This is a genomic window from Flavobacterium aestuarii, assembly GCF_040049115.1.
Classification (GTDB): Bacteria; Bacteroidota; Bacteroidia; order Flavobacteriales; family Flavobacteriaceae; genus Flavobacterium; species Flavobacterium aestuarii.
Genome location: NZ_JBDLZZ010000007.1, coordinates 115,344 through 173,014 on the forward strand (window position 1 = coordinate 115,344; position 57,671 = coordinate 173,014).

At 35.1% G+C, this 57,671-nt stretch carries 52 protein-coding genes and 1 tRNA gene (2 of these 53 cut by a window edge); 32 read left to right on the plus strand and 21 right to left on the minus strand.

The window, feature by feature from the left end; translation table 11 throughout:
* The 3 genes from rnc to ABEG11_RS09550 all read right to left on the minus strand — a co-directional run.
* A protein-coding gene (rnc, locus tag ABEG11_RS09540) for a ribonuclease III (RefSeq protein WP_348823941.1) crosses the window boundary here: on the minus strand, positions 1 to 204 show its beginning. It extends 537 nt beyond the left edge of the window; only the first 204 of its 741 coding nucleotides appear in the window; the start codon lies at positions 202 to 204; its stop codon lies beyond the left edge, outside the window.
* A gap of 1 nt (position 205) precedes the next feature.
* Positions 206 to 1,465 (minus strand): beta-ketoacyl-ACP synthase II, encoded by a 1,260-nt coding sequence (fabF, locus tag ABEG11_RS09545; RefSeq protein ID WP_348823942.1) that lies wholly within the window; start codon positions 1,463 to 1,465, stop codon positions 206 to 208.
* Between the two features lie 190 nt (positions 1,466 to 1,655).
* Positions 1,656 to 1,892 (minus strand): acyl carrier protein, encoded by a 237-nt coding sequence (locus ABEG11_RS09550; RefSeq protein WP_007137004.1) that lies wholly within the window; start codon positions 1,890 to 1,892, stop codon positions 1,656 to 1,658.
* Between the two features lie 175 nt (positions 1,893 to 2,067).
* Here ABEG11_RS09550 and purN point away from each other — a divergent pair, with 175 nt between their 5' ends.
* Positions 2,068 to 2,631: a phosphoribosylglycinamide formyltransferase gene (purN, locus tag ABEG11_RS09555; RefSeq protein WP_348823943.1), complete on the plus strand. Its 564-nt coding sequence runs from the start codon at positions 2,068 to 2,070 to the stop codon at positions 2,629 to 2,631.
* Positions 2,632 to 2,636: 5 nt separating this feature from the next.
* Complete coding sequence (rnhA, locus tag ABEG11_RS09560) at positions 2,637 to 3,113, plus strand: ribonuclease HI (protein WP_348823944.1); 477 nt, start codon at positions 2,637 to 2,639, stop codon at positions 3,111 to 3,113.
* Positions 3,114 to 3,192: 79 nt separating this feature from the next.
* Here the strand turns inward: rnhA and ABEG11_RS09565 are convergent, their stop codons facing one another.
* Positions 3,193 to 3,540, minus strand: coding sequence for a DUF6249 domain-containing protein (locus ABEG11_RS09565; RefSeq protein WP_348823945.1), 348 nt, complete (start codon positions 3,538 to 3,540; stop codon positions 3,193 to 3,195).
* A 258-nt stretch (positions 3,541 to 3,798) separates the two neighbouring features.
* Between ABEG11_RS09565 and ABEG11_RS09570 the strand changes: the two genes are divergently transcribed.
* From ABEG11_RS09570 to ABEG11_RS09585, 4 genes are all read left to right on the plus strand, one after another.
* Positions 3,799 to 4,386, plus strand: a complete 588-nt coding sequence (locus tag ABEG11_RS09570) for an RNA polymerase sigma factor (RefSeq protein WP_348823946.1) — start codon at positions 3,799 to 3,801, stop codon at positions 4,384 to 4,386.
* The gene (locus tag ABEG11_RS09575) at positions 4,370 to 4,765 is read left to right on the plus strand and encodes a hypothetical protein (protein WP_348823947.1); all 396 of its coding nucleotides are present in this window, start codon (positions 4,370 to 4,372) and stop codon (positions 4,763 to 4,765) included. Before ABEG11_RS09570 ends, ABEG11_RS09575 begins: the two co-directional genes overlap by 17 nt.
* A gap of 227 nt (positions 4,766 to 4,992) precedes the next feature.
* Positions 4,993 to 5,916: a PfkB family carbohydrate kinase gene (locus tag ABEG11_RS09580; RefSeq protein ID WP_348823948.1), complete on the plus strand. Its 924-nt coding sequence runs from the start codon at positions 4,993 to 4,995 to the stop codon at positions 5,914 to 5,916.
* A gap of 139 nt (positions 5,917 to 6,055) precedes the next feature.
* Positions 6,056 to 7,954 (plus strand): amidophosphoribosyltransferase, encoded by a 1,899-nt coding sequence (locus ABEG11_RS09585; RefSeq protein ID WP_348823949.1) that lies wholly within the window; start codon positions 6,056 to 6,058, stop codon positions 7,952 to 7,954.
* A gap of 709 nt (positions 7,955 to 8,663) precedes the next feature.
* Here ABEG11_RS09585 and ABEG11_RS09590 read toward each other — a convergent pair.
* The gene (locus tag ABEG11_RS09590) at positions 8,664 to 9,272 is read right to left on the minus strand and encodes a superoxide dismutase (protein ID WP_348823950.1); all 609 of its coding nucleotides are present in this window, start codon (positions 9,270 to 9,272) and stop codon (positions 8,664 to 8,666) included.
* Positions 9,273 to 9,467: 195 nt separating this feature from the next.
* Between ABEG11_RS09590 and ABEG11_RS09595 the strand changes: the two genes are divergently transcribed.
* The 5 genes from ABEG11_RS09595 (at position 9,468) to ABEG11_RS09615 (ending at position 19,275) form a co-directional block, all read left to right on the plus strand.
* Positions 9,468 to 12,641: a UvrD-helicase domain-containing protein gene (locus ABEG11_RS09595; RefSeq protein WP_348823951.1), complete on the plus strand. Its 3,174-nt coding sequence runs from the start codon at positions 9,468 to 9,470 to the stop codon at positions 12,639 to 12,641.
* Between the two features lie 73 nt (positions 12,642 to 12,714).
* Positions 12,715 to 13,908 (plus strand): glycine C-acetyltransferase, encoded by a 1,194-nt coding sequence (gene kbl, locus ABEG11_RS09600; protein ID WP_348823952.1) that lies wholly within the window; start codon positions 12,715 to 12,717, stop codon positions 13,906 to 13,908.
* Between the two features lie 111 nt (positions 13,909 to 14,019).
* A complete protein-coding gene (locus ABEG11_RS09605; protein ID WP_348823953.1) occupies positions 14,020 to 15,477 on the plus strand; it encodes an OmpA family protein in 1,458 nt (485 codons plus the stop codon).
* A gap of 63 nt (positions 15,478 to 15,540) precedes the next feature.
* A complete protein-coding gene (locus tag ABEG11_RS09610; RefSeq protein ID WP_348823954.1) occupies positions 15,541 to 18,306 on the plus strand; it encodes a PD-(D/E)XK nuclease family protein in 2,766 nt (921 codons plus the stop codon).
* Between the two features lie 297 nt (positions 18,307 to 18,603).
* A complete protein-coding gene (locus ABEG11_RS09615; RefSeq protein ID WP_348823955.1) occupies positions 18,604 to 19,275 on the plus strand; it encodes an ATP-binding cassette domain-containing protein in 672 nt (223 codons plus the stop codon).
* On the opposite strand, the gene ABEG11_RS09620 is transcribed toward ABEG11_RS09615, so the two are convergent.
* Positions 19,272 to 20,054 (minus strand): alpha/beta fold hydrolase, encoded by a 783-nt coding sequence (locus tag ABEG11_RS09620; RefSeq protein ID WP_348823956.1) that lies wholly within the window; start codon positions 20,052 to 20,054, stop codon positions 19,272 to 19,274. The genes ABEG11_RS09615 and ABEG11_RS09620 overlap by 4 nt on opposite strands.
* 181 nt (positions 20,055 to 20,235) lie before the next feature.
* Between ABEG11_RS09620 and ABEG11_RS09625 the strand changes: the two genes are divergently transcribed.
* On the plus strand, positions 20,236 to 20,430 hold the full coding sequence (locus ABEG11_RS09625; protein WP_348823957.1) for a hypothetical protein: 195 nt from the start codon (positions 20,236 to 20,238) through the stop codon (positions 20,428 to 20,430).
* A 68-nt stretch (positions 20,431 to 20,498) separates the two neighbouring features.
* Here the strand turns inward: ABEG11_RS09625 and ABEG11_RS09630 are convergent, their stop codons facing one another.
* The 3 genes from ABEG11_RS09630 to ABEG11_RS09640 all read right to left on the minus strand — a co-directional run bounded on the left by ABEG11_RS09630 (position 20,499) and on the right by ABEG11_RS09640 (position 24,987).
* Complete coding sequence (locus tag ABEG11_RS09630) at positions 20,499 to 21,305, minus strand: TIGR00266 family protein (protein WP_348823958.1); 807 nt, start codon at positions 21,303 to 21,305, stop codon at positions 20,499 to 20,501.
* A gap of 639 nt (positions 21,306 to 21,944) precedes the next feature.
* Positions 21,945 to 23,237 (minus strand): aminopeptidase P family protein, encoded by a 1,293-nt coding sequence (locus ABEG11_RS09635; RefSeq protein WP_348823959.1) that lies wholly within the window; start codon positions 23,235 to 23,237, stop codon positions 21,945 to 21,947.
* A gap of 388 nt (positions 23,238 to 23,625) precedes the next feature.
* Positions 23,626 to 24,987 carry a hydroxymethylglutaryl-CoA synthase family protein gene (locus tag ABEG11_RS09640; RefSeq protein ID WP_348823960.1) on the minus strand — a complete coding sequence of 454 codons (1,362 nt, stop codon included), beginning with the start codon at positions 24,985 to 24,987 and terminating at the stop codon, positions 23,626 to 23,628.
* A 430-nt stretch (positions 24,988 to 25,417) separates the two neighbouring features.
* Between ABEG11_RS09640 and ABEG11_RS09645 the strand changes: the two genes are divergently transcribed.
* The 6 genes from ABEG11_RS09645 (at position 25,418) to ABEG11_RS09670 (ending at position 31,339) form a co-directional block, all read left to right on the plus strand.
* Positions 25,418 to 26,086, plus strand: a complete 669-nt coding sequence (locus tag ABEG11_RS09645; protein ID WP_348823961.1) for a succinate dehydrogenase cytochrome b subunit — start codon at positions 25,418 to 25,420, stop codon at positions 26,084 to 26,086.
* Between the two features lie 12 nt (positions 26,087 to 26,098).
* The gene (locus ABEG11_RS09650; RefSeq protein WP_348823962.1) at positions 26,099 to 28,108 is read left to right on the plus strand and encodes a fumarate reductase/succinate dehydrogenase flavoprotein subunit; all 2,010 of its coding nucleotides are present in this window, start codon (positions 26,099 to 26,101) and stop codon (positions 28,106 to 28,108) included.
* Positions 28,109 to 28,188: 80 nt separating this feature from the next.
* The gene (locus ABEG11_RS09655) at positions 28,189 to 28,536 is read left to right on the plus strand and encodes a four helix bundle protein (protein ID WP_348823963.1); all 348 of its coding nucleotides are present in this window, start codon (positions 28,189 to 28,191) and stop codon (positions 28,534 to 28,536) included.
* 74 nt (positions 28,537 to 28,610) lie between these two features.
* Positions 28,611 to 29,372, plus strand: coding sequence for a succinate dehydrogenase/fumarate reductase iron-sulfur subunit (locus tag ABEG11_RS09660; RefSeq protein ID WP_348823964.1), 762 nt, complete (start codon positions 28,611 to 28,613; stop codon positions 29,370 to 29,372).
* 189 nt (positions 29,373 to 29,561) lie between these two features.
* The gene (locus tag ABEG11_RS09665; RefSeq protein WP_348823965.1) at positions 29,562 to 30,470 is read left to right on the plus strand and encodes a helix-turn-helix domain-containing protein; all 909 of its coding nucleotides are present in this window, start codon (positions 29,562 to 29,564) and stop codon (positions 30,468 to 30,470) included.
* A 104-nt stretch (positions 30,471 to 30,574) separates the two neighbouring features.
* Positions 30,575 to 31,339, plus strand: coding sequence for a nitrilase family protein (locus ABEG11_RS09670; RefSeq protein ID WP_348823966.1), 765 nt, complete (start codon positions 30,575 to 30,577; stop codon positions 31,337 to 31,339).
* Here ABEG11_RS09670 and ABEG11_RS09675 read toward each other — a convergent pair.
* Positions 31,331 to 33,004, minus strand: a complete 1,674-nt coding sequence (locus ABEG11_RS09675; RefSeq protein WP_348823967.1) for an Ig-like domain-containing domain — start codon at positions 33,002 to 33,004, stop codon at positions 31,331 to 31,333. The two genes, ABEG11_RS09670 and ABEG11_RS09675, sit on opposite strands and share 9 nt — an antisense overlap.
* A 260-nt stretch (positions 33,005 to 33,264) precedes the next feature.
* Between ABEG11_RS09675 and ABEG11_RS09680 the strand changes: the two genes are divergently transcribed.
* Together ABEG11_RS09680 and ABEG11_RS09685 are read left to right on the plus strand one after the other, a co-directional pair.
* Positions 33,265 to 33,717 carry a 6-pyruvoyl trahydropterin synthase family protein gene (locus ABEG11_RS09680; protein WP_348823968.1) on the plus strand — a complete coding sequence of 151 codons (453 nt, stop codon included), beginning with the start codon at positions 33,265 to 33,267 and terminating at the stop codon, positions 33,715 to 33,717.
* A gap of 15 nt (positions 33,718 to 33,732) precedes the next feature.
* On the plus strand, positions 33,733 to 34,491 hold the full coding sequence (locus ABEG11_RS09685; protein WP_348823969.1) for a UDP-2,3-diacylglucosamine diphosphatase: 759 nt from the start codon (positions 33,733 to 33,735) through the stop codon (positions 34,489 to 34,491).
* On the opposite strand, the gene ABEG11_RS09690 is transcribed toward ABEG11_RS09685, so the two are convergent.
* From ABEG11_RS09690 to ABEG11_RS09720, 7 genes are all read right to left on the minus strand, one after another.
* On the minus strand, positions 34,492 to 35,709 hold the full coding sequence (locus ABEG11_RS09690) for a cytochrome c3 family protein (protein ID WP_348823970.1): 1,218 nt from the start codon (positions 35,707 to 35,709) through the stop codon (positions 34,492 to 34,494).
* A 93-nt stretch (positions 35,710 to 35,802) separates the two neighbouring features.
* Positions 35,803 to 36,249: a DUF2062 domain-containing protein gene (locus ABEG11_RS09695; RefSeq protein ID WP_348823971.1), complete on the minus strand. Its 447-nt coding sequence runs from the start codon at positions 36,247 to 36,249 to the stop codon at positions 35,803 to 35,805.
* A 35-nt stretch (positions 36,250 to 36,284) separates the two neighbouring features.
* Positions 36,285 to 37,559 (minus strand): MFS transporter, encoded by a 1,275-nt coding sequence (locus ABEG11_RS09700; protein ID WP_348823972.1) that lies wholly within the window; start codon positions 37,557 to 37,559, stop codon positions 36,285 to 36,287.
* 6 nt (positions 37,560 to 37,565) lie between these two features.
* On the minus strand, positions 37,566 to 39,254 hold the full coding sequence (recJ, locus tag ABEG11_RS09705) for a single-stranded-DNA-specific exonuclease RecJ (protein WP_348823973.1): 1,689 nt from the start codon (positions 39,252 to 39,254) through the stop codon (positions 37,566 to 37,568).
* 235 nt (positions 39,255 to 39,489) lie between these two features.
* The gene (locus ABEG11_RS09710) at positions 39,490 to 39,834 is read right to left on the minus strand and encodes a HopJ type III effector protein (RefSeq protein ID WP_348823974.1); all 345 of its coding nucleotides are present in this window, start codon (positions 39,832 to 39,834) and stop codon (positions 39,490 to 39,492) included.
* Positions 39,835 to 39,844: 10 nt separating this feature from the next.
* On the minus strand, positions 39,845 to 40,561 hold the full coding sequence (gene rsmI, locus ABEG11_RS09715) for a 16S rRNA (cytidine(1402)-2'-O)-methyltransferase (protein ID WP_348823975.1): 717 nt from the start codon (positions 40,559 to 40,561) through the stop codon (positions 39,845 to 39,847).
* 51 nt (positions 40,562 to 40,612) lie between these two features.
* Positions 40,613 to 41,566 (minus strand): DUF8457 domain-containing protein, encoded by a 954-nt coding sequence (locus tag ABEG11_RS09720; protein WP_348823976.1) that lies wholly within the window; start codon positions 41,564 to 41,566, stop codon positions 40,613 to 40,615.
* 234 nt (positions 41,567 to 41,800) lie between these two features.
* On the opposite strand from ABEG11_RS09720, the gene ABEG11_RS09725 reads away from it, so the two are divergent.
* Positions 41,801 to 42,394, plus strand: coding sequence for a thymidine kinase (locus ABEG11_RS09725; protein WP_194640541.1), 594 nt, complete (start codon positions 41,801 to 41,803; stop codon positions 42,392 to 42,394).
* Positions 42,395 to 42,446: 52 nt separating this feature from the next.
* On the opposite strand, the gene ABEG11_RS09730 is transcribed toward ABEG11_RS09725, so the two are convergent.
* Both ABEG11_RS09730 and ABEG11_RS09735 read right to left on the minus strand, forming a co-directional pair.
* Positions 42,447 to 43,034, minus strand: coding sequence for a Uma2 family endonuclease (locus ABEG11_RS09730; protein ID WP_348823977.1), 588 nt, complete (start codon positions 43,032 to 43,034; stop codon positions 42,447 to 42,449).
* A gap of 139 nt (positions 43,035 to 43,173) precedes the next feature.
* Entirely contained in the window at positions 43,174 to 44,688 is a 1,515-nt protein-coding gene (locus tag ABEG11_RS09735) for a S41 family peptidase (protein WP_348823978.1), read from the minus strand.
* Between the two features lie 54 nt (positions 44,689 to 44,742).
* On the opposite strand from ABEG11_RS09735, the gene ABEG11_RS09740 reads away from it, so the two are divergent.
* The 7 genes from ABEG11_RS09740 to ABEG11_RS09770 all read left to right on the plus strand — a co-directional run bounded on the left by ABEG11_RS09740 (position 44,743) and on the right by ABEG11_RS09770 (position 52,998).
* The gene (locus ABEG11_RS09740; protein ID WP_348823979.1) at positions 44,743 to 45,123 is read left to right on the plus strand and encodes a hypothetical protein; all 381 of its coding nucleotides are present in this window, start codon (positions 44,743 to 44,745) and stop codon (positions 45,121 to 45,123) included.
* Between the two features lie 144 nt (positions 45,124 to 45,267).
* Positions 45,268 to 45,510 (plus strand): hypothetical protein, encoded by a 243-nt coding sequence (locus ABEG11_RS09745; RefSeq protein ID WP_348823980.1) that lies wholly within the window; start codon positions 45,268 to 45,270, stop codon positions 45,508 to 45,510.
* Positions 45,501 to 45,818, plus strand: coding sequence for a type II toxin-antitoxin system RelE/ParE family toxin (locus tag ABEG11_RS09750; protein WP_348823981.1), 318 nt, complete (start codon positions 45,501 to 45,503; stop codon positions 45,816 to 45,818). Before ABEG11_RS09745 ends, ABEG11_RS09750 begins: the two co-directional genes overlap by 10 nt.
* A gap of 31 nt (positions 45,819 to 45,849) precedes the next feature.
* Positions 45,850 to 48,297 (plus strand): bifunctional UDP-N-acetylmuramoyl-tripeptide:D-alanyl-D-alanine ligase/alanine racemase, encoded by a 2,448-nt coding sequence (locus ABEG11_RS09755; RefSeq protein ID WP_348823982.1) that lies wholly within the window; start codon positions 45,850 to 45,852, stop codon positions 48,295 to 48,297.
* Positions 48,298 to 48,370: 73 nt separating this feature from the next.
* On the plus strand, positions 48,371 to 48,787 hold the full coding sequence (mscL, locus tag ABEG11_RS09760) for a large conductance mechanosensitive channel protein MscL (protein WP_348823983.1): 417 nt from the start codon (positions 48,371 to 48,373) through the stop codon (positions 48,785 to 48,787).
* A 444-nt stretch (positions 48,788 to 49,231) separates the two neighbouring features.
* Positions 49,232 to 50,221, plus strand: a complete 990-nt coding sequence (locus ABEG11_RS09765) for an aspartate-semialdehyde dehydrogenase (protein ID WP_348823984.1) — start codon at positions 49,232 to 49,234, stop codon at positions 50,219 to 50,221.
* Positions 50,222 to 50,790: 569 nt separating this feature from the next.
* Entirely contained in the window at positions 50,791 to 52,998 is a 2,208-nt protein-coding gene (locus tag ABEG11_RS09770) for a TonB-dependent receptor (RefSeq protein ID WP_348823985.1), read from the plus strand.
* A 110-nt stretch (positions 52,999 to 53,108) separates the two neighbouring features.
* Here ABEG11_RS09770 and ABEG11_RS09775 read toward each other — a convergent pair whose 3' ends face one another.
* Together ABEG11_RS09775 and ABEG11_RS09780 are read right to left on the minus strand one after the other, a co-directional pair.
* Positions 53,109 to 55,205: a prolyl oligopeptidase family serine peptidase gene (locus tag ABEG11_RS09775; protein WP_348824075.1), complete on the minus strand. Its 2,097-nt coding sequence runs from the start codon at positions 55,203 to 55,205 to the stop codon at positions 53,109 to 53,111.
* A gap of 230 nt (positions 55,206 to 55,435) precedes the next feature.
* Positions 55,436 to 55,509: transfer RNA gene (locus tag ABEG11_RS09780), tRNA-Ala, on the minus strand.
* A 124-nt stretch (positions 55,510 to 55,633) separates the two neighbouring features.
* Here ABEG11_RS09780 and ABEG11_RS09785 point away from each other — a divergent pair.
* The 4 genes in view from ABEG11_RS09785 to ABEG11_RS09800 are tightly spaced (at most 16 nt apart) and all read left to right on the plus strand, a layout consistent with a single transcriptional unit that may run on beyond the window.
* Entirely contained in the window at positions 55,634 to 56,392 is a 759-nt protein-coding gene (locus ABEG11_RS09785; protein WP_348823986.1) for an enoyl-CoA hydratase/isomerase family protein, read from the plus strand.
* Positions 56,393 to 56,394: 2 nt separating this feature from the next.
* Positions 56,395 to 56,565, plus strand: coding sequence for a hypothetical protein (locus tag ABEG11_RS09790; protein ID WP_348823987.1), 171 nt, complete (start codon positions 56,395 to 56,397; stop codon positions 56,563 to 56,565).
* Positions 56,566 to 56,581: 16 nt separating this feature from the next.
* Entirely contained in the window at positions 56,582 to 57,586 is a 1,005-nt protein-coding gene (locus ABEG11_RS09795) for a hypothetical protein (protein WP_348823988.1), read from the plus strand.
* On the plus strand, positions 57,546 to 57,671 hold the 5' end (the start) of the coding sequence (locus tag ABEG11_RS09800) for a hypothetical protein (RefSeq protein WP_348823989.1). Its footprint extends 2,136 nt past the window's final position; only the first 126 of its 2,262 coding nucleotides appear in the window; the start codon lies at positions 57,546 to 57,548; the stop codon falls past the right edge of the window. The genes ABEG11_RS09795 and ABEG11_RS09800 overlap by 41 nt, the downstream gene beginning before the upstream one ends.

The following is a 57,671-nucleotide window of genomic DNA, read 5'->3' on the forward strand; positions in this document are numbered from 1 at the left end:
CATAGCATCTCCCAAAAATTCAAGTCTTTCATAATTAATTGGATTACCTTTCAAATCTATGCGGTTTGAAGAACGATGCGTAAAAGCTTTCTTATAAAACTCTAGAGTTATTGGGTCAAATCCAAGTATATTTTGGATAGAATTAAAAAAAATCCCGTCTTCTTGAGAACGGGATTTTGAGAATATTTTTTTTAGAAAACGCATTTTATGCTTTATAATCTAATTTTTTAAACAATACGCACGCATTATGTCCACCAAAACCAAAAGTATTACTCATAGCAACATTTACTTCTCTTTTTTGAGGCTTGTTTAATGTAAGGTTTAATGATGGATCAATACTTTCATCAACTGTTGTATGATTAATTGTTGGAGGAACAATACCATGTACCATTGCCAAAATAGACGCAATAGCTTCAATCGCTCCAGCTGCACCTAGTAAATGCCCTGTCATTGATTTAGTCGAATTGATATTAATTGTTTTTGCATGATCTCCAAAAACAGCACTAATTGCTTTTAATTCAGCTACATCTCCTAATGGAGTAGAAGTTCCGTGAGTATTGATATGATCCACATCTTCTGGATTCATGCCAGCATCTCTCAATGTGTTTTTCATTACTGCAATAACTCCAATTCCTTCTGGATGTGGTGCTGTTAAGTGATAGGCATCAGATGACATTCCGCCACCGCCAATTTCACAATAAATTTTTGCGCCTCTAGCTATTGCATGTTCATACTCCTCAAGTACCAAAGCTCCCGCTCCTTCTCCTAAAACGAAACCATCTCTCGTGGCATCAAAGGGTCTTGAAGCAGTTTCCGGGCTTTCATTTCTTGTAGATAAAGCATGCATAGAATTAAAACCTCCCATACCTGCAATAGTAATTGCAGCTTCTGATCCGCCTGATATAATTACATCGCACATTCCAAGGCGAATGTAGTTAAAAGCATCAATTAATGCATTTGCAGATGATGCACATGCAGAGACAGTCGTATAATTTGGTCCCATATAGCCATTTCGCATTGAAATATGGGCAGGAGCTATATCGGCAATCATTTTAGGAATAAAAAATGGATTGAATTTTGGGTTTCCATCACATTTCGTATAATAGATTACTTCTTCCTGAAATGTTTCTAAACCTCCAATTCCAGCTCCCCAGATAACACCAACTCTTTGTTTATCGACATTGTTGTCAGTAAGTCCAGCATCTTTGATAGCTTCATCACTTGCCGCAACAGCATATTGAGCAAATTTGTCTAGTCTTCTGGATTCTTTACGATCCATAAAATCTTCAATGTTGAAGTTTTTAACTTCACAGGCAAATTTTGTTTTATGCTTTTCTGTATCATAATATGTGATAGGAGCAGCTCCGCTGACTCCATTCACAAGTGCGTCCCAATATTCTTGAATATTATTTCCAATGGGAGTAAGAGCTCCAAGGCCTGTTACAACAACTCTTCTTAAAACCATAAACGTTTATTTTTGTTATCTTTTAACAAATAAAACCCATGCTTTTTATACTATAAGAAAGTAAATAAAAGTATCATGGGTATATATTGTAAATATAAATTTGATTGAAATACAATCGAATATTTAATTTATTCAAATAATAACACCCGATTAAAAAATTATAAAATTTTAGTAATCGGGTGTGTAATTATTATTTTTTGGCTTCCTCGATGTAAGAGATAGCTTGACCTACAGTAGCAATGTTTTCTGCTTGATCGTCTGGAATCTGAATATCAAATTCTTTTTCGAATTCCATAATAAGCTCAACAGTGTCTAATGAGTCAGCTCCCAAATCATTAGTGAAGCTTGCTTCTGTTACAACTTCGTTTTCGTCAACACCTAATTTGTCTACGATAATCGCTTTTACTCTTGATGCAATGTCTGACATAATCTTTAATTTTAGAATTTAATTTGTTGGCAAAAATAAAAAACTTTATTTTAAAACCACGATTTAGTTTATAAATGTAACACTAATTTATAAAATTAATTTCAAGAAAGGTGATTTCATGTTATTTATTTTCGATTTTTATTCCGTTTTTTGCAACTTCAAAATTACATAAATTATGAAAAAAATTATCGTTTTTGCCTCAGGATCAGGAACTAATGCTGAAAATATTATAAAATATTTTGCGAAAACTGAAATTGCCCGTGTAGTTTCTGTCTTCACTAATAATGCTTCAGCAAAAGTTATTGAAAGAGCAAAAAATCATATAATTCCTGTTGAAATTTTCTCAAAACAAGAACTTTTAGAAAGAACTGTCTTACATAAAATAGAAAAAATCGACCCAGATCTGATCGTGTTGGCTGGTTTCTTACTAAAGTTTCCAGAAAATATAATTGAAAAATATCCGAATAAAATAATAAATATTCATCCTGCATTGCTGCCTGATTATGGAGGCAAAGGAATGTATGGGATGCACATACACAGGGCGATAGTTAATAATAAAGAAAAAGAAACTGGAATTTCTATCCATTATGTTAATGAACATTATGATGAAGGCGGTATTATTTTCCAGAAAAATGTTGCACTTACAGACGATGATACTCCAGAAACTGTAGCTGAAAAAATTCATGAACTGGAACAAAGGTATTTCCCAGAAGTTATTCAGACAATTTTACAGCAGTAATCTAAATGGGACATGAAGTTCATATATATACAGATGGAGCTGCAAAAGGAAATCCCGGAAATGGGGGTTATGGCGTAGTAATGGAATTGGTTGGAACGCCCCATAAAAAAGAATTTTATGAGGGTTTCAGGCTTACTACTAATAATAGGATGGAGCTTTTGGCTGTAATTGTAGGTTTAGAAAAACTAAAAAAAGCCAACATGAAGGTTCTGGTTATTTCGGATTCAAAATATGTGGTTGATTCTATTGAAAAGAAATGGGTTTTGGGCTGGGAGAAAAAAAAATTCGCAGGCAGGAAAAATCCAGATCTATGGAAAAGATTCCTTATTGCTTACAGAAAACATCAGGTTGATTTTAAATGGATAAAGGGACATAATAATCATCCTCAGAATGAAAGATGTGATGAATTGGCTGTAATGGCATCTATGCAGCCAAAGCTTTCGGTTGATGTTTATTATGAAACAATTGGCTCAAAAGAATAAAAAAAGCGTCTGAAACCACTGTTTCAAACGCTTTATAATCGTTGTCAAAAAGTACTAACTAAACGGACTAAACGATTTTTTATTCTTTATCTAAATCTTTTGCCCTGTGAAATCCTACAAGCAAGCCAACTCCAGACATAGTAATAATTGTGGCTGGATATATAACATCCGAATTCATTTCTGTGTAAGTCGAAAGCAATAGAGCGATAAAAAAACCAAGCCCAATTCCGATTAAAAGGAAAGCGGTATTCAAAACAAGGATTTTCCATGCTGGAACTCCATTGGTTTTGCCTTTAAAAAAAATGCTGGCGTCAACTCCTTTCTCTATAAGTGCTAAGCGTTCTCGATTTCTGGTTGAATAAATAAGATAGAAAATCCCGAAGATCATCATAAAAAGGCTAATTGGAATTAAAATTTGTGGTCCCATAATTTAATGTTTTTTAATTGATTGATACTTCATATGACGAGGTGATTTTTATCAAGGTTACAAGAAAATAAAAAAAAATGCTAATTTAAAGTTGTAAATCTGCAATACGTCTGATTATCAGGTAATTTTGATATTGTTATTTTATTTGCCAAGATAATTGTTAAATGTTCTTTGTAGAGAACCAGGCTTTAAAATTATAATAGCAGAAATTTTGTAGAAAACTGTAACCTTGATAAAGACATTGCCGTCTTACATACTATGGGTATTCTAAATGATCAGCATTATATAGATAAAATTATGCTCGGCGAAACAAATGCGTTTGCTGTGCTGGTAGACCGTTATAAGGATATGATATTTACTTTGGCCATAAAAATGGTTAAAAACAATGAAGAAGCTGAAGAAGCTGCGCAGGATACTTTTATCAAAATTTATAATTCGCTGAGCAAGTTTAAGGGAGAGTCCAAGTTTTCGACCTGGATTTATAAGATAGCTTACAATACTTGCATAGACCGTTTGAAGAAAAACAAAAAAGAAGAAAATAACATATCGATAGATGAATTTTCGGCAGATTTAATTAAAACAATGGATAATGCCTTGAATGCTTTAAAAGAAAATGAACGAAAGCAAACAATTCAAGATTGTTTAAATTTGCTGTCTGGCGATGAGAATTTTTTGCTGACTTTATTTTATTTTGAAGATCAGAGCCTGGAAGAAATTGGCAAAGTCATGAATATTACGGCTAATAATGTAAAAGTAAAATTATTTAGAAGCCGACAGAAATTAGCAGTTATTTTAAAAAAGCAGTTAGAACCAGAAATTATAGATTGCTATGGAAAAGAGCGATAAAAATATGGAAGATTTTATTGAAAAAATGATGGGCAACGATGCTTTGCAATCGCCATCAATTGACTTTACTGCCAAAATAATGTCTCAGATCCAAGTGGCCGAAGAGCGCAAAAATAAAATTTACACGCCTTTGATTTCCAGTAGGGTTTGGTTTTGTATTATCTTAAGCTTAATAATAATTGGTGTATATGCTTCTCTTTATTCAGGTACTGAAAGCAGTTTAGAAATTGAAAATGATTATTCAGAAAGAATTTTGGCTTTCTATTCAGGATTTCATTTGTCCAAAAATGTGCTGTATGCCGTTCTGATAGTTCCAGTTATGATTCTGGTTCAGGTTGGATTATTAAAAAATTATTTTGACAAGAGATATCAATTTTAAAATACTCTTTGTTTGATCGTTGGAAAAATTAAATTTTTTAAAAAAAGATGCAATTTGTAAGTAGAAATCCTTTTTTAAGATGGACACTATTCAGTTCTAATTGATTTATCTGTAATGATTTAAACTTTAAAAGGGTTATTATTTTTTTGTGAAAATTTTGAGATTGATAGCCTTTGCAATATTGCAACTTATGGACTATCTTTGCACCCTAATTCGAAACTCACATAATGAATAAATTATTGATTGTTGGAACAGTAGCTTTCGACGCAATTGAAACTCCATTTGGAAAAACAGATAAAATTCTAGGCGGAGCAGCAACATATATTGGAATTTCCGCTTCTTTTTTTAATGTAAAATCAGCGATAGTTTCTGTAGTTGGTGACGACTTTCCACAAGAATATTTAGATTTATTGACCAATAGAAATATTGATATCTCTGGAATCGAAGTTGTTAAGGGAGGCAAAACTTTCTTCTGGAGCGGATTGTACCACAACGATTTGAATTCAAGAGATACTTTGGTGACGGAACTAAATGTCCTGGCCGATTTTCAGCCAAAAGTTCCCCAAGACTATAAAAATGCCGAAATTGTAATGCTAGGAAATTTACATCCTTTAGTACAGAGCAGTGTTTTGGATCAAATGGAAACTAAACCAAAATTAGTAGTTCTGGATACTATGAATTTTTGGATGGACTGTGCCCTGCCGGAATTATTAGACATCATCAAAAGAGTAGATGTTATTACGATAAATGATGAAGAAGCACGCCAGCTTTCTGGTGAGTATTCATTAGTGAAAGCTGCTGCCAAAATTCATGAGCTGGGACCAGAATATGTGGTAATCAAAAAAGGAGAACACGGAGCGTTATTGTTCCATGGAAAAGAAATTTTCTTTGCACCGGCATTGCCATTAGAAGAAGTTTTTGATCCAACTGGTGCTGGAGATACCTTTGCAGGAGGTTTTTCGGGGTATATTGCACAAAGCGAGAATGTTTCTTTTGATAATATGAAAAATGCAATAATTTATGGTTCGAATCTAGCTTCTTTCTGTGTTGAGAAATTTGGTACAGAAAGGATGGTTGATTTAGATGAAAATGAAGTGGTCTCAAGATTAAAACAGTTCAAATCTCTGACCCAGTTTAATATAGAATTATAATGTTCTAAAGCCTCGATGTGAGGCTTTTTTTAATTAATGCAGTCAAAATTTATGATACACAGTACGAATTTGCTTCGTATTTAGTTTAAAAGAGTTATACAGATACCAATAAATACCAACAACTACAAACAACAGAACAATGAGTGACGCTTTAAAACACGAATGTGGGATAGCTTTAGTTAGACTTTTAAAACCTCTTGAATTCTACAAAGAAAAGTACGGTACTGCTTTTTATGGCATACAAAAAATGTATTTAATGATGGAGAAACAGCATAATCGTGGTCAGGACGGTGCTGGTTTTGCAAGTATTAAAATGGATGTAGAACCTGGCGAAAGATACATAAGCCGTGTTCGTTCTAATCATGCACAGCCAATTCAAGATGTTTTCAAGCAGATAAATGAGAGGGTAAATGAAGAAATGGAGGCTCATCCAGAGTATGCAGATAACGTTAAGCAGCTAAAAGCCAATATTCCATATATAGGAGAATTGTATTTAGGACACGTTCGTTACGGAACTTTTGGAAAAAACAGCATAGAAAGCGTGCATCCATTTTTGCGTCAGAGCAATTGGATGCATAGAAATTTAATTCTGGCAGGAAACTTTAATATGACGAATGTTAAGGAGCTTTTTCAGAATTTAGTTGAGCTAGGACAGCACCCGAAAGAAATGGCTGATACCGTTACCGTAATGGAAAAAATCGGGCATTTTCTTGACAAAGAAGTAATGCAATTATATCAAGACTGCAAAGCCGAAGGTTATTCTAAAAGAGAAGCTTCTCCAGTTATTGCTGAAAGGCTTGATATTGCTAAAATTTTAGCACGATCTTCTAAAAATTTAGATGGAGGATATGCTATGGCCGGTCTTTTGGGTCATGGTGATGCTTTTGTTTTTAGAGACCCTGCAGGAATTCGTCCAGCATATTTTTATCAGGATGATGAAATTGTGGTTGTAGCTTCTGAAAGACCAGTTATTCAGACTGTTTTTAATGTTCCTTTTGAAGAAGTAAAAGAAATTGATCCAGGAAGCGCTTTGATTATTAAGAAAAATGGAGATATTTCTATGAAGGAAATTTTAACTCCAACAGTAAAAAAAGCATGTTCGTTTGAGCGTATCTATTTTTCAAGAGGAAGCGATGCTGAAATCTATCAGGAAAGAAAAAAACTTGGAAAACTGATTTTGCCTGCTGTATTGGAATCTATTGATAATGATACAGACAACACAGTTTTTTCATACATTCCAAATACAGCCGAAACTTCTTTTTATGGATTGGTTGAAGCTGCTCAGGACTTTTTAAATCAAAGAAAGACGAATTTCATTCTTGAAAACAAAGATACGTTAACAGTTGACTCTCTGGAAAAATTACTTTCTGTAAAAATTAGAACTGAAAAAGTTGCTATAAAAGACGCTAAGCTGAGAACTTTTATTACCGAAGACAGCAGCAGAGATGATTTGGTTGCCCACGTTTATGACGTTACCTATGGAGTAATCAAGCCAACAGACAATCTTGTTATTATTGATGACAGTATTGTAAGAGGGACAACTCTTAAAATGAGTATCATAAAGATGATGGATCGTTTAAAGCCCAAAAGAATTGTAATAGTTTCTTCTGCACCGCAGATACGTTTTCCTGACTGCTATGGAATTGATATGGCGAAACTGGAAGGTTTAGTTGCCTTTAGAGCAGCCTTAGAACTGTTGAAAGAAAGAAACATGTATCATATTGTTGATGAGGTCTATGCTAAATGTAAAGCACAGGAAAACTATCATGATACTGATGTTGTGAATTATGTCACTGCAATATATGATTCTTTCACTTCTCAGGAAATCTCAGATAAGATTGCCGAAATGCTTAGTTCATCAGATATTAACGCAGAAGTAAAGATTATTTTCCAAACAGTAGAAGATTTACATACAGCTTGTCCAAAAAATTTAGGAGACTGGTACTTTACTGGGGATTATCCAACTCCAGGAGGTAATCGTGTGGTTAATAGGGCCTTCATGAATTTTTATGAAGGTAAGGATGCAAGAGCTTATTAAGCAGAATTGTCGATTATCGAGTATGTAGGTATTTTATCGAATTTATTTTTTAAAACATTACTGCTAAAGTATATTTGTTCTACCATAATTTAGTAGGTTAAGTTTATGGTAGATTTGGGGCAAAAAGGGTGAAAGTAATATTTCACCTTTTTTATTGGAAAAAACTCAGTTTTGTCTTTTTTTTATTTCATGAGCAAATAATTGAAATAAAACTTATTGAATTACAGTTGATTATCTCTTAAACGATTTTATAGTACATTCATCGAAAATAATATATAGATCATTAATTTCAATGTACATTTGGCTACCATAATTTTTAGTAGGTTAAGTTTATGGTAGATTTGGGGCAAAAAAGGTGAAAGTAACATTTCACCTTTTTTATTTTTTAAGGTTAATTTTGTGATTCCGTTCATAATTAAGTTTTTTGACAAATGATATCAAAAAGTGTTGAAAATCAAGTATTTATACTTTAAACGATTTTATAAGCTTTTTATCGAAAAAAATATATAAATGAATAATTTCAATGTATATTTGACTACCATAATTTTTAGTAGGTTAAGTTTATGGTAGATTTGGGGCAAAAAGGGTGAAAGTAACATTTCACCTTTTTTATTTTATAGAGGAAGAAGATAGATTACAGAATAAAGAAAAGTAAAACTAAAAATCATAAAAAAAGACGGACAATCAAGTCCGTCTTTTCTCTAAAAAATTATTTCTCTAAAGCAAAACGTCTAGATACTTCTGTCCAGTTAATTACATTAAAAAAAGCTTCAATATAATCTGGTCTTCTGTTTTGGTAGTTTAAGTAGTAAGCATGCTCCCAGACATCCATTCCTAAAATTGGAGTGCCTCCACATCCTGTTTCAGGCATTAATGGATTGTCTTGGTTTGGTGTTCCGCATACTTCAAGTTTTCCTCCTTTTTGTACACATAACCAAGCCCATCCTGAACCAAATTGTGTAGCCCCGGCTTTAGCAAATTTTGCTTTAAATTCTTCAAAAGTTCCAAAAGAGCTTTCAATTGCCTCTAGTAATTCACCAGTTGGCAATCCGCCTCCGTCTGGAGACATAACAGTCCAAAATAAGTTGTGGTTGTAAAAACCACCACCATTATTGCGAACTGCAGCATTTGCTTTATCCAGGTTTATCAAGATATTTTCAATAGTTTTTCCTTCCAAATCTGTTCCCGCAATTGCAGCATTCAAGTTTGTAGTGTAAGCATTGTGATGTTTTGTATGGTGGATTTCCATTGTACGCGCATCAATATGTGGTTCTAATGCGTCATACGCATAAGGTAATTGTGGTAATTCAAAAGCCATAATATAGTTGTTTAATGATTTATAAAATTATTCAAATTTAAACATTTAACTTTGGAATTGAAAATTCTATTTAGTTATAATTTCATCAAATAAAATGATGATAGAAATTAAAATTATTAAAATCATTGCAATAAGGAGCTGTTTCCCGCTGTAATTCAACAGGATTTGTTTTCAAAATAAATATAGACTTAAAATATGGAAAGACCTTCTTTCGCTATTTACGATGCTTCGGCAGGTTCCGGAAAAACATACGCTCTTGTCAAAGAATACCTGAAAATTATTCTGACGGCACAAAAGAATGATGCTTATCGAAACATTCTCGCCATTACGTTTACCAACAAGGCGGTTCACGAAATGAAAAGCAGAATCGTGGGCAGTCTGTCTGAATTTGCCAAAGAGGAACCTACAAAAAAAGCACAGGATTTAATGCAGGATTTGGCTAGGGAAACACAGCTTTCGATTATCCAGATCAAAACCAAGTCACAGCAGATTATTAAACACATAATTCATAATTATGCTGCTTTTGATATTTCTACTATTGATAAATTTACGCACAAGGTTATTCGTGCTTTTGCTCACGATTTGGGTTTGCCAATGACTTTTGAAGTGAGTCTGGATACCGAAAATCTTCTGATTGAAGCCGTTGATGCCATTATTGCCAAAGCTGGCGATGATGATATTTTAACAAAGCTGTTAGTAGATTTTACCATAGAAAAAACCGACGATGATAAATCTTGGGACATTTCCCGTGAAATTCTGGAAACCGGAAAATTAGTGCTCAACGAAAATAACCGAAATGAGATTCTTCATTTTCATGATAAATCAATAAGTGATTTTATTGTTGTAAAAGAAAAACTATTACAAGTTTGCAAGGATTTGGAAGAACAAAATGCAACTCTTGCCAAAACACTTTTACAAATGATTGATACGAATGCAATCGACTTAAAGTCATTTTCAAGAGGAACTTTTCCAAATCATCTTCAAAGCATCGCAGAGGGTAGATTCAACTCAAAGAATAAAATGTTTCGTGAGTTTGAAGATATTGCAATCAATAAAACGGCAAAAGATAGAGTTATAATCGAAAACCTGATTCCTGATTTATTGCTAAGCCTTGCTGAAATATATAAAAATTTTGAAAAACGAAATTTCTACAAGGCATTCTTGAGAAATATTACTCCCTTGTCACTGTTAAATACGGTCAGTAATGAATTGGAGAAAATTCAAAGTGAACAAAACATTCTCTCAATAACAGAGTTCAATGCTATTATCCATCGTGAAATTCAAAATCAGCCAGCTCCTTTTATATATGAACGATTGGGCGAGCGCTATCGTCACTTTTTTATAGATGAATTTCAGGATACTTCGCAAATGCAGTGGCAAAATTTGATTCCCCTCATCGATAATGCGCTTGCCGGTCAAGACGATTTAGGACAAAAAGGAACGTTGATGATTGTGGGCGATCCCAAACAATCCATTTACAGATGGCGTGGCGGAAAAGCAGAACAGTTTATCGAATTAAGTAAAGACCAAAATCCTTTCAGCAATCCTGATAAAAAATTGGAACATTTAGACAAGAATTACCGTAGTTATTCACAGGTAATCGAATTTAATAATGATTTTTTTAAATTGTTATCCAGCGAATTCAATAATGCTGATTATAAGGATTTGTATGAAAATCATAGTCATCAAAAGATAAATGATAAAATTGGAGGTTATGTAAATATTTCTTTTTTGCCACAAATTGAAGAACAGGAAGGAGATGAAGAAGTCTTGGATAAAACCGAACAATATGTTTTGGCAACCTTAAATACTATTCAAAAAGTCATTCAAACCGGTTTTGAATATAAGGATATTGTAATTCTCACCCGAAAAAGAAGTCAGGGAGTTGCTGTTGCCAATTATTTAACGGAGCAAGGCATTCCTCTTTTGTCTTCAGAAACCTTGATGATTCAAAACGCTACCGAAGTCCGATTAATTATTCATATATTAAGGTATTTAAAAAATAGTTCCGATTTGGAGTCAAAGGCTAATTTTTTGCAGTACTTGGCTCAAAACAAGCAAAATCAATTGCCTGTTCATGATTTTATTGCGGAAGGGATGGATAAAAAAGAGGAAATGGTTTTCGAAAAATGGCTTGAGAATTGTAATATAGAACTCTCTTTTGAAAACATCAGAAAGAAATCATTGTATGAAGCTGTAGAAATTATCATTTCAAAATTTCTAAAAACCAATGATAGTTTGGGGCTATTGCCTTCGGGAACCGCTTATGTTCAATATTTTCTTGATTTGGTTTTAGAAAGAGATGTTAGCAATCAGGCTGGAATCTCAGATTTTTTAAATTATTGGGACAAAAACTCTGAAAAATTCAGCATTCCTTCTCCCGAAGGGACTAATGCTGTACGAATAATGACTATTCATAAATCAAAAGGTTTGGAATTTCCAGTTGTGATTATGCCTTTTGCAGAAGAAGATTATAACAGAAAACCAAAAGACAAGCTATGGCTTAATTCTGAGGAACAAGATTTGGATATGCCAAAAGTGCTAGTCGATAATAGTAGCGCAATTGAAGAATTTGGTGAAGAAGCTTCTTTGGTTTATAATTTAAAAAAGCAAGAAGAATTATTGGATAATATAAATGTATTGTACGTTGCTTTGACAAGGGCAGAAGAGCAATTATATGTTATCTCTCAAAATGTAAAGCCGAGGAAAGATGGAGAATATCCAAGTAATATGGCATCCTTTTTTATAAAATACTTAATTCAAAAAGAAATTTATGATGAAAATATAATCGAATATCCATTTGGGAATCCCGAAAAATTATCAATACATAAGAAGTATATTGATATGACAAAAAACATTCCTATTGTTTCGGAGGTGATGAATCCAAAGAATATAAAAATTGCACAGAAAGAGGCACTAATGTGGGGGACACATCAACAGGAAGCAATTGAATTTGGGAATGTTATACATGAGATTCTTTCTTTTATAACTACAAAAAATGATGTGGATTTGGCAATTAACAGAGCTATTGAAAATGGGTTGATTACAATGTTACAGAAAGAGGCAGTCGCAGAGGCTATTCTTAAAATAATAAATCATCAAGATTTGGCAGAGTATTTCGCTGATGGAAATGAAGTTTTGAATGAGAAAACGATAATTCAAAAAGAGGCAGGCACTATTAAACCTGATCGAATAGTAATCAATAAAGTCAAGGAAGCTTTTTTGTTGGACTATAAAACGGGTGTTCATAATTCGAAATATAAATATCAATTAGAAAATTATCAAAATGCTATTGAGAAGATGGGTTTTCGGGTGATAAAAAAATCGCTTGTTTATATAGGAGTCGAAATCGATGTAGTACATTTGTAAAAAACAAACAAAATCACTCTATTAAGTTAGAATTTTGTATATTGATAACTTTAGGATTTAAAAACAGAAAATAATGTACGGTAAAATTCAGGAATACTTGCAATCAGAACTTCGAGCTATTGAAGAAAATGGAATTTTTAAAAAAGAAAGAATAATTACTTCGCCTCAGGGTGCAGAAATAACCATTTCTACGGGAGAAAAAGTTTTAAATTTTTGTGCCAATAATTATCTGGGGCTTTCTTCACACCCTGAGGTTATTCAGGCAGCTAAAGATGCGATGGATACACATGGTTTTGGAATGTCATCTGTGCGTTTTATTTGTGGAACACAGGATATTCATAAAACACTGGAAAAAAAGATAGCTGATTTCTATGGTACAGAAGATACTATATTATACGCTGCGGCTTTTGATGCAAATGGAGGGGTTTTTGAGCCATTGTTTGGAGAAAATGATGCGATTATATCTGATAGTTTGAATCATGCTTCTATCATAGATGGTGTACGTTTGTGTAAAGCGGCCCGCTATCGTTATGAGAACAGCAATATGGAGGATTTGGAACAGCAATTAATTAAGGCAAATGAATCTGGAGCGCGTTTCAAAATAATAGTTACTGATGGCGTTTTTTCTATGGACGGAGTAGTGGCTCTATTGGATAAGATTTGTGATTTAGCAGATAAATATGATGCTCTGGTTATGGTTGATGAATGTCATGCTGCAGGCTTCATAGGAGCAACAGGCAAAGGTACGCTTGAAGCAAAAGGCGTTATGGGCCGTGTGGATATCATTACAGGGACTTTAGGAAAAGCATTGGGAGGAGCAATGGGTGGATATACTACTGCCAAAAAAGAAATAATTGAATTATTACGTCAGCGTTCAAGACCCTATTTGTTTTCCAATTCTTTGGCTCCAGCAATCGTAGGAGCTTCCATAAAGGTCTTTGAGTTATTGGAAAGAGATACGGTCTTAAGGGATAAATTAGAATGGAATACCAATTATTTTAAAGAAGGAATGAAAAAAGCCGGTTTTGACATAGTAGAAGGAGATTCGGCGATTGTACCGGTTATGTTGTATGATGCAAAATTGGCACAAACTATGGCTAATGAGTTATTAAAGGAAGGAGTATATGTGATTGGGTTCTTTTTTCCAGTTGTTCCTAAGGATAAAGCAAGGATAAGAGTGCAATTGTCGGCTGCTCATACAAAAGATCATTTGGATAAAACAATAAATGCTTTTGTAGCTGTCGGTAAGAGACTTGCTGTAATATAATTGTTAAATTTTATATTTGATGAGTGTTTTATTTAACAATTTATTTTGATGTTACAGAAAATCGTCCTATTTTTGTTTCAAATTAACTAATTGTAATTAAAATAACAAGGTATGAAACATCTTAACAAACTTTTAGTTGCTGTAACAATGGTGATGGGATTGAACTCTCAAGCACAGGACAGTAACAATAAATGGGCAGTCGGTTTTGGAGTAAACGCGGTTGACTACAGATCTAGTGCTGGTGATGGCTTTCCAAGTCAATTTGACCAGCCATTTAAAGTAAGCGACAACTGGAATATTCTTCCTTCAGTTTCTTATATTAACGTTTCTAGATACGTAGGGAGTGGTTTTATAGTAGGTCTTACAGGTTCTATTAATCAAATTGATAAATTTGTTGTGCCTGTGCCAGGAAAAACTTGGGATGGACCTAATGACTATGCTGCAGTAAATCCTGGAGATTTAATGTACTATGGTATTGATGCAACTGCTACTTATAGTTTCATGGAATTAATCAAATCTAAAGTATTAGAGCCTACATTAAGTGTTGGTGCTGGTTATACTTTCTTAGGAGATGAGAGCTATGGTACAGTTAACCCAGGAGTTGGACTGAATGTTTGGTTTACTGAAAATGTTGGTCTTTCATTGTTAGGAACTTACAAAAAATCTTTTGGAGATAGAGTATATTCTGGTACAAACACTCCAGATGCACCTTCTTACACACAATATTCTGCAGGTCTTACATTCAAGTTTGGTGCTAAAGATACTGATGGAGATGGAATTTATGACAAAGATGATGCTTGTCCAGATGTTGCAGGTTTAAAACAATTCAACGGTTGTCCTGATACTGATGCTGATGGTATCGAAGATTCTAAAGATAAATGTCCTACTGTTGCTGGTACTGCTGAATTCCAAGGTTGTGCAGATACAGATGGAGACGGTGTAGCTGATCCAGATGATGCTTGTCCTTCAGTTGCAGGTTTAAAACAATTCCAAGGTTGTCCTGATACAGATGGTGATGGTGTAACTGATGCTTCAGATAAATGTCCTACAGTTGCTGGTCCAGCTTCAAACGGAGGATGTCCTGAATTAGATTCTGATAAAGATGGTGTAATTGACAAACAAGATGCTTGTCCTACTGTACCTGGTCCTGCTAGTAACAAAGGATGTCCAGAAGTAACTGAGCAAGTATTACAAGATCTTAAAGTTCAAGCTAGAGCAGTATACTTTGTAACTGGTAAAGCTATATTAGCTACTGCTGATAAAGGAGCTACAGATGGTAGATTGGAAGCAATTAAAGAAATTCTTAAAAACTATCCTAATGCTAAATTTGCTATAGAAGGCCACACAGATAATACTGGTAGCGTTAAAGTAAATCAAAAACTATCTGAAGATAGAGCTAAAGTTGTTATGGACAAGTTAATTGAAAAAGGTGTTAACCCTGCTAACTTAACTTCAGCTGGTTATGGTTCAACTAAACCAGTAGCTTCTAACAAAACTAAAGAAGGTAGAGCTCTTAACAGAAGAACTGAAATTAGACACATAGGAACAGTATACGAAGGTAAATTGTAATCTATTATCTAAATAATTTTTAAAAGCCATTCTTAATTGAATGGCTTTTTTTATATTTATAAAATGACAAATATTTCTTTTTTAGATAAAATTGCAGCGGTTATAATTACCGATTATAAAAGTTCATTAGTTGATACAATAATTGTTCTGCCAAATAAGCGAGCAAAAATATTTCTCATTGAAGCATTAAAAACGAAAACTGAGGAAAATATATTCTCGCCTGAAATTATTAGTATTGAAGACTTTGTTCAAAATATTGCTGGAATAAGAGCAATTGATCCTATTGAATTACTTTTTGAATTTTATGAAGTCTATCTGTCTATCACTGAAAAAAAAAATCAGCAGTCGTTTGAGCTTTTTGCCAATTGGGCAAAAACCCTTCTTCAGGATTTTAATGAAATTGACCGTTATTTATTAGATCCACACTATGTTTTATCATACTTGAAAGATATAGAGGATATAAAGAAATGGGGTATTGAAGTCGAAAATAAAACTCAGTTACTTGAAAGCTATATTGATTTTTGGAAATTATTACCTAAATATTATCAATCTCTTTATGAGCATTTACTAAAAAAAGGAATTGGCTATCAGGGATTGATTTACAGAGAGGCGGTTAAAAATGCCGAAATTTTTTCCAAATCTTTTTTAGGAAAGCAATTTGTTTTTGCCGGGTTTAACGCTTTGAACGCATCAGAAGAAAAAATCATTCAACATCTTATAAGTCTTGATTCAGCAAAAATATACTGGGATGCTGATCAGACATTTTTAAATGATCCTTATCATGATGCAGGTTTGTTTTTGCGTCGTTTTAAAAAAAGCTGGAAGCATTATAAATCTCATCCGTTCGAATGGATTGTAGATGAGTTCTCTGCATCGAAAAATATACAGGTTATAGGAACTCCAAAAACAATAGGTCAGGCTAAAATAGCTGGAAGTATTATTGAAGAAATCAATGTTGAAAATCCAACTGCCACATTGGACAAAGTTGCCATTGTATTAGGAGAAGAGAATTTGTTAATTCCACTTTTGTATTCTTTGCCTAATACTGTTGGAGCTTTGAATATTACTATGGGGTATTCCAGCAAAAACAATCCCGTTCAAATCTTGATTGCTAAATTGTTCAAAATGCATACCAATGCATTATCAAGAAGCAATAGTAATTATGTTTTTTATTATAAAGATGTATTGGATATCCTGACTCATCCTCTGATTGAGCCTTATGCCAAGACGAGTGTTTTGGTAGGGATTATAAATAAAAATAATTACACCTTTATCAGCCATAGCAAATTATTGGAATTAAATGAAAACACCAGTGATTTATTTTTGCTTCTATTTCAAAAATGGGAGAATGGTTCTCTTGCTGTATTAGAGATAATTTCAAGTTTGCTGCTAAAGATCAAAAATAATTTAAGCAATGAGAATGAGGAAGAAAAAATAACTAAAGCTTTCGTCTATGCCATTTTTAAAGTGATTAATAAACTCATTAATTACTATTCCCTTCACAAAGAAATTGATACAATAGATACGCTGCATGCGATTTATAAACAAGTAATTGACTTAGCTGAGGTTTCATTTGAAGGGGAGCCTTTAAATGGTCTCCAGATCATGGGCGTTCTTGAAAGCAGGGTTTTGGATTTTGAAACAGTTATTATTACCTCTATGAATGAGGGGAAATTTCCAGCAGGAAAATCCCAAAACTCTTTTATTCCTTATGATGTAAAGCGAGAGTTGGGCTTGCCTACCTTCAAAGAAAAGGATGCTATTTATACTTATCACTTTTATCATTTACTGCAGCGTGCCAAAAATATTTATCTGCTTTATAACACCGAAAGTGATGGACTGGACGCAGGCGAAAAAAGCCGTTTTATCACTCAATTAGAAGTTGAAAAACAGCCTAATCACAATTTAACTCACGAAATTTATAATGCTGTTTTGCCGGACACTGCCTATTCACCAATGGTGATTCCAAAATCGGAAAAGGTGATGTTGCGTTTAAGGGAAATTGCAGAAAAAGGTTTTTCTCCTTCGGCATTAACGAGTTATATACGAAATCCTATTCAGTTTTATTTTCAGAAGATTTTGCGGATTAGTGAAGTCGAAGAGGTTGAGGAGAATATCGCTTTGAATACTTTGGGGACTATTATTCACGAGACTTTACGGGTTTTATATGAGCCCTTTATTGGCAAATTTATTTCGGAAACTGATATTCAAAATTGTATCAAGCGAATTGATTCTGAGGTTTTGATTCAGTTTAAATTGGTTTACAAAGAAGGTGAAATCAAAAAGGGAAGAAATCTTTTGGCTTTTGAAGTGGCAAAGCGAAATGTTTTGAATTTCCTGAAAGTAGAATTGGAAAGTCTAGGAAATGGCGATGCTATAAAGATTTTAGAACTCGAAAAAACATTCGAAAGAATAGTCGAACATCCAAGTTTGCCTTTTCCTGTTTTGATAAAAGGAAATGTTGACAGAATTGAAGAACGCAACGGAATAATCAGAATTATTGACTACAAAACGGGTAAAGTTGAAAAAACAAATGTTACTCTTAAATCTTGGAAAGGATTAACGGATGATATTAAAAATGATAAAATCATTCAGGTTTTGGCTTACGCTTATATGTATGAAGACAATGCAAATGGCAAACCCATTGAAGCTGGAATCATATCTTTTAAAAATTTAAAATCGGGTTTTCTGCCTTTTAATTTTAAGGAAAATAGCGAAAGTACTGCTGTTATCAACAATGAAATACAATCTAATTACTTGGAACAAATTGTACTATTGCTGGCAGAAATACTAGATGCAACAGTTCCTTTTGAAGAGAAAATTGTATAAGACAATGAGTAAAAAGTGGCTTAACTTATTTGAATTTTTCAAAAGTACAATTGTGATTAATCTTGCGGCTAGTTTTTTTGTTTTTCTTTTTGGAGGGCTTATCGCTTTTAACTATTCGATTCTCAGTTTTGGTTTTGTCTTAAGTCTGCTTTTCAAGGAAGTTAATTCTAAAAATGAATACGTGTTTTTTTATAACAATCAAATTTCCAGATTACAGCTTTGGATTTCTTCTTGGTGTTTTACATTTGTTTTTTTAGTCATTTCTGTATGTGTTTTTAATCTGATAAAACTACTGTTTTGAAAAAGCATTTATTGGAGATAGACAGCGTTCAGAAAACTTTTGATAATAAAAACATATTGTCAGATGTGTATCTAAAGTGCGAAACAAATGATGTCATTGGACTTTTGGGCAGAAATGGCTCAGGAAAGTCAACTTTGTTAAAAATTATTTTCGGAATAGAATCTGCCGATTTTAAGTTTGTGCGAGTTGACGGCCATGTCAAAACAAAGACCAAAGATTTATTTGCTGAAATTAGTTACCTGCCTCAGGATAATTGTATTCCAAAAACATTTTCAGTTAAAAAAGCGATTCAGCTCTCTGTTTCTAAGGAGAAGTTGCTGGAATTTTGTGCAGATGAAATGATTGGCACTATGCTGGAAAAGAAAGTTGCCCATTTGTCTGGAGGGGAATTACGTTATTTAGAAATTAAAATCATTCTTTATAATTCTTCAAAATTTGTTCTGCTCGATGAACCTTATAATGGCCTGTCTCCTTTGATGGTCGAAAAGGTAAATGAATTGATAATGGAGAATTCAAAAATCAAAGGAATTATCATTTCGGATCATAATTATGAAAATGTAATCAAAGTGTCTACCAAATTAATTCTGCTCAAAGAAGCCAAAGCACACCATCTGCTTCGCAAAGAAGAATTGATAGAAAAAGGATATCTGAAAGACGGGATGCTCTAAATTCTTCTAAAAAAATCAGTTAAAACACTCAGTAATTCTTCCTGGTTTTCAATAGAACTCATATGACCATCACCAAAAGTGACCAGTTCAACATCGGTGCCTTTTATTTGCTCGAGATTTTCTTCATAATTGAGAACAGGGTCTTTTTTTCCTAAAATTAATAATTTTGGATAGGAGGTTGTATGAAGCAGAAACTCTCTGTCTTTTCGGATTTTCATTCCTTCGAGAGAAGCCACAATTCCCTGCAGAGGCGTTTTTAAAGCCTGAATTTTTACCTGCTCGATTTCTGTAATTAATTTTTCTCTATTGTCTTCGCTGAACAAATTCGAAATAGACAATCGGATGAAAGTTTCATAATCTTTCTTGACAGCTTTGATGGCGCGATCCCTGTTTTTCTTTCTTTCGGGACTGTCTTCTTTTGAGGTGGAATTGAGCAATACCAGTCCTTTCATTTTTTCAGGATACAATTCGGCGAAGGCCAAAGCAATATAACCTCCCATGGAATGTCCCACAAGAATTGCTTTTCTAATCTTTAATCTGGATAAAACTTCGTGAACCACATCGGCATTTTCTTCCATGGTTTGGATGTAGCCCAAGCTTTCGGTTTTGCCGTGCCCTAATAAATCGATCGTTATGATTCTGTTTTTTTTGCTCAGTTCTGAAACATAAAAATCCCACATGGTTTTGTTTTCTAGAAAACCATGAAGTAAGACTACTGTTGTTCCTTTTCCGGTATCAGTATAGGATATTTGGGTGTTTTTGTAGAGAAGTTGATTCATATTAATGTAAGCTTGAGGCAAAATTAATGCTAAAATCTGAAGTTTCTAAGAAATATAAATTCTTCTTTTATGAAACAGCTGAATGCTTTTTCTGTAAATAATATAATTTTTGTAAACAATTGTATAACAGCTAAAAACGTATTCGGATATAATTTTGTTAGGTACCTTAAAAACAAAAATTATGAATCTAAAAAGATTATTCGGAGGACTGCTTACAATTCTTGGAATTGTTGGACTTATATATACAGCAGTTATATTTGCTGACACATCTGGCGAAACTAGAGATATTAAATCTTTAATTATTTACGGAATACTTGGAGTTGTGTTTTTTACCTCAGGCATTAGCCTGGTACGCGCTACCAAAGATGAATCATAAAGTTCGTTATATAATATCAAAAAACGGCTCCCATCTCTGAAAGCCGTTTATAATTCAATTTATAAATATTAAAATCGATTATCCCCATCCAGAAGATTCCCTATACCGCCAAGCAAGCTTCCTTCGTCACGGCTGTTTCCGCCTGACCTTGGTGCCGATGCGATGATTCTGTCAGCCAATCTAGAGAATGGCAAGGATTGAATATAAACCGTTCCAGGACCTCGCAAAGTAGCATAAAACAAGCCTTCGCCGCCAAAAAGTGAATTCTTGATACCGCCAATGAATTCAATATCATAATCTACATCTTTGGTAAAACCAATGATACAGCCCGTATCTACTTTCAGCACTTCGCCATGAGCCAATTCTTTTTTAGCCATTGTTCCGCCAGAATGTACGAATGCCATTCCGTCTCCTTCTATCTTCTGCATAATAAAACCTTCACCGCCAAAAAGACCTCGGCCTAGTTTTTGGGAGAATTCGATCCCAACCGAAACGCCTTTGGCAGCGCATAAAAAAGAGCTTTTCTGGCAGATAAATTTACCTTGAAACTGCGTTAAATCGATAGGAAGGATTTTTCCCGGATATGGTGAGGCAAACGAAACTTTGCTTTTGGTATTTCCTTGGTTTAGGAATGCCGTCATGAACAGGCTTTCGCCTGTAAGGACCCTTTTTCCTGCGTTTAAAAGCTTGCCAAACAAACCACCCGAACCCTGCTGTTGTGAACCATCGCCAAAAATGGTTTCCATCTGGATGTTGTTTTCCATCATCATGAAACTGCCTGCTTCGGCAATAACAATTTCCTGAGGATCCAGCTCTATTTCGACATACTGCATTTCTTCCCCAAATATCTGATAATCTATTTCGTGTGCTTGCATGATTTCTGTGTTTTGATTTTATGATGAGTCGGGAATGAATTTAGAATGTTACAATTGAATGGTTAAATTTTGTTGAATTGCAGAAAGGAGTTTTAACCAAAGATGCTTATGCACAGGTATATATCTGTTTTGTTATGGTATAACTTACTATAAATGGCAGACTTAGGGATTTTTATAGGTTGGTTTAGGGGTTGTTTTGGGTAGGTATTGGGATTGTTATAGGTAGGTATAGGGATTGTTATAGGGGGGTTTAGGGGTTGTTTTGGGTAGGTATAGGGATTGTTATATGTGGGTATAGGGATTGTTATAGGGGGGTTTAGGGGTTGTTTTGGGTAGGTATAGGGATTGTTATATGTGGGTATAGGGATTGTTATAGGGGGGTTTAGGGATTGTTTTGGGTAGGTTTAGGGATTGTTATAGGTAGCTTTAGGGGGTGTTATGGGGGTGTTATCAGGGGTAAAAGGGGTATTTATGCATAGGTATATAGCTGTTTTGTGGTGGTATGACCTGTAAATGGTCAGATGTGCTAGATGTCTGGATATTTTGTACTAATAACTATTTTTTTCATGGAACAAAAAAACGGCTCGCATTACCGCAAGCCGTCTATTATCTAAAATCTATATGCTATTTTCTATCAAATTAAGAATTCATCAGGCTCTCAATTTCTTCCGCCTCAATCGGTATGTTCCGCATTAAGTTAAAAGGCTCTCCTTTTTCCTGAACAACCACATTATCTTCAAGACGGATCCCGAAACCTTCGGCCGGAATATAAATCCCAGGTTCCACGGTAAAAACCATATTGGCTTTCATTGGTTCGTGCAGCAGTCCGTAATCGTGCGTGTCCAAGCCCATGTGGTGCGAAGTCCCATGCATGAAATATTTTTTGTAAGCCGGCCAATCCGGGTTTTCATTCTGCACATCGGCTTTGTCTATTAATCCCAGACCAAGCAATTCCGAAGTCATGATTTTACCAACTTCTACATGATATTGTTTCCAGAGCGTTCCCGGAGTAAGCATTTTTGAGGCTTCGTTTTTTACTCTTAGAACTGCATTATAAACCGCTTTCTGTCTGTCAGAATAGCGTCCCGAAACTGGAATTGTTCTGGTTAAATCACTTGAATAATTAGCATATTCGGCGGCAACGTCCAGTAATACTAAATCACCCGCTTTGCATTGCTGGTTGTTTTCTATATAATGCAGTACATTAGCATTATTTCCAGAAGCAATAATCGGAGTGTAAGCAAAACCTTTAGAGCGGTTACGGATAAATTCGTGGATTAATTCGGCCTCAATTTCATATTCGGTTACGTTTGGTTTTACAAATGACAATAATCTGCGGAAACCTTTTTCAGTAATATTACAGGCATTCTGAATCAAATCTATCTCTTCAGATTCTTTTACCGAACGAAGGCGCTGCAAGATTGGGTTACTTTTGGCCACCTGATGCGCTGGATACTTTTCTTTCCACCACTTAACAAAACGCGCCTCACGGGTTTCAGTTTCTAAACTCGCGCGGTAATGTTCGTTAGTGTTAATGTACATCGTATCGGCATACGTCATCATTTCGTTCAGTATTTTCTCGAAATCCTGAAGCCAATAAACCGTTTTAATTCCCGAAACTTCAAAAGCGCGTTCTTTGGTCAGTTTTTCGCCCTCCCAAATAGCAATATGCTCACTGGTTTCTTTCAGGAATAAAATTTCTCTTTGGTTCTCATACGGAGCATCTGGAAAAAGCAGCAAAATACTTTCCTCCTGATCTACGCCCGACAGATAAAATATATCGCGATGCTGTGCAAATGGCAGAGTGCTGTCTGCAGAAACTGGATAAATATCGTTAGAATTAAAAACAGCCACACTATTAGGTTTCATAGCGGCCATGAATTTTGCTCTGTTTTTCACAAAAAGAGCACGGTCAATTTGATGATATTTCATAAGAAAACGAATTTGGGTATTGAATTTTCAAAAATAATAACTTTTTAACGGAAATAGATGTTTGTGTGATTTTTTTAAGATTTTTATAGCCGAGATTTAAAAAAGACAGGAGTTTAACTGTTAATTTTTTGGAGCAGAAAGAGTAGGCATTTTAGCAGGCATGGATCCCGCTGTCCGCTATAATCTTGCGGGCTGAACCCCAGCCCACAAGGATTTCCGCTCCCATCGGGGCTAAAGGAAGGAATTTCGCTTTTTTGCTTTCATTAAAAAAAAACATTAAATAAGACGAAAGACCTAACAGGTTTTAAAAACCTGTTAAGTCTCAAAAAATAAAATGCCACAACAGAATAATTCCATTGTGGCATTTTGCTGTGTTATAAAAGAAAAATTAATCAGCCCATTTATAATAACGGGCTCCAATTAAAGTAGGGATTTCTGATTCTATTCTGTCAAGAATCCATTCGTTTTTAGGCTCTTGGATACTTTGTTTCTGTTCTTTTTTATGTAATTTTTCATAAGTTTCAAAATCAATCTCAGCACTATTTTCTAATGTTTCAAAAAGATTGACATTCGTTAAAGCCGATTTCCACTCAGACTGGATAGTTCCCTCAAAAACTTTCGATTTCGATCCGCTGCCATAGGCCAGAAAACCGAATTTTTCATTTGTTATTTCTTTTTTGGTATCATAAAAATGAGCCAGAGTAGAAAGCAGTCCCATAAAGATAGAACCGGTATATAAATTCCCGATTAATGAAGAAGCCAGTTCTGCAGGCTGTAATTTCTCGGAAACAAATGTTTTATAATCATCCGATTTACTGATTTCCTTCAGTTTATTTTGGTACTCGGAAGCATCTTCATTACCAGATACAATTGGCGTGGATGCATCCAGTGCATAAATTTCAGATAACATTCTTCGCCCTTGAAAAGCATACGGCAAATGCATTACAATACTTCTCCAATTGCTGTAAACTGTTTCCTGAGTGTTTTTTATCTTTTTGAATGAAAAATAAGCTTCCCTGGTACGGTTCATATAGCATTGGTTCGAATACTGGCCGTCAAAAACGGGCTGGTCTTTGTGAATTTCAATCTCAGCCTCCAGATTATCAAACCAGGATTCGTTGTTTGAATTCCCTGTGATTTCGCTTTTAGAAATCGTTCTGTAAGGCTTAAAGAAATCAAAAACTCCCTTGGTGCTCACACCCCAGTGATTTTCAAAAGAGATAATTCGCGGGTTAGCAGTAATCAGCATGGCAACTGCGCCAGCGCCCTGCGTGTACTCTCCAGTAGAATTTAAGTCGTATTTGGCAAAGTCTGTTGTGACTACAATTGCTTTTTTGGCAGGATTCAGCTGGACAAAGTCAAGGCAGTTCTGCATGGCATCTACACCGCCAATACAGGCGAAAGTAAAATCGACAACATCACATTCTGATAAACTGCCTTGGCCAAATTTTTGTTCCATTAATGCAATCAAAAAAGAGCTGACAGGTTTAGAATTATCAACAGCACTTTCGGTTCCAACATATATCCGGGCAATTTCCTCTAGCTTGATGTTGTTATCCAGAATTAGCTTGGTCAAAGCATTAGCACCAAAAACTACAGTATCCTGATGGGTGTCTGGCAAAGTCATTTTTAATAAACCTAATCCTTTTTCGAGTTTTTCGGGTTCTATATTTCTAGCAGCGGCTAAAGTTTTTATGGGTAAATGCAGTTTGGCAACATCAAATGCAATAGCGTCAATTCCAGTTTTCATGTATAAAATTTAAGGCCGTAAAGTTAAAATTGCTTTGGGGGAAATACAATTTTTTAGGGGTTATAAAATGAGCCTTTTACAATTTTTAGTGAATAAGCTGTAAATCTTGTTTTGTATTATAAAATTATCAGTTTTTGTGTCTTTTGTCAGCGAAATCTAATTTGGTGTTTCATTTTAATACTTAAATTTCAGCTGACAGCTGATTTTTATCATTTAATTTCAGAAACTATATTTTCTTAGACATGTAATCGATTACAATTTGTTATAAAAAAACAAAAACTACGTATTTTTATAAGTATTTAATACGTATTTTTTACGTACTTTAAAATGATTATAAATTGCGAAGTAAAATTGCATATTTGGTTGTAATTCTTTCTCAATTAGCCTAAATTTGTTCGACTTTTTAAAAAAATATAATATTTATATCATTATGGCAAAATCTGCAATGTTGAAGTCGTCGATAGCTAAAAAAGTAGCTATGGCGCTTTCAGGACTTTTTTTGATTTCGTTTCTATCGCTTCACTTCTTTATTAATTTCGTATCTGTTTTTAGTGAGAGTTCTTTCAATGCGATGTCACATTTCATGGGTTATAACCCTTTAATACAATTTGTTATGCAGCCTGTATTGGTTGCTGGAGTTGTTTTTCACTTTGTTATGGGATTCGTCCTGGAATTGAAAAACAGAAAAGCTAGGCCAGTGGCTTACGTTAAGTATGATGGAGCAGCAAATGCTTCATGGGCATCCAGAAACATGATTATTTCGGGTCTGGTAGTCTTGGCATTTTTAGGACTGCACATGTACGATTTCTGGTTTCATGAAATGCTTTATAAATACGTAGAGGTTAATTCAATTGACGAAACAAGATATTATCATGAATTAGTTGCCAAATTTGAAAGCCCGGTTCGTACAGGATTGTATGTAGTTGCTTTTGTATTATTGGCATTACACCTTTGGCATGGTTTCACTTCCTCTCTGCAATCTGTAGGATTCGACAATAAAATTGGGAAGTCATTGCATAAAATCTGTTATGCATTTGCAATCATAGTTCCTTTTGGATTTATTTTCATTGCATTATTTCATCATTTTATAAATAATTAATATCAATCTATAATGAAGTTAGATTCTAAAATACCAGAAGGTCACATTTCCCAAAAATGGACTGATTATAAAGACCACTTAAGGTTAGTTGCTCCAAACAACCGACCAAAAATAGATATTATCGTAGTAGGAACTGGATTGGCTGGAGCTTCTGCAGCTGCGTCTTTTGCCGAAATGGGTTATAACGTAAAAGCATTTTGCTATCAGGATTCTCCACGCCGTGCGCACTCAATCGCTGCACAAGGAGGTATCAATGCGGCAAAAAATTACCAGAATGATGGTGACAGTACTTTCCGTTTGTTTTATGATACAATTAAAGGAGGGGATTACAGAGCACGTGAAGCAAACGTTCACCGTTTAGCTGAAGTTTCTGGAAACATCATCGACCAGTGTGTGGCTCAGGGAGTTCCTTTTGCCCGTGATTACGGCGGAATGCTTGACAACCGTTCTTTTGGAGGTACACAGGTACAGCGTACTTTTTATGCGGCTGGACAAACAGGACAGCAGTTATTGTTAGGAGCTTATTCTTCTTTATCAAGACAGATCGGTTTAGGGAAAGTCGATATGTACAACCGTCACGAGATGCTTGAATTGGTAAAAGTGAACGGAAAAGCCCGCGGAATCATTGCCCGTAACTTGATTACAGGAGAAATCGAAAGACATTCTGCTCATGCTGTAATTATTGCAACTGGAGGATACGGAAACGTTTATTTCCTTTCTACCAATGCAATGGGATCGAACGTAACGGCTGGCTGGAAAATCCACAAACAAGGAGCTTTGTTCGCAAATCCATGTTATGTACAGATTCACCCAACCTGTATTCCGGTACACGGAACAAACCAGTCTAAATTGACATTGATGTCAGAGTCGTTAAGAAACTCTGGACGTATCTGGGTTCCAAAGAAAAAAGAAGATGCTGAAGCGATTCGTGCAGGTAAATTGAAACCAACACAAATTGCCGAAGAAGACAGAGATTATTACTTAGAAAGAAAATATCCGGCATTTGGTAACTTAGTTCCTCGTGACGTTGCGTCAAGAGCAGGAAAAGAAGTTTGTGATGAAGGCCGTGGAATCGAAGCTAACGATACTAACGAAGGAGTTTACTTGGATTTTGCTACAGAGGTTCAATCTAAAGGAAGACAAACTGCTTACGCAAAAGGAAATCACAATCCAACTCAAGAAGAAATTCTTACTTTAGGGAAAAAATGGTTAGAGGAAAAATATGGTAACTTGTTTACTATGTATCAAAAAATCACCGATGAGAATCCTTATGAAACTCCAATGAAGATTTACCCTGCCGTTCACTATACTATGGGTGGTGTTTGGGTTGATTATAACTTACAGTCTACAATTCCAGGATGTTTCGTAGCAGGAGAGGCTAACTTCTCTGACCACGGGGCTAACCGTTTGGGAGCTTCTGCTTTGATGCAGGGATTGGCTGACGGATATTTCGTATTGCCTTACACTGTTTCGGATTACTTGGCTGATGATATCCGTACTGGAAAAATCTCTACAGATTTACCAGAGTTCGTGGAAGCAGAGAAAAATGTAAAAGATCAAATCAATAAATTCCTGGCTAATAATGGAACTAAATCAGTGGATCACTTCCACAAACGTTTAGGAAACATTATGTGGAATAAAGTAGGGATGGGCCGTAACGAAAAAGGTTTGACAGAAGCTATTGAAGAAATTGCAGCTTTGAAAGAAGAATTCTTTAAAGACGTTTACGTTCCTGGAAGCGCAGACGAATTAAATCCTGAATTGGAAAAAGCACTTCGTGTTGCTGATTTCATCGAATTAGGACAATTAATGGCTATGGATGCTTTACAGCGTAAAGAATCTTGTGGAGGTCACTTCCGTGAAGAGTATCAGGATGCTGAAGGAGAAACACTTCGTGATGACGAAAACTTCAAATTTGTTGGTGCTTGGGAATACAAAGGATACGACATTAAAAATGAAGAACTTCACAAAGAAGAATTGAAATACGAGTTTATTAAAATAGCAGCTCGTAACTATAAGTAATAAGGCAATAGGCAATAGCCAAAAGGCAATAGTGAAAAACTAAGTGGCTAATGGCTTTTGCCTAATAACTAAAATAAAAAATGAGTGAGATAAAATCGTATAAAGATTTATTAATTTGGCAGAAAGGAATCGAAATTGTCTGTATGACTTATAAATTAGTTTCCAGTTTTCCAAAAGATGAATTATACGCTTTGTCAAGTCAAATAAAAAGAAGTTCAGTGTCAATTTCTTCAAATATTGCCGAAGGATATGGAAGACAATCAACTCAAAGTTATACTCAATTTATTAAAATAGCCCGAGGTTCTTTGTGTGAATTAGAAACACAATTAATAGTGGCTCAAAAATTGGGTTTTGGTAATGATGAAAAATTGTTTTTAGAATTATCAAATCAGATTGTTGAAGAAAGTAAAATGATCAATTCTTTTTAAATAAATTAGAGTTAAGTAAACAATAGTTACTAATGCCTTTTGCCTAATGGCTTTTGGCTAAAAAATAAAAGATTATGAGCGCAGCAAAAAATATAAATATAACCCTTCAGATTTGGCGTCAAAAGAACTCCAAAGAGAAAGGAAAAATGGAATCATACAAATTAAATGATGTTTCTACGGCAAGTTCGTTTTTGGAAATGTTAGACCAATTAAATGAGCAGTTAGTAAACGAAAGAAAAGAACCAGTAGCATTTGACCACGATTGCCGTGAGGGAATCTGCGGAATGTGTTCTTTGTACATCAACGGACGTGCACACGGACCAGATACAGGAATCACTACTTGTCAGTTGCACATGAGAATGTTCAACGACGGTGACACAATTGTTATCGAGCCTTGGCGTTCAGCAGCTTTCCCTGTAATTAAAGATTTAATTGTCGACAGAACTTCTTTCGACAGAATTCAGCAGGCAGGAGGTTTCGTTTCGGTAAACACATCTGGAAACACTATCGATGCCAATACAATTCCAGTTCCTAAAGACGATGCTGATAAAGCTTTTGAAGCAGCAGCCTGTATCGGATGCGGTGCTTGTGTGGCTACTTGTAAAAATGGTTCGGCCATGCTGTTTGTTGGAGCAAAAGTTTCTCAATATGCATTATTGCCACAAGGAAAAGTCGAAGCTACAAACCGTGTTTTGAATATGGTTCGCCAGATGGATGAAGAAGGGTTTGGTAACTGTACCAACACTGGAGCTTGTGAGGTAGAATGTCCAAAAGGAATTTCTTTGGAGAATATCGCACGCATGAACAGAGAATATCTCTCTGCAAGCTTGAAATAATAATCTGCTTTGTCAGTCTGACGAAGGAAGAATCTAAAACGTCCCGAGCAATTGGGGCGTTTTTTGTTTAAAAAAATTTCAAATGGCTCATTTTTCAGTAGATAAAGCAAATGACGTAAAGATGGCATAAGTGTATTTCATTAAATACAGCAGATTTGAATTATTTTTGGGCAATAATTTAATTGATTTATGGAAAACCAAAATTTAGCAAAGAAGGTAAAAGAATTACGAAAAAGAAAATCATTGTCCCAGGAGGAACTTGCCAAAAACGCAGGTTTATCATTACGAACGGTTCAAAGAGTTGAAAATGGAGAAACAATTCCGACAGCTGAAACGCTAAAAAGATTGGCTTTGGTTTTGGATGTGCCTCCAAAAGAATTGACTGAATTTATAATTGATGGAGAAGCCGCAAAACAAAAATTGAAAACTAAATATGAATATTTACATATTTTTGAAGACAAACTCGTTTTTAGTAAAACTCCAGATATTAATTTAGTAGCGGATTATGGCAAATCGGTAACCTATGTTTTTAGGACACTAATAGTATTTTTTATTTCAATTCCTTTATTTACTGCGATGGGCATTTATTTTTATAATATTGGAAACACATCTTGGGCAGTTATGTCTGGGACTTTTGTTTTTCTGTACTTGACAGGTGCATTAAATACGATGCTATTTGGCTCAGGGACACCTGTTGTTAATATTACGGATATTTCAAATATAAAAATACAAAAGCATTTATCTTATAACTTCGTCAATATTTCAATTATAGAATCGGGTAGAATAAAACAAAGAGGATTAATACTGGAAAAAGAGCAAATACAACCTATGATTAATACTTTACTAGAGAAAAATCTATTGGATAAAAAAGATATTAAAATGAATAAAAAATCACAAATACTCAAATTGATTTTTTTCTGTTTATATATTCTAATTTCTAGTCTATTTGTGTTTTATAACCCAAAACTGCTTTATTTAACAACATATTTACAGTCAGGATTATTACTTGTTATTTGTTTTATTTTGATTGGGAAAATGCTGCGGCATTCTGTTTTTTTAAATCGTGATACGATAGTGATAGCAAGCGGTTCCCATTGATAGATGAAAAAAGGCTTTGCAAAACTCATTAAAAGATGAATATAATCTGTATGAATCTGTCATATCTGTATAATCCTTGGTTCAATTTTTACTAATTTTATAGTATGAAAACCGCCTTAATTCAATCTTCACTAATTTGGGAAAACCCAATTGTCAACCGAAACCATTTCGAAGAAAAAATCAAAGGTCTTGATGAAGATATTGATTTAATTGTTCTTCCAGAAATGTTTAGTTCTGGTTTTACCATGAAACCTAAAAATATTGCCGAAACTATGCAGGGTGAAACGGTCTTGTGGTTACAATCTTTGGCGAAAGCCAAAAAAAGTGCCATTACAGGAAGTTTAGTTATTAAAGAAAATGGTAATTTCTACAACAGATTGGTTTTTATTTTTCCATCTGGTGAAATTCAGTTTTATGATAAAAGACATTTGTTTACTCTGGCTGGCGAGGACAAAATTTATACTGCTGGAAAAAACAAATTAATTATTGAATACAAAGGCTGGAAAATTTGTCCGTTGATTTGTTATGATTTACGATTCCCAGTTTTTGCAAGGAATGTTGAAGAATATGATGTGTTGATTTATGTTGCCAATTGGCCGAAAGTCAGAATAAATGCTTGGAATGCTTTACTAAAAGCCCGAGCCATTGAGAACATGTGTTACACTATTGGCGTCAACAGAATTGGAGAAGACAATAATAAATTAGAATACAACGGACACACCCAAGCTATTAATTTCTTGGGAGATTATCTTTTAGACCCTGCAGAATCTGAAGCTGTTTTTATTATCGAATTAAATAAGGAGGAACTAATTTCAGCCCGTAAAAAATTCAATTTTTTAAACGACCAGGATTCTTTTGTTTTAAAATGAAGCCTTTTTTTCTTTCTCTTTAGGTTTCTTCTTTTTGGGTTCAGGAGTGTAGGGGAGACTTAAGTCAAAGGTTTCCATGTAATCAAAGTTAGAATGTACATCTCTATCCTCGGAGCGGTAAATGACTTCTTCGGCTTGTCTTTTTTCAGTATAACTTCCCGTGTCCCATTCTTTGTTTTTATTGTCATCATAAATGGCCCGAATACTGTAAATACCAGGTTCTAATAAATTAAACTCTAGCTGGGTTTTTTCTTCAGTGTACTGGCTGGCTTTGACTATATCTCCTTTTTCATTAGTCAATTCGATAATTACTGGAAAACGATTTACATTTTTTAAAGAGAGAATAATATTCCCATAATCAGTAAAATTCCGGGTAGAGGTCTTAAATGATAAAGTGTCATTTGTTTTCTCTAAAAAATCGGTAACTGCGCCAGGCAGCATTTTAAAATTATATTTCTGCGCTTCATCAATTTTAAAATCAACATATAATTGCTGGCTAAATTCATCATAGGCAGTTGTAAAAGGCACCGCAACCGAATCTTTGTCGATAAGCGTCATTTTGGTTTTGTCAAAATTTACCAGGGGAAGACTGGATTCTAATGTAAATCGATCCCTGAAATTCAACGATCCGGCTTGAATAGCCTTAATGCTCAAAGTGTCATTTTTTTGTTTTTTAATCTTAAAAGTATAATCTTTTACATATTTATCCTTTTCGATATGCAGGGAAAGAGAATCAGCTTTCAAAGGCTTAAACCAGACTTGAACAGAATCCTTTTTGTCCATTTTAGTAATTATGGCTGGGATGGTTTCATTTTGATTTTTCAGAGTAAGCTTTGGGAGTTCGCTTTTATTTCTTGCATTGCCTTGATAACCCATAATTAATCTGTTTCCAGATGCCTGACTGGGTTTGTTAGCTTTAAAAGGCATTATTTCCTTAAACAGTTCAAGTTCAAAAACAGTGTCATTAGGTATTGTTAAAACCTGTTTGTTAAACCCGATTAAATCTGATTTTGGATTGAATTTATTGTTGCTATTATTGTCTTTCATAGCAACAAGAAAATACTTTCCAGCTTTTAAATTTTCAAGACGGAATGTTTTTAAACTGTCAAGAGTGTTGGTAATATAACGTGGATTTTCTTTGTAAATAGTAGAATCATTGAATTTTTCATTTGCTTCATAAAGCATAATAGAAACAAATGAAGCCACCTCTTTCTCATGTGCATCTTTTACTCTTCCGCCAAGGGCTAATGAATCAATATAATCTCCAGTCGAAAACACGTATTTAAATTGATTGTAGGGATTGCCTTCATTATTATCGGCAATGCTTTGTCCAAAATTTAAGCTATAGGTAGTATTTGGTGCCAGTGTATCATTAACGGTAATAGTCAGTACTTTTGTAGGTGTTGCAGGAAGAACGAGCAATTCATTCTTCATTGGTGGCGAAACAATCAATTGCTTATTGAGATTCTTGAGCTTTACATTTTCGTCAAAAGTAAGCTTGATTTTATTTCCTGTAAATTTAACCGAATAATTTTCGGGATAACTGGTCTTAAGGACTGGAGCAATAGTGTCTTTCAAACCGCCGGTAATGGAGCCTCTTTTGGCACAGCTCATAAAAAAAATCAGAAGCAGAAAAGGAATATATTTAAAATGTTTTTTGAACATAGTCAGCTAAAATTTGATTTTACAAAATAACAATTATATTTACTGTAATCGAAATTTTTTGCTAATTATTAGGAGCTGTTTAACTCCGTTACATCTTAGATTTCCTGCTGTACGCCTTATCTTTTTATAAAGCAGAGAAAAACTGCTTTATAAAAAGGATGCCGCTTCCATCTGCGCTTGGGCTTTAGGTAACTGAAACCCGTTTTTTAATGGCTGTTTCTCATGTGAATTCCTTAAATTTGCACCCAAAATAATCTTCAATGAGCAATATTAGAATTACCAAACAATTTAATTTTGAAACTGGCCACGCGTTATATGGGTATGATGGAAAATGTAAAAACGTGCATGGCCATAGTTATAAATTATCTGTTACCGTTATTGGAAAACCAATTACGGATCGGTTGAACGTGAAGTTCGGAATGGTGATCGATTTTTCGGATTTAAAAAAAATCGTAAAAGAAGAAATTGTTGACCAATTCGATCATGCAACGGTTTTTAACGAAACAACTCCTCATATAGAATTGGCTAAGGAATTAAAATCACGTGATCATCACGTGATATTGGTTGATTATCAGCCAACAAGCGAGAATATGGTAGTTGATTTTTCTCAAAGAATTATCAGAAGATTGCCATCCAACATAAAGCTTTTTTCATTAAAACTTCAGGAAACTGAGTCATCATTTGCCGAATGGTTTGCAAGTGATAATCTATAATCTATAACGTAGTTCATGCAATTATCAAATAATAAAAAAATCTATTTCGCTTCCGATCAGCATTTTGGCGCACCAACTCCAGAATTGAGTTTTCCAAGAGAACAAAAATTCGTTGCCTGGCTTGACGAAGTTAAAAAAGACGCAGAAGCTATTTTTTTGCTGGGTGATTTATTTGATTTCTGGTTCGAATATAAAACTGTGGTTCTCAAAGGTTTTGTCCGTATTTTAGGCAAACTGGCCGAAATTCGTGACAGCGGAATTCCTGTTTATTTCTTTGTTGGAAACCATGATTTATGGATGGCTGATTATTTTGAGACCGAATTGAACATTCCTGTTTACCACGATAACAAGGAATTTACTTTTAACAATAAAACTTTTTTGATTGGTCACGGAGATGGAAAAGGTCCTGGTGACAAAGGATATAAACGAATGAAAAAGGTGTTTACCAATCCGTTTTCAAAATGGCTTTATCGCTGGCTTCATCCAGATATTGGGGTTAAATTGGCACAATACCTTTCGGTAAAAAATAAACTGATTTCCGGCGAAGCCGATGTGAAATTTCTCGGGGATGAAAACGAGTGGCTTATACTTTATGCCAAGCGTAAATTAGAAACAAGACATTATGATTATTTCGTATTCGGACACCGTCATTTGCCAATGATTAAATCAGTAGGTGAAAATTCAGAATATGTGAATCTTGGTGACTGGATTAATTATTTTACCTACGGTGTATTTGATGGAGAAACTTTTGAGATCAAAAAGTTTGAAAAATAATTATTTTTCTGTCACAGGATAAATAGCAATTTTATGTGTTCTCAACGAATAACTCAAAGTATCTGAATGCTTATTTGATTGCAGAAAACGTATTGCTTTCGAATCTTTTTTTGGCATGTGGCATTCTACACAAGCAGCAGCCAACATTGTTTTTGTGAATGTTTTTACTGTTGCTGAATTGTGTTTGATATCTTTGTGACAACTCATACAGATTTTGGAATAAGTGGTAAGATTTCCAGGTGAATCTTGGTGCGGATTATGACAAGTCATACAGTCCATAGCCTGGCTTTTTTTAAAACATTTGCTTTGAGCAAGCAAGCCCAATTGATTGCCGTGAACATCCATGTTTAATGTGTCTTTTGACGTTGGATTTTCGTTAAAATAATCCATGAGGCTTTCTCCAGGTTTGTATTGATAACGTGATTTTAATCTGCTTTTGCTATTTCCAGAGTGACATAAGGCGCAGGCATCTATTCTCTGCTGTCTATTTAAGCTTCTAAAGGCAACTACATATTGTGCTTTCTTTATATCGGGGAATTTCAAATGTGCCTGAACATGTTTTTTTGCAGGGCCGTGGCATCGTTCACAATCTATACCATAAATTAAGGTGCTTTTGTTCAAAAAGTTTTCCACTTCCATACCCATAAAAGTATAATTTTCAGTGCTCTTTGTTGTTACATATTTGCTTGCAATATTAGAGCTGTGACACGCAAAACATTCTTTGTTTATCTTTCTTGTAAAATCTGGCGCCACAGCAGAATAGGTTGGGCTTGTTGCCCAGCTGTCAATTGATTTATAATAAGAAACCGGCAGCTCGTAAACATAATTATTTTTCCAATAGCCACTGGTTTGGGCATGTTTGATTCCGAAAATGACATCAAATGAGTAAGCCTCAACTTCTTTTCCATTTTTATATAATACTTGATAAAGAGAATCATTGCGCTCTTCCATGACTAATTTGGTGTTTTTGTCATAAAAGAAAGTATTATGGCCGGCTGTAAAATGCCCAGAAATATTTTCTTTAGTCCCGGGAGATGTTGCCTTAAAGTGTGAAGTATGTGAAGCAGATTCATATTGTATCTGATGGCATTGGATACAGCTTTCAGAACCTGCATAATCTGTTCCGCGGGGATCTATATATTCATCTGATTTACTGGTGCAGCTTGTGAGCAGCACAGTTAAAAAAGTTATAGCAAAAAGTATCTTTATTTTTTCCATTAAGACAAATATACTTTTTTTGGCGTAAATCAAAAATATATTTTACGCCTAAAACTATTGTTAAATAGTTTAGAATAAATGATGTAAAGGATTTTATTTATGTGTCTTTTTCAAAAACAAAAGCAATGCCAGATATGTTCCTATAGAAATTGGTACAGCAGTTAATAGCCATCCGCCTAACCCGCATAATAGTTCAAAAGAAAGATAGCTTAGCGTCTGGAAAAAATCATTTTGAAAAGAATTGATGATTTCTTCTGCTGTATGATGAGTTGATGGCACCGAAAAAATAAATTCTCCTGCTTTTATAAAAGGAATTATCAATAAGATTTGTATTGGCCACATCAAATAGCTGATTGCAATCATTATCGGCAGATTCAATTTCTTTTTAATGGATAAAGCAGTCAGGATAAAAGTGCTCACTCCTAAAATTGGAATTATCGAAAGTGCCCCTGATACAATTATGCTTTGGCTTAATTGCTTGGAACTTAATCCTTGTTTAAAAAGAGCTGTAGTTTTGTCTTTTAGGGTGTTTATTTTCATTCTTTCTGCTGTTAGTTTCCCTATAAAAAACATATCTATTTATGATTTTCGTGCTCTTCCAAGTCTTTTTGTAAGTCCAGCGTTCTAAATCCTGGCAGTTTCAATCCTGTAAAGATTACGACTAATAATGTCATGCTTCCGCCAAAAACAACTGCCGAAACTGCTCCCATCAGCTTTGCTGTCAATCCGCTTTCGAAAGCGCCTAATTCATTAGACGAACCCACAAATATTGAATTCACTGCCGATACACGCCCCCGCATGTGATCCGGAGTTTTTAGCTGTAAAATCGTCTGGCGGATCACTACCGAAAAACCATCAGTAACACCGCTCATGAATAAAGCAAAAACCGATAGCCAAAACCATGTTGAAAGCCCAAAAACAATAATGCATATACCAAAACCAAAAATAGCAGCCAAAAGCTTTATTCCTGCGTTTTTATAAAAAGGCAGATGCGTGGAAACGAACATCGTCAGCATTGCGCCTACCGCCGGAGCAGCTCTTAAAATACCAAACCCTTCAGGTCCTACTTTTAAAATATCCTGAGCAAATATAGGGAGCAATGCCACTGCACCGCCAAAAAGTACCGCTACCATATCGAGAGTCAACGCTCCTAAAATAGATTTATTGGTAAAAACAAACTTTACTCCTTCCTTTAAACTCTCCATTACCGGTTCTCCTATTTTTGTGTTTAAAATAGGCTTTTTGGAAATTTGTGTCAGAATTAATAAAGCAAAAACAGAACAGGCAAAAATAGAGCACATTGACCAATGAACTCCAATCCAGGTAATTGAAAATCCTGCTACAGCTGGTCCTGCTACTGAACCAATCTGCCAAACCGAACTGCTCCAGGTAGCTGCATTAGGATAGGCTTTTTTAGGAACAATTAATGCTAAAAGGGAGAAGATTGTTGGTCCAAGAAAAGACCGTACCAATCCGCCCAGAAAAACTAAAAAATAAATAGAATACAAAATTGCATTGGTTGACCAGCCACTCACAATTTTTGGCCAAGTCAATAAAAATAACCCAAAACTTATTATTGAAAATCCTAAAATACATTTAACCAGCATTCCTTTTTTTTCTTTTTGATCGACTATATGACCCGCAAATAATGCCATTCCAATGGCAGGAATCACTTCCATTAATCCAATCATTCCTAATGAAAGTGCGCTTTTGGTTAAACTATATACTTCCCATTCTATAATGATAAACTGCATTGACCACGCAAAAACCATTGCAAAACGCAATAATAAAAACACGTTAAACTCTCTATATCGCAAGGCTGCATACGGATCATTTTTCTTCTTACTCATAATTTTTTATTTAATATCTTTCAATCGCAATTGAATGCTCACTTTGTCATTCCACTCATTTTCATCGATGCAGTATACGGCATCAAATTCCTGTTGGTTGTTTGTTAAATCTTTTTTATTTCCCAACCCAAAGCCAATAGCAGCAAGACCTTCGGAGTTGTTTTGTTTCACAAACAGTTTTAAATGTTCGTCTTCAGAGCCCAGAGTTTTGGCATAACCAGTATCTTTTAATTTTTTTGTCAAAAAAACAGGCCTCATATTTTGTGGGCCAAAAGGTTCAAATTGTTTTAAAATCCGGATTAATTTTGGTGAAATGTCTGCAAAATTAATTTCGGCGTCTATGGTTATTTCTGGCGTTAAATGATCTGGATGAATGGTTTCCTGTACTGTTTTTTCAAATGCATCTTTAAAAATTTGATAATTTTCTTCTTTTAAAGTCATTCCGGCGGCATACATGTGTCCTCCAAATTGTTCCAAATGTTCAGAACACGCTTCAAGCGCATTATATACGTCAAAACCTTTTACCGATCGTGCCGAAGCGGCATATTTGTCACCGCTTTTTGTAAAAACTAACGTAGGGCGGTAATACGTTTCAATTAATCGGGAAGCCACAATTCCTATTACTCCTTTGTGCCAATCCTCTTGAAAAACCACCGATGTAAAGTTTTTTTCTTCTTGGTTTTGGGTAATCTGCTGGAGTGCTTCTTTAGTTATTTGTTTGTCTAAATCCTTTCGATCCGAATTGTATTGTTCAATTTCGGAAGCAAACTGCTGTGCTTGTTCAAAATTAAATTCCGTCAATAATTCCACAGCATGATTGCCGTGCTTGATGCGTCCGGCAGCGTTGATTCGAGGAGCAATTGTAAAAACAACATCGGTAATGTCGAGTTTTTTCTTTTTTATCTGATGTATTAATGCCTTGATTCCAGGTCTTGGCTGGGTATTGATTACCTGCAGTCCAAAATAAGCCAATACGCGGTTTTCGCCGGTCATTGGGACTATGTCTGCAGCAATGGCAGTGGCTGCTAAATCCAAATAAGAAACCAAATCCTCAATAGTCTGATTTCTGTTTGCACCCAAAGCCTGAATGAGTTTGAAGCCCACTCCGCAGCCACACAATTCATCGTAAGGATAATTGCAGTCTTCACGTTTTGGATCGAGAACCGCTGTGGCTTCAGGTAAAACTGCTCCAGGTCTGTGGTGATCGCAAATGATGAAATCAATGTTTCGCTCTTTTGCGTAAGCGACATGATCGATTGATTTTATACCGCAATCCAAAGCAATAATTAACGAGAATCCGTTGTCGTCGGCGAAATCAATTCCTTTGAAAGAAATTCCGTAGCCCTCATCATAACGATCGGGAATATAAGTAGCGACATTTGGGTAATAGCTTTTCAAATAGGACGAAACCAGCGAAACAGCCGTTGTTCCATCAACATCATAGTCGCCAAATATGAGTATGTTTTCCTGATTTTGAATAGCTCTTTCGATGCGTTCGACAGCTTTGTCCATATCCTTCATCAAGTAAGGATCGTGTAAATCGTCTAACGTTGGGCGAAAAAATTGTTTGGCCTGTTCGTAAGTTTCAATTCCTCTTTGAATTAGTAAGGTGGCTACGAAGTCTTCTATGTTAAGAGCTTGAGCTAAGTGCTTTATTTTTTGTTCTGAAGGTTTTGGCTTTAAAGTCCAACGCATTTTTATGGAGATTTGTTCGATTTGATAAAATAAGGCATCCGGAAATAGGAATCTTTGGGATACGAATTTAATTTTTTTAAATCAAAACAGATTACAATTGTTTCTTAAATTATTGGATGTAAAATAAAATATAAAACAATCAAATAGAGCGAATTGGTAACCAGATTGTAGTTTTTTTGATTCAATATGTATTAAAAATACAGATAAAGAATCAAAAAAGCTACAATTGTAAAAATTATTTAAGTTCTAACGCTTCGCCTTCAAATTGTATTCCGTCCCAGCCGGTTTTCATAAAGTTGCGGATATTTTGGTGGTTGGTGCCATTTGGGTCTCCCAAAGTTTCTTCAAAATAATAAGCTCCAAAACATGTCAAAGTTTCCTCAACGGATAATTTTTGCAACAGCGCAAAAGAAAATAATTTACAAGAACCTGAATTGGTTCCTGCTTCATTATGTGTGTCTCCGTTTTGAAAAGCGGTTGGCGTAAAATTGTAATTTTCCTCTATTACTGCAATTGTTTCTGCAAATGTGTTGGCTGTTGGGTTTTGTTTTAGATTGTCTAAAAAGGTACTGATAGTCATATTTATGTATTTATTCTTCTTCTTTTTGGAATTTATTTTTTTTGGCTTCTTTCACAATTGTTTTTCCGGCGACAACTACGACAATTTCCCCTCGTGGAGCTGTTTTTTCAAAGTGTGTCAGCACTTCGCGAGCTGTTCCGCGACGATTTTCTTCGTGCAGTTTGGACAATTCACGGCAAACGCAAATTTGTCGGTCTTCGCCAAAATAAGTAATGAATTCGGCCAATGTTTTGAGTAATTTATGTGGCGAAACATACAGAATCATCGTTCGGGTTTCTTCTGCAAGTTCCAGATATCGGGTTTGTCTTCCTTTTTTTTCGGGAAGAAAACCTTCAAAAATGAATTTGTCATTTGGCAGTCCGCTGTTGACTAATGCCGGAACAAAAGCCGTTGCGCCAGGTAAACATTCCACCGCAATTCCGTTTTCGATACAGGCACGAGTCAATAAAAAACCAGGATCCGAAATCGCCGGTGTTCCCGCATCCGAAATTAAGGCAATGCTTTCGCCAGCTTTCAATCTGGAGATTATGTTCTCCGTTGTTTTGTGTTCATTATGCATATGATGGCTGTGCATGTGCGTGCCAATCTCAAAATGCTTGAGCAGTTTCCCGCTCGTTCGGGTATCTTCGGCAAGGATTAAATCTACTTCTTTAAGAATCCTAATGGCTCGAAAAGTCATGTCTTCGAGGTTGCCGATAGGAGTGGGTACGATATATAGTTTTGACATTTTTCTTGCTTAAAAGAGAGGATTTAAAAAAATATAAAAGGGGTATAACTCTTAAAATGACAAGAATTTTTTCTCTATGATTTCCATAAAACGCTGTTCATAATCTTCTTTTCCTTCCCAATTATTATAGTCTGGTTTTACCATTTCGTCGATAAAACTTTTGGTTTCCAAATAAGTGTCAAACGTTATCAGCTGGTTGAGAACACGGTTGTAATCTTCATTGCTTCCGCCAAATAAATGTTTTACAAATGCAATTCGGTCGTTCAGTCCAACAGTGATTTCTTTGACTAATTTATCATTCAAAGTAATCGATTTGGGCTCTTCTTTTTCGAAACTGGTTTGCGGAGCAGATAAAATTGGTTCTTTTTCAAGCTGAAAAGAAGGAGCAGTTTTTGTAGTTTCCGGCTCTTGTTTTTTATCTGAAACTTTTACAAAATCAGGATCGGCATAATGGCCTCCAAGAAGATCATCAAACGAAATCTGAACGGCTTCTTTTTTCTTAGGAGTTTCGGGTATTAGGGGTTCAATAGCGTCGACAATTGGTTCAAATGCCATTTTTTCAGAAACGGCTGGTTCCTCAATCGGTGCTGGGTTTTCGATAATTTCAGCCACAATAACTTCTGGTTCTACGACAGCTGTAATTGGTTCAGTAGTTATTTGAGGAGATACAATTTCTTCTTTTACGGGTTCAATTTTGACAGTTTCTTCTTTGATGATTTCTTCAGTTATAGGTGTTTCTTCAATAATTGGTTCGCTGACCGGAATTGGTTTTTGGAACTCAGGTATAGCCATGTTTTCAAAAAACTCTTTCATTTTCTCTACAACTTCAGCTTGACCAATGGTGGGTTTTGGATCTCCAAAATGCTCTTCAACAAATCGTAAAACAGCTAATTTTTCATATAATTTTTGTGTTTCCAAATAAAGCTGATTAATGTCAGATTTATTTTTGAGCTGTAAAATTCTATGAGCAATGCTGATTAAATCGGCTTCCAGTTTTTTTTGCATAACTTTTGAAATTATATGAATATGTGGCTTTATATAAATTGTTCTTTGCTGGTAATCGATGAAGCGGGTTAAATTTCTTTTTCAATTTTATTATTGAAATAAGACCTCTCAGATTTTTGAATTGATAAAAATTATCTACTTTTGAAACGAGGTAAAACAGAAATTTACCCAATTGCTTTATTACCGATACAAAGTAATAAAAACTATTCATTTTTTAAGGCAGAAAAAAACAAAATGTTTCTCGAAAACACAGTAAATCATAAAGAGCAGTTTGGATGGATTGAAGTCATCTGCGGATCCATGTTTTCGGGAAAGACCGAAGAACTTATCCGTAGATTAAAGCGGGCTCAGTTTGCCAAACAGAAAGTAGAAATTTTTAAACCCGCCATTGATACCCGTTATCATGATGAAATGGTAGTCTCTCATGACAGCAACGAAATTCGTTCAACGCCGGTTCCTGCAGCGGCTAATATTGCTATTTTGGCACAAGGCTGTGATGTAATCGGGATTGATGAAGCCCAGTTTTTCGATGACGAAATCGTGACGGTCTGCAATGATCTTGCCAATCAGGGAATTCGTGTAATTGTTGCTGGTTTAGACATGGATTTTAAGGGAAATCCTTTTGGACCTATGCCAGCACTTATGGCTACGGCTGAGTATGTAACCAAAGTACATGCTGTATGTACCAGAACAGGAAATCTGGCTCACTACAGTTTTCGTAAAACCGATAATGATAAACTCGTAATGCTTGGCGAAACCGAGGAGTATGAGCCTTTGAGCCGTGCCGCTTATTATCATGCCATGCGGAAAGACGAGGAAAAGAACTAAAATAATAACCCTTTCGAATCTTTAAAATTTTGAAAGGGTTTTTTGTAGTTTTTTAGTTAAAAATAGACTCTAATTTAAAATCCAATTCAGGAAATAATTTGCTTTGAATATTGTCTTCTTCAATCAAAGGATGCATTCCAATAAATTGATTTTCTTTGAGAACATAAATGAAAACCGTTTTGTCTGCGGGGTTTACAATCCAATATTCTAATACTCCCGCTTCTTCATATAAATCAAATTTATACTTCATTTCTTTATTTGAATTTCCAGGAGACAGAATTTCTATGACTAAATCAGGAGCACCAATAGCGCCTCGTTCATCAATTTTGGAATCATCACAAATTACACATAAATCGGGTTGTATTACGGTATAAATCTCTTGGTCTAATTTAGATTTTTTCTTATCCAACAATCGAACATCAAATGGAGCAATGAATAATTCACAAGAATGTTTTTTGAAAGCATTAATCATAATACCTGTCAGTTTTCTAGATATTCTTTGATGAGTGGTACTTGGTGCAGGACTCATTTTAAAAATCTTTCCTTTTATTAATTCCAGTTTTTCCTGAAATTGCCAAGTTAAATAATCGGCATAAGAATATTTTTTATCTAAATCTAATAAATTGATGTCCGTTATCATAACTATTACTTTTTGACAAAGTTAATAAAAAATAAAACTTCTTTTAGTTAGATAAAAAGGGTTAGTTTATATTTTTAAAACACCAATTTTATCTAGATTGAAAAGATATAATTGAGATGATTATTTTTAACTTTTAAATTTAATTTCGTTGCTGTTTTTTCATTCTTTGAAAATCCTCGATATATAAACCTTTGGCAGTATTTGTGGGGTTGAATACAGTAAGATTGTCAATTTTAAAAGGTAAAGAGAGATCGGTGTTTTTTGCTGTAGTCCGCAGAGTTTGGCCAGTAATTAATTCGATGGCTTTCTTTAAACTGGGATCTTTTACGTTTCCAAATTCAACCAGATTTAAGAAAGCGCTATAAGGATTAATTTCGTGATCAGGTTTAATATTTACTGGATTTGCATCTTTATCTTTGTTATAATATGAAAAGGTAATGGGCTGCAGCTGCCATTTGTGTTTGGTGCTTCGATTGTCATAAGACATATAATTATAAGCAGGAGAATCGTATAGTGTGTTAGAGCCTACAAATTTGCCAACTGTTTCTTCACCTATTGTTATTACACTGATGTATTTTTTCAGGCATTGTATCGTAAGCTCACTCGCAGAAGCGGTTTGAAAACTTACCAGCACATATATTTTTTTCAAAGTGAGGCTATTTACACTTTCTTCTCTCTCAAAAGTTGGTTCATTATCGACTAAATTAAAAATTTTTACTTTTTCGGAAAGATTTTCATAGCCATCTTCATTATTGTGTTTGTTATTGAAGTCAAAATAAATATAAGGCTTATTGGTAAAACTGCCGTTAATCATTTGCGCCAAAGCAAGTGCGGTTTCTACTGAGCCGCCTCCATTGTATCTTAAATCCAAAACCAATTCGTTAATTCCATCGGTTTTCATTGTAGCGAAAGCCGAATTGAGTTCATCGTTATAATCTGATTTGAAACCATTATAAACCAGATAACCAATGTTCTTTTCTCCATATACTTTCTTTTCATAATAAGCAACTGGGTTTTCGTCAATTTCGGTTTTTGTTACAGTCAAAGTTCCTGTTTTGTCTGTGGTCACTAAACCACTGGTTGAAAATTCCACACTTGCGGCCAAAGTAATTGTGATTTGTGGGTTTTCCAGCTGGTCATAATTACTTGAAGTAAGCTGGCTGCCATTTATTTTTGTAATGACATCGCCTCTTTTCAATCCGGCCAAGGCAGCTGGCGAATCCGGTACAACATAATTAATCAAGGCTACCATATTTACGCTAGAGGCATCTTTAGGATAAATTCCATAGCTGAAACCACCTTTTTTTTCGACTTCTGCAATTTTTGAAACATGTACTATTTCATTGCTATTTTCAATCCAGGAAAATCGATCGACAGTTCCTCTTTGATACAGGAGCGAATAAAATAGTGCATCGGGAGTTTTTCCGTTAATAAAATTGTTATATGCTGTGGCAGAAGTGATTTTACTGTCGGACAAATCGGGAACATTGGGTTGCCAGTAGTACCAGGAATTCATAGCTTTCCAAACAAAGTTGTTAATCTCGTCTGGTTTGGTAACTGCTGCGGTTTCATTAGAGTCAGAATCAGAATCCTTGCTGCAAGCTGTAAAGGCCAATCCTAGAATTAATGTTATAACAATATATTTTAATTTCATTGTTTTTTCTATGTTTAAATTAAGTTAGATTTGTAAGTATAAAACTTCAAATGTATGAAAAATAGTATTCCAAAAGCCGTGTTATTATTGTTTTCTTTCGTAATTCTTTTTCTTTTTTCCTGTTCAAGACAACTTTTAGATATTGAAAACCAAACCTATAAAAGTTATAACAGGAATAGTGAGAAAGGATATGTAGTTAGTTTTAAATTAAATAACACTGCTGTTGTTCCTAAATCGGTTGTGATTAATGGTATTGTTCAGAATATATTTGAAGAAAATAAAATTGGAGATACTTACAAAGTAAATGTGATTGCACAAACTGCCCTAATTCATAATTATCAAGTAAAATTTGATAAAAAAGAAAACGGAATTTATTTTGAGAAAAATTCCAATATATTTTTTCAGCCTGTAAAATTTAAATTAATCACTGATTAATTCTCGTTTTTAATGAAAATCAAAAGGAGTAAAAAATCCAAAATTCTGGTAATGATTTTAAAGGAATTCTTAACTTTAATAAAACTCTAAAATAAGGATTATTCCATTGCTATTTTTTTTAACTTTGATGTAAAATTAACGGCAATGGATTTACAAGCAAGAAAAATAGCATTTGTTCAAGAATTTCTTTCAATTGAAAGTGAGGAAATGATTTCCCGCTTAGAAAAATTGTTAAAAAATAAAAAAAGCGGAATAGAAGACATCGATTTCCAGCCGATGACAATGGAAGAGTTTGAAAGTAGAATCGACAAGTCAATGGATGATTCAAAAAATGGACGAGTTATTGAAGCAAACGAGTTATTGAAAGAGATTGAAAAATGGAGCTAAAATTAAATTGGACGGAATATTCCAAAAATGAATTGCGAAAAATATTTTTATATTATAAAAGCAAATCCAATTTAAAAACAGCAAAAAATAAAGTAAAAGAAATTTCAAAAGAAGCACTTATTCTTGAGAAGTACCCATTTATAGGTCAAAAAGAAGAGCTTTTAGTAAATAGAAAACAAGAATTTCGTTATTTTTTATATGGAAATCATAAGATAGTTTATTATGTAGATTTAGAAATAAACTTAGTTGAAATTGTCGATATCTTTGATTGCCGGCAAGAACCTTTAAAAATTAAAAGAACAAAATAATGTGTTTTACAATTTTTAAATCTTCTTCAAAATGAATTTATCCTTAAAAAAAATCATTTCAACTCTAGATGCCAAAACAATTGACATTCAGGATACGGTTAAAATTGACAACATTTCCATCGACAGCCGTTCCTTACAGAACAACGAAAAAACGCTCTTTTTTGCATTGGTAGGAACGAATCACGATGCCCATATTTATATAAAAGACTTAATCACAAAAGGAGTCCGGAATTTTGTGGTGACCCATATTCCCGAAGGTCTTGAGGGAAAAGCAAATTTTTTGGTTGTCAAAAATACACTTGAGGCTTTACAGCAAACGGCGTCCTATTACCGAAGCCTTTTTTCGTTCCCGATTATTGGGGTGACGGGAAGCAACGGTAAAACCATCGTAAAAGAATGGCTCAATTTCCTGCTGAGTCCCGACTATAATATCATCCGAAGCCCGAAAAGCTATAATTCACAAGTGGGAGTTCCGTTGTCAGTTTTGGCTATAAACGAACAGCATAATTTAGGGATTTTTGAAGCTGGAATTTCGACGGTTTCGGAAATGGACAAACTTGAGAAAATCATTCATCCAACCATCGGAATCTTGACTAATATCGGTTCTGCCCATGATGAGGGCTTTGAAAATTTGGAGGAAAAAATCAGGGAGAAAATGTTGCTTTTCCAACATTCCGAAGTGGTGATTTATCAAAAAAATAGTAGTGTAGAACAACATATTCTTTCGAAAAACAAAGCGGTTTCTTGGTCTTTTACGGATAAAACCGCCACGGTTTTTGTGTCCAAAAAAGAACACACACACGACCATACCCATATTGAATATACATACAAAGGAAATGTCTCGGATTTGAAAATTCCTTTTGTCGATGATGCTTCGGTCGAAAACGTGATTTCCTGTCTTTTGGTTTTGTTGTATTTGGATTACGATGCCAAAACGATTCAGAGCCGAATCGAATTGTTGTTTCCAATGGAAATGCGTCTGAAGGTGAAAAAGGGAATCAACAACTGTAGCCTTATCGATGACAGTTACAGTTCCGATTTTCAGTCTTTGAAAATAGCGTTGGATTTTCTCGAAAGCCAAAAACAGCATCAGAAGAAAACGGTAATTCTTTCGGATATTTTTCAAAGCGGATTGTCGAATGAAGCTTTGTATTCTAAAGTGGCCGAGCTGATTGTTTCCAATAACATCGGCCGTTTTATCGGAATCGGCGAAACGGTTTCGACATTAAAAACAAAACTTGACAATGCCTTCTTTTTCAAAGACACCGATGAGTTTTTACTGCAGTTGGAACAGCTGAATTTTGAAAATGAAACCATTCTGATAAAAGGAGCAAGATCGTTTCAATTTGAGGAAATCGTGTCGGCATTGGCGGAGAAAACACATGAAACGGTTCTCGAAATTAATCTGAATGCGATAAGCCATAACTTTAATTTCTTTAAGTCAAAACTGAGAACCGGCACCAAAATGATGGCGATGGTAAAAGCATTTGGTTATGGAAGCGGAGGATTTGAGATTGCAAAATTATTGGAACACCACAAAGTGGATTATTTGGGTGTGGCTTTCGCCGATGAGGGAATTTCGTTGAAAACTATGGGAATCAATCTGCCTATTATGGTTTTGAATCCCGAAAACACTAGCTTTCCGGCAATCATTCAGCATCAGCTGGAACCTGAAATTTACAGTCTGAAAGGCTTGAATGCTTTTCTGAAAATCGCCGAACAAAAGAAATTGAAAGACTTTCCCATCCACATAAAAATGGATACCGGAATGCACCGTTTGGGTTTTGAGTTAAACACGATTGATGATTTGATCGCCACTTTGAAAGGAAACCAAAGGGTTAAAGTAAAGAGTATTCTGTCCCATTTAGCGACTAGCGATGATTTACAGCAGAAAGATTTCGTGAAGTATCAAATTAATTTATTCGAAAAATTGTCCTCAAAATTGATGGATGAATTAGGCATTAATCCTATCCGCCATATTTTGAATACTTCGGGGATCAGTAATTTTCCGGAGGCGCAATACGATATGGTTCGTTTGGGAATTGGTTTGTATGGAGTTTCCAATGATCCTGCAGAACAAAAATACCTTGAAAACGTTGGAACATTAAAATCGGTTATTTCCCAAATCAGGACAATTCAATCCGGTGAAAGCGTTGGCTACGGCAGACGATTTATGGCAAAAAGGGAATCGAAAATTGCGACAATTCCGATTGGTTACGCCGATGGAATTTCGAGACATTGGGGAAATGGTATTGGATTTGTAACAATCAAGAATAAAAAAGCACCCGTTCTTGGAAGTGTCTGTATGGATATGTTAATGGCTGATGTGACCGAGATTGACTGCAAAGAAGGGGATTCGGTGGTGATTTTTGGCGAAAGCCCGACTGTGACCTATATGGCCGAACAACTGAAAACAATTCCTTATGAAATTCTCACTAGTATTTCGCAACGTGTGAAGCGTGTTTTTTATAGGGAATAAGAATTATTTTTAAAATAAAATGACTATATTCGTTAGTATTTTTACATTAAAATAACCTAAAAACCAAAAAATTATGGGATTTTTTAAAGATTTCAAAGCTTCTTTAATGAAAGGAGACGTACTAAGTTTAGCTACTGCGGTTGTTATTGGTGGTGCTTTTGGCAAAATTGTTGGCTCTGCTGTTGATGATGTTATTATGCCAATCGTTGGTTTATTAACTGGAGGAATTGATTTTACTCAAAAATTTATCACTCTTGATGGTAATAGTTATGAAACTTTGGCCGCAGCAAAAACTGCAGGCGCAGCTGTAATAACTTATGGGAATTTGGTTCAGGCCATTATTAATTTTATAATTATCTCCTTCTTTATTTTTGTAGTTTTAAGAGCTGCGGAGAAGGCAAAAAAGAAAGAAGAGGTTGTTGTTGCAGTTCCAGCTGGTCCAACTCAAGAGGAATTGCTTACACAAATTAGAGATTTATTGAAAAAGTAGATTCTAAGTAACTTTGCAACTCAGAAAACATACCGCTTACACTATATATTCTAACTAAACCACCCTATAAAAGGGTGGTTCTTTTTTTATTGAATATTCTAAGTTTCTAATGCTAAAATTTAGAAGTTTCAACTCGATTATTGAATTTTTGAAACTTTTTCTAATCGCTAAAAAAGCAGAAAAGCTGTCGTTAGCCCAGATGGAAACGGCATCCTGTGGTCTCGGGGTTCGAGACTACAGATATAGTGAACAGCTGGAGGATACTTGAAAGAAAAGAAAATGTTCTGCTCCAAAAAACTTAGAAACGTAGTATCTCTGCGACTTAAAAATCATTAATGTTTAATTTATAACATTTTGTTAATTTTTGTGAATACCCTTGTTATCATTTGAAGATTCCTTACTTTTGTGGCTCAAAATAGAAATTCACAAATAAAAATATACAGAATGAAAATAGCAGTTGTAGGCGCTACCGGAATGGTTGGCGAAATCATGTTAAAAGTGTTAGAAGAAAGAAATTTTCCATACACAGAATTAATACTTGTTGCTTCTGAAAAATCAGTTGGTAAAGTAATCGAATTCAAAGGACAAAAACATACCGTAGTTGGATTGCAGACTGCAGTAGATATGAAAGCTGATATTGCTTTGTTCTCAGCTGGAGGAGGAACATCATTGGAATGGGCTCCAAAATTTGCCGAAGCTGGAACTACAGTCATTGACAATTCATCTGCCTGGAGAATGGATCCTACCAAAAAATTGGTTGTTCCTGAAATCAACGCTTCTCAATTAACTAAAGAAGACAAAATCATTGCAAACCCAAACTGTTCTACTATTCAAATGGTATTGGCTTTGGCACCTTTGCACAAAAAATACAACGTAAAACGTGTAATCGTTTCTACTTACCAATCTATCACTGGAACTGGTGTGAAAGCGGTTCAGCAATTCGAAAACGAAGTGGCCGGAGTAAAAGGCGACATGGTTTACAAATACGAAATCAACCGTAACTGTATTCCGCAATGTGACGTTTTTGAAGATAACGGATACACAAAAGAAGAGATGAAATTGGTGAAAGAAACCAAAAAAATCTTAAGTGACGATTCTATCAAAGTAACGGCTACTGCTGTACGTGTACCGGTTGTGGGCGGACACAGTGAGGCTGTGAATGTTGAATTCAGCAATGATTTTGACGTAAACGAGGTTAGAACTATTTTGAGCCAGACTGATGGTGTAGTGGTTCAGGACAATTTAGATACTTTCACTTATCCAATGCCAAAATATGCCGAAGGTAAAAATGATGTTTTCGTTGGTCGTATCCGTCGTGATGAAAGTCAGGCAAACACTTTGAATATGTGGATTGTTGCTGATAATTTAAGAAAAGGAGCAGCTACAAATACTATCCAAATTGCTGAATATTTAATCGCATCAAAATTGGTTTAATCTATTTATACTATTTAATAAATGCAAAAACTACAACTTTAAACGGTTGTAGTTTTTTTGTTTTACTACCTTTGCATCGTGAAAAGGAAACAGCTCATAATAAATTTATCATTGGTTGTTACAATATTGTTCTCAATATTGTTTCAGTCTTTTGATAGTATAAGTCACCTTCAAGAGAAGTTTTCCGAAAAGAAATGCCATCACATCTATAACTCAAAAGCAGAGATTACCCATCAGCATCACAGTTTTGATCATTGCTATGTGTGTCAGTTTGGGTTCAGCAGTTTTATAGCTCCAATAAAATATTCTTTTGCATTCTTCGCTGAGAATTATAATATTCCTTATTTCTTTACCTACGCCGAATCAGTTTTTTCGTTTTCGGGCAGTTTATATTCCCACCGCGGTCCCCCGGTTTTTAATAAATAATTTTCAGTAAACATTTCGCAGTTAGCTGTCATAGTTAATGCTTAATGACTTGTGGCTATCAGCTAATTATTATTTAAAAATCACATTCTATCATTAATTGCTTTATAAAGTAATTTGATTAGGAGGCAACACTATATTATTAAATGAAAAAATATATAATAGCCCTATTGCTAGGGCTCACCACTTTTTTGCATGCACAAAATACCATAACAGGAAAAGTAACCGATACCAAAAACAATCCCTTGATTGGAGTTGTCGTTTATGCCACAGAAGCACATAAATCAGTCAAAACCGACGTTAATGGAGTGTATACTTTAACCGAACTTCCAAACGGAGAGGAAACTCTCGTATTTTCTTATATCGGTTTTGCTGCCCAAAACAAAAAAATCAGCAAAATTCAGAATACCCAGACACTCGATATTGTACTGGATGAATTGTCGTTTCAAATGGATGAGGTAATTGTTTCTACGCCTTTTTCCAAATTACAATCTCAAAATGTAATGAAAGTCGACCGCGAAAGCGTGAAATCGATGCAGCAAAAAGGGAGCACCACTTTGATTGAAGGATTGGCAACGATTCCTGGTGTTTCGCAGGTTTCTACGGGAACATCAATTGGAAAACCAGTTATTCGAGGATTAAGCGGTAACAGAGTTCTGGTTTACAGCCAGGGAATCCGCTTGGAAAATCAGCAGTTTGGAGACGAGCATGGTTTGGGATTAAATGATGCGGGAGTCGAAAATGTTGAGGTGATAAAAGGTCCAGCCTCCTTGCTATACGGTTCAGATGCTTTGGGTGGTGTTCTGTTTTTTAATCCCGAAAAATTTGCTTTGGCAAATACTTTCGAGGGAGATTTTGGACAGCGTATGTTTTCAAATACACTTGGATCCAGTACAACTATAGGCTTGAAAGCATCCACTGATAATTGGAAATACCTAATCCGTGGCGCTTACAATACCCAATCTGATTATAAAATTCCAGATGGGGACCGTGTAACCAATACGCGTTTTCAGGAAATGGATTTCAAAGCGGGAATTGGATACAGTAATTCTAAGTTTTCGACTGTCTTGAGATACAATTACAACAATCTGGATCTTGGAATTCCAGAAGACGGAATAGCAGATCAAACGACTGCTAAAAAAACCGATTTTCCCAAACAAGGAGTTTACAATAATTTATTTTCTTTGAATAATACGCTGTTTTTTAATAACTCAAAATTAGATGTGAATTTGGGTTATATCAGGAATGACCGCAATGAGTTTGAAGATAGTGACATTGCTGTTCTGCACATGGTTTTAAATACTTTTGATTATAACATTAAATATTATCTCCCTGCAATTGGCAAACTGGAGACGATTGTTGGTGTGCAGGGAATGTCACAAGATAATAATAATAGGGGGGAAGAATATTTGATTCCAAATGCTGTTACCAATGATTTTGGCGTTTTTGCAACAGGAATGTATGGCTGGGGATCTAATTCCCTGCAGGCAGGAATCCGATTTGACAACAGACAATTAACTTCTGAAGAACATGGAATTGATGGTGACGAAGGGTATTTTGAAGCACTTGATAAAAAGTATGACAGTTTTAATGCTTCATTAGGATATAAAACAAATTTAGCGGCCGATTTGACTTTCAGATTGAATGCAGCAACAGGTTTTAGAGCTCCTAATTTAGCCGAACTTTCGTCTAATGGCGTTCATGAAGGAACTTTTCGTTATGAAATAGGAAACCCTGATTTGAAAACCGAACAAAATTTTCAGACCGATCTGGACTTGGAATACAAAAGTACCCACTTTGAATTTAGCATAAGCGGTTTTTACAATCATATCAACGATTATATATATTCTTCACCGACAGGAGCTGAAATAGAAGACTTCAAAGTGTATGATTATATTCAGAACAATGCTAATCTGTATGGGGGAGAAGCTGCGCTGCATATTCACCCGCATCCATTGGATTGGCTGCATTTTGAAACCAGTTTTGAAACCGTTACAGGAAAACTGCAGGATGGCGGTTACCTGCCTCAGATTCCGGCAAACAATTGGGACAATACAATAAAAACCGATTTTAAGCTTGGCAAATGGCTCGAAGAAGGTTTTGCAACTGTGAATGTTTCTTCAACTTTTAGCCAGAAGAAAGTCAGCGGTTTTGATATTCCATCCGATGGTTATACGCTGCTGAATATGGGTTTTGGCGGAAAAGTAAATCTAGGTAAAACTGTTTTTGATGTAAACTTGAACGGGAACAATTTATTAAACAAAACTTATATTCCGCATTTGTCCCGTTTGGCTGCTGATGGTATTCCGAATATAGGAATTAATGGTGTTCTGGGAATTGCATTTAAATTCTAAAATTTAATTTAACCGCAAGGAACGCCAAATTTTTTGCGAATTCTTTGCGGTTAAATTTTAAAAGCAGATAATGAAAGTCTAATGTCTTGTTTAGGATGGGATTAAAAGGTTTATTTTGGCAATGTAGAAAATCCCATATTATAGAGTGTAAATGCTTGGATATCGCAGGATTCCTGTATGGTTGCTGCTACAGATTTGCCAGCGCCGTGACCTGCATTTATATCAATTCTGATTAAAACGGGATTGTCTCCGGCTTGTTTTTCCTGCAATTCGGCAGCAAACTTAAAGCTGTGTGCTGGTACCACCCTGTCGTCGTGATCGCCTGTGGTAACCATGGTTGCAGGATATTTAACTCCCGATTTTACATTGGCAACTGGCGAATATTTTTTGATGTATTCGAACATTTCCTTGCTATCGGCCGAAGTTCCATAATCGAAAGCCCAGCCTGCTCCCGAGGTAAACGTGTGGTAACGCAGCATATCCATCACGCCCACGGCTGGCAAGGCCACTTTCATTAAATCGGGGCGCTGAGTCATGGTTGCGCCTACTAATAAACCTCCATTTGAGCCTCCGCGAATGGCTAGGAAACTGGATGAAGTATATTTATTGGCAATAAGATATTCGGCGGCAGCGATGAAATCATCGAAAACGTTCTGTTTTTGCATTTTGGTTCCTGCATCGTGCCATTTTTTGCCGTATTCTCCACCGCCACGCAAGTTGGCCACAGCATAAATACCTCCGTTTTCCATCCAGACTGCATTGGAAATACTGAAGCTTGGCGTCAGGCTAATATTGAATCCGCCATATCCGTACAGTATGGTAGGATTCTTTCCGTTTAGTTTTAGTCCTTTTTTATGAGTGATGATCATCGGGATTTTTGTTCCGTCTTTGGAGGTGTAAAACACTTGTGAGGAAACATAATCATCGGTTTTGAAATCTACATTTGGCTTATAATACACTTGCGATTTTCCAGATTTTGGATCAAAAGAATAAATCGTTCCTGGAGCAATGTAATTTGTAAAGGAATAATAAAGTGTTTTTTCTTCTTTTTTGCTGCCAAATCCTGAGGCCGTTCCTAATCCTGGCAATTGGATTTCGCGCACTAATTTACCGTTATAATCATATTGTTTTACTACCGATACAGCATCCTTCATGTAATTGGCAAAGAAATAACCGCCACCTGTTGAGAGTGTCAAAACATTGTCGGTTTCTGCAATTAGATCTTTCCAGTTTTCTGGTTTTGGATTGCTGATCTCTACGCTAACGATACGTTTGTTGGGTGCATTTAGATCGGTTTCTATAAAGAGCCTGTCTCCTTGGTTTTCGACAATATTATTATCACTGTTAAAATTGTCTACAATGGTGATGATTGGACTGTTGGGCTGAGTTAAATCCTGAATATACAATTCGTTTCCATAAGTAGCATTAGATGCCGAAATCACTAAATAGCGATTGTCTTCGGTAACGCCTCCACCCACATAACGTCGTTTTTTGTCGGCTCCAAAAACAACCTGATCGTCTTTTTGGGCAGTTCCTAATTTATGATAGTATAATTTGTGCTGGTCGGTTTTTGCCGAAAGCTCGCTGCCATTTGGCTTATCGTAACTGGAATAATAGAATCCTTCATTGCCTTTCCAGGATACACCGCTAAATTTAACATCTACCAATGTGTCTTCGAGAATCTTAAAAGTATTGACATCCATCAAAATTACTTTTCGCCAGTCGCTTCCACCTTCAGAAATGGAATAGGCCACTTTTGATCCGTCTTTGGAGAAATCAACACCACCCAATGAAGTGGTTCCTAATTTAGAAAAAGTATTGGGATCCAGAAAAACTTCTTCTTTTCCGTTACTGTCTTTTCGGTACAAAACCGCCTGATTCTGCAGTCCGTTGTTTTTGTAATAATAAATAAAATTCCCTTCTTTGAATGGTGCGCTTATTTTTTCGTAATTCCAAAGTTTTTCGAGCCTTGATTTCAAAGCCTCTCTAAAAGGGATTTTGGACAGATATTCGTAAGTAACTTTATTCTGTTCTTTGACCCAAGCGGCGGTTTCAGCGGATCTATCATCCTCCAGCCAGCGGTAAGGATCGTTTACTTTGGTACCAAAATATACATCGACTGTTTCGCCTTTTGCTGTTTTGGGATATGTTATTGGAGTTGATTTTGGGGTTTGTCCCAAAGAAGCCATTGAAGTTGATACAGCCATCAGAAATAGAATTTTTTTCATTTTGAAGTTAGGTTAAGTGCCTAACAAAATAAGGAAAGTTTTTTGAGAAATTAAAGCTAAAAATTCGTTTTAACTTAATAAAAACCAAAATTTACAGAGAACAGGAATGTTTTACTGAAGATATTACAGGTTTTTGTTTTAAACTAAAAATATGTCCTTGAGTACAGGGCATAAAAAAACTCAAGCTTTTCAACTTGAGTTGTATTTTGTGGAGAATATCGGATTCGAACCGACCACCTCTACGCTGCCAGCGTAGCGCTCTAGCCAAATGAGCTAATCCCCCAAAACGTTGCGCAAATATAACATTTAATTATAGCAAAATCCAAATATCAAATTGAATTCTTCAAATTAAAAAAAATATCTTTTTGCTAAGCTTACTTTTTTAACTTTACATCAAAATACGGCTTATGCTTACATCTGATAAAAACGGAACACTTTTAACATCGATTGAAAACAATATTGCAACTGTGCAATTTGGACATCCTGCCAGTAATTCTTTTCCCAGAGTTTTACTGGATCGATTGACAAATGAGCTTACTTATTTGAGTGATAACGAAGAAGTTTCGGTGATTGTTTTAAAAAGCGAGGGTACAGGGACTTTTTGTGCAGGAGCTTCTTTTGACGAATTATTAGCAGTAAGCAGCCTTGAAGAAGGAACCCGCTTTTTTAAAGGATTTGCCAATTTGATCAATGCGATGCGCTCCTGCAAAAAAATAATCATCGGGCGAATCCATGGCAAAGCTGTAGGAGGAGGCGTAGGCATCATTGCAGCCTGCGACTATGCTTTAGGATATCTGGAAAGCAGTATTAAATTATCGGAACTGGCAATCGGAATTGGTCCTTTTGTTATTGAACCTGCCGTGAGCAGAAAAATTGGAAAGACAGCAATGTCCGAAATGACTTTGACAGCTCACGAATGGAAAACTGCTGCTTGGGCTCTTCAAAAAGGATTATATGCTAAAGTTCTGGAAACAAAAGAAGAACTTGATCTCGAAGTTGATCTCCTGTCCAGAAAACTCGCAAGTTATAATCCAGAGGCGCTTATCGAAATGAAAAAGATATTTTGGGAAGGAACTGCACACTGGGATAAATTACTCAAAGAGAGAGCTTCGGTTTCTGGAAAACTGGTTCTTTCCGATTTTACAAAAAATGCTTTAATAAAATAACCATGACACTTTTCATTCTGCTTCTTCAAAAGATGAACATTGAAGAAAAAATTAAAAACGCACCCAATGACGGTTATCAAATTGGAGTTCTTATTGGATCGTATATCCCGTTTATAATACTGGCATTGCTGGCATACTGGATGTATAATCGTGCCAAAAACCGAAAAGAATAACTTATAAAAAACAATTTTGAAAAAAATAATTCTTCTCGGAATTGTCTTCTGCTTCTTTTTTTCCTGCCAAAAACAAGAACAGCCTGTGGTGTCTTTTTATTATTGGAAAACAATTTTCAGGCTTTCGCCAAAGGAAAAAACCTGCGTAAATACCAATCAGGTGAAGAGAATTTATATTAGGTATTTTGATATTGATTTAAGTCCGAAAACACAAAAACCTTACCCTAGAACACCAATACGTTTTGATGATAAGACAGCAGATTTTGAAGTTATTCCAGTAGTGTATATAAAAAACAAAGTAATGCTGGACAAAAAAACAGATGTGATAGATCTGGCAAAAAAAACGGATAATTTCATTCAGCAGATCAACTCAAAAAACAACATTGACATCGAGGAAATACAGATTGACTGCGACTGGACTCTGGAAAGCAAAGAAAAATATCTGCGCTTTATCGATGCCTTAAAAAAAATTTCAAATAAAAAACTCTCAGCAACTATACGGCTGCATCAGATAAAATATTTCAAGAAAACAAGGATTCCAAACGTGGAGCGAGGAGTTTTAATGTATTACAACATGGGCACAATTGCCACAGATTCCCTAAATTCTATTTACGATCGCAATATTGCCAAGCGTTATCTGTCAAGCCTGAAAAATTATCCTTTGCCCATAAACATTGCATTGCCTATGTATTCATGGGGCATTCATATAAGAGATGGTAAAATAATTGGACTTAGAAACAAAATAGGTACTGCAGATTTAAAAAATAACAGTAGTTTTATTCCTGCAAACAATAATTGGTTTATCTGCAAAAATTCTATCTTTATCGGCGGTATTTTTTTTAAAGAAAATGACAAGATTAAGTTAGAAACAATATCACAAAATGATCTGCTCGAAATGGCAGATGATCTCGAAGAAAATATAGAGCAGAATCCCAAAGAAATTATTTTTTATGATTTGGACGAATTCAATTTAAAAAACTATGAAAAAAACATTTTTAAAGAAGTTATTGATTGCTTTTAGCGCTGTAGCCCTTTTAATTTATGGAACTATTTATGCCTGCTCAGATGGAGACTGGGGCTGGTCATTCGATTCCAATTTTACACCC

Coding starts and splice junctions, on each gene's coding strand:
- fabF (WP_348823942.1), bottom strand. CDS start 1,465: ATGGTTTTAAGAAGAGTTGTTGTAACAGGCCTTGGAGCTCTTACTCCC.
- ABEG11_RS09550 (WP_007137004.1), bottom strand. CDS start 1,892: ATGTCAGACATTGCATCAAGAGTAAAAGCGATTATCGTAGACAAATTA.
- purN (WP_348823943.1), top strand. CDS start 2,068: ATGAAAAAAATTATCGTTTTTGCCTCAGGATCAGGAACTAATGCTGAA.
- rnhA (WP_348823944.1), top strand. CDS start 2,637: ATGGGACATGAAGTTCATATATATACAGATGGAGCTGCAAAAGGAAAT.
- ABEG11_RS09565 (WP_348823945.1), bottom strand. CDS start 3,540: ATGGGACCACAAATTTTAATTCCAATTAGCCTTTTTATGATGATCTTC.
- ABEG11_RS09570 (WP_348823946.1), top strand. CDS start 3,799: ATGGGTATTCTAAATGATCAGCATTATATAGATAAAATTATGCTCGGC.
- ABEG11_RS09575 (WP_348823947.1), top strand. CDS start 4,370: ATGGAAAAGAGCGATAAAAATATGGAAGATTTTATTGAAAAAATGATG.
- ABEG11_RS09580 (WP_348823948.1), top strand. CDS start 4,993: ATGAATAAATTATTGATTGTTGGAACAGTAGCTTTCGACGCAATTGAA.
- ABEG11_RS09585 (WP_348823949.1), top strand. CDS start 6,056: ATGAGTGACGCTTTAAAACACGAATGTGGGATAGCTTTAGTTAGACTT.
- ABEG11_RS09590 (WP_348823950.1), bottom strand. CDS start 9,272: ATGGCTTTTGAATTACCACAATTACCTTATGCGTATGACGCATTAGAA.
- ABEG11_RS09595 (WP_348823951.1), top strand. CDS start 9,468: ATGGAAAGACCTTCTTTCGCTATTTACGATGCTTCGGCAGGTTCCGGA.
- kbl (WP_348823952.1), top strand. CDS start 12,715: ATGTACGGTAAAATTCAGGAATACTTGCAATCAGAACTTCGAGCTATT.
- ABEG11_RS09605 (WP_348823953.1), top strand. CDS start 14,020: ATGAAACATCTTAACAAACTTTTAGTTGCTGTAACAATGGTGATGGGA.
- ABEG11_RS09610 (WP_348823954.1), top strand. CDS start 15,541: ATGACAAATATTTCTTTTTTAGATAAAATTGCAGCGGTTATAATTACC.
- ABEG11_RS09620 (WP_348823956.1), bottom strand. CDS start 20,054: ATGAATCAACTTCTCTACAAAAACACCCAAATATCCTATACTGATACC.
- ABEG11_RS09625 (WP_348823957.1), top strand. CDS start 20,236: ATGAATCTAAAAAGATTATTCGGAGGACTGCTTACAATTCTTGGAATT.
- ABEG11_RS09630 (WP_348823958.1), bottom strand. CDS start 21,305: ATGCAAGCACACGAAATAGATTATCAGATATTTGGGGAAGAAATGCAG.
- ABEG11_RS09635 (WP_348823959.1), bottom strand. CDS start 23,237: ATGAAATATCATCAAATTGACCGTGCTCTTTTTGTGAAAAACAGAGCA.
- ABEG11_RS09640 (WP_348823960.1), bottom strand. CDS start 24,987: ATGAAAACTGGAATTGACGCTATTGCATTTGATGTTGCCAAACTGCAT.
- ABEG11_RS09645 (WP_348823961.1), top strand. CDS start 25,418: ATGGCAAAATCTGCAATGTTGAAGTCGTCGATAGCTAAAAAAGTAGCT.
- ABEG11_RS09650 (WP_348823962.1), top strand. CDS start 26,099: ATGAAGTTAGATTCTAAAATACCAGAAGGTCACATTTCCCAAAAATGG.
- ABEG11_RS09655 (WP_348823963.1), top strand. CDS start 28,189: ATGAGTGAGATAAAATCGTATAAAGATTTATTAATTTGGCAGAAAGGA.
- ABEG11_RS09660 (WP_348823964.1), top strand. CDS start 28,611: ATGAGCGCAGCAAAAAATATAAATATAACCCTTCAGATTTGGCGTCAA.
- ABEG11_RS09665 (WP_348823965.1), top strand. CDS start 29,562: ATGGAAAACCAAAATTTAGCAAAGAAGGTAAAAGAATTACGAAAAAGA.
- ABEG11_RS09670 (WP_348823966.1), top strand. CDS start 30,575: ATGAAAACCGCCTTAATTCAATCTTCACTAATTTGGGAAAACCCAATT.
- ABEG11_RS09675 (WP_348823967.1), bottom strand. CDS start 33,004: ATGTTCAAAAAACATTTTAAATATATTCCTTTTCTGCTTCTGATTTTT.
- ABEG11_RS09680 (WP_348823968.1), top strand. CDS start 33,265: ATGAGCAATATTAGAATTACCAAACAATTTAATTTTGAAACTGGCCAC.
- ABEG11_RS09685 (WP_348823969.1), top strand. CDS start 33,733: ATGCAATTATCAAATAATAAAAAAATCTATTTCGCTTCCGATCAGCAT.
- ABEG11_RS09690 (WP_348823970.1), bottom strand. CDS start 35,709: ATGGAAAAAATAAAGATACTTTTTGCTATAACTTTTTTAACTGTGCTG.
- ABEG11_RS09695 (WP_348823971.1), bottom strand. CDS start 36,249: ATGAAAATAAACACCCTAAAAGACAAAACTACAGCTCTTTTTAAACAA.
- ABEG11_RS09700 (WP_348823972.1), bottom strand. CDS start 37,559: ATGAGTAAGAAGAAAAATGATCCGTATGCAGCCTTGCGATATAGAGAG.
- recJ (WP_348823973.1), bottom strand. CDS start 39,254: ATGCGTTGGACTTTAAAGCCAAAACCTTCAGAACAAAAAATAAAGCAC.
- ABEG11_RS09710 (WP_348823974.1), bottom strand. CDS start 39,834: ATGACTATCAGTACCTTTTTAGACAATCTAAAACAAAACCCAACAGCC.
- rsmI (WP_348823975.1), bottom strand. CDS start 40,561: ATGTCAAAACTATATATCGTACCCACTCCTATCGGCAACCTCGAAGAC.
- ABEG11_RS09720 (WP_348823976.1), bottom strand. CDS start 41,566: ATGCAAAAAAAACTGGAAGCCGATTTAATCAGCATTGCTCATAGAATT.
- ABEG11_RS09725 (WP_194640541.1), top strand. CDS start 41,801: ATGTTTCTCGAAAACACAGTAAATCATAAAGAGCAGTTTGGATGGATT.
- ABEG11_RS09730 (WP_348823977.1), bottom strand. CDS start 43,034: ATGATAACGGACATCAATTTATTAGATTTAGATAAAAAATATTCTTAT.
- ABEG11_RS09735 (WP_348823978.1), bottom strand. CDS start 44,688: ATGAAATTAAAATATATTGTTATAACATTAATTCTAGGATTGGCCTTT.
- ABEG11_RS09740 (WP_348823979.1), top strand. CDS start 44,743: ATGAAAAATAGTATTCCAAAAGCCGTGTTATTATTGTTTTCTTTCGTA.
- ABEG11_RS09745 (WP_348823980.1), top strand. CDS start 45,268: ATGGATTTACAAGCAAGAAAAATAGCATTTGTTCAAGAATTTCTTTCA.
- ABEG11_RS09750 (WP_348823981.1), top strand. CDS start 45,501: ATGGAGCTAAAATTAAATTGGACGGAATATTCCAAAAATGAATTGCGA.
- ABEG11_RS09755 (WP_348823982.1), top strand. CDS start 45,850: ATGAATTTATCCTTAAAAAAAATCATTTCAACTCTAGATGCCAAAACA.
- mscL (WP_348823983.1), top strand. CDS start 48,371: ATGGGATTTTTTAAAGATTTCAAAGCTTCTTTAATGAAAGGAGACGTA.
- ABEG11_RS09765 (WP_348823984.1), top strand. CDS start 49,232: ATGAAAATAGCAGTTGTAGGCGCTACCGGAATGGTTGGCGAAATCATG.
- ABEG11_RS09770 (WP_348823985.1), top strand. CDS start 50,791: ATGAAAAAATATATAATAGCCCTATTGCTAGGGCTCACCACTTTTTTG.
- ABEG11_RS09775 (WP_348824075.1), bottom strand. CDS start 55,205: ATGGCTGTATCAACTTCAATGGCTTCTTTGGGACAAACCCCAAAATCA.
- ABEG11_RS09785 (WP_348823986.1), top strand. CDS start 55,634: ATGCTTACATCTGATAAAAACGGAACACTTTTAACATCGATTGAAAAC.
- ABEG11_RS09790 (WP_348823987.1), top strand. CDS start 56,395: ATGACACTTTTCATTCTGCTTCTTCAAAAGATGAACATTGAAGAAAAA.